This window comes from Rhizobium sp. BIGb0125 (genome assembly GCF_024810055.1).
In the GTDB taxonomy this organism is placed as follows: Bacteria; Pseudomonadota; Alphaproteobacteria; order Rhizobiales; family Rhizobiaceae; genus Agrobacterium.
The window spans coordinates 230,686-288,356 of the sequence record NZ_JANUDV010000007.1; the positions used below are offsets into that span (position 1 = coordinate 230,686).

Genomic DNA, 57,671 nt, shown 5'->3' on the forward strand with positions numbered 1-57,671 from the left:
TATCGTCTCAAAGGATGTGATTGCCGCACTTGGACCTGAGGGCATGCTGATCAACATCTCGCGGGCCTCGAACATCGATGAGGAGGCACTGCTGGAAGCACTGGAGAACAGGACGCTCGGTTCGGCAGCGCTTGATGTGTTTGAGGGTGAGCCAAAGCTCAATCCACGTTTCCTGCAACTCGACAATGTGCTGGTTCAGCCGCACCATGCGTCTGGAACCATTGAGACCCGCAAGGCCATGGGCAAGCTGGTACGAGACAATCTCGCCGCGCATTTTGCCGGGTCTGCCCTGTTAACACCTGTTCTGTGAGAGAAGCCATGAAAGCCGTCGTCATACATGCCGCCAAGGATTTGCGTATCGAGGAGAGAGACGTCGAACCTGTTGGTCCGGGTCAGGTAGAGGTTGCCATTGAAGCGGGCGGCATTTGCGGCTCTGACCTGCATTACTACAATCACGGTGGTTTTGGCACCGTGCGCATCCGCGAACCAATGATCCTCGGCCATGAGGTGGCCGGTACGATCAAGGCGCTGGGTGAGGGTGTCTCGGGGCTTTCCGTGGGCGATCGCGTTGCGGTCTCGCCAAGCCGTCCGTGCAATGACTGCGAATATTGCCTGAAGGGGCAACAGAACCACTGCCTCAACATGCGGTTCTATGGCAGTGCCATGCCGATGCCGCATATCCAGGGCGCGTTTCGCCAGAGACTGGTGGCGCAGGCCTGGCAGTGCCACAGGGTAGAAGAGGGTGTCTCGATCCATGAAGCGGCGATGGCTGAACCCTTTGCCGTCACACTGCATGCGGTAACACGGGCCGGCGCCCTGACCGACAAGCGGGTGCTGGTAACCGGCTGCGGACCCATTGGAGCGCTGGCGATCATTGCGGCACGGGCACATGGGGCGCGTGAGATCGTGGCGACCGACGTAATGGATGCGGTACTGAAGAAGGCACTCGGCGTTGGTGCTGACCGGGTGATCAATGTTGCCGACAATGCCGATCAACTCTCGGCCTATTCTGCCAACAAGGGATATTTTGACGTTCAGTTCGAAGCGTCGGGCAATCAGAGCGCTGTGCGGGCAGGTCTTGAGGTTCTTCGTCCACGCTCAACCGTTGTACAGCTTGGGCTGGGTGGTGATGTGTCGATCCCGCAGAACATGGTTGTTGCCAAGGAAATCGAGATGAAGGGCACGTTCCGGTTCCATGAGGAGTTCGGGCTTGCGGTCGACTTCATCAACAAGGGCCGTGTTGATCTCAAACCACTTCTGACCGCAACCTTTCCGCTCAGCGAAGCCGTCACCGCATTCGAAACAGCAGCAGACAGAACAAAGTCAATGAAAGTCCAATTGGCGTTTTGATCCGCCAAAGAAGAAACACGGTCAGGCAGATGGCATGACCTTGTGCAACACAAGCTTCCCCGTGCCTCAATGGTCACGGGGAAATGCTGATCAACGGTCGATAAATCGTGCCTTTTTGTTTTTCCGGCGTTGCCGACGTGACGGCTGCGATTTCTAAGAAAAAATTCCTGACAAACTGTACCGCATCATCCATTTGATCCAATTGCATGAATCCGGTCTGGACCATCACGGCATCATTATTTTGACCACAGGAGGTTCATTGCCCCCGATTGACTCATGACAGCAATAGGAACAAAAAGAGAACAAATAAACTTTGCCCCTGCAAGATCATTGAGAGGATCGCATTCGCGCCATGTCGGGAATAATCGCCAATTCCATGCTGTCCGGGCTTTGGGAGCATATTGAGCGTCTCGAAGGCACAACCATGCGCAAACGGCAGGTTCTGCCGTTCGGGGTTCCGGAGATTGATGACAGATTGCCGGGAGGCGGACTGGCACTGGGTGCGCTGCATGAAGTGGCCGGTCACGGCAATGGTGCGGTGGATGGAGCCGCGGCTGCGGTGTTTGCCGCCGGTATTGCGGCGCGCACACGCGGCAAGGTGTTGTGGTGTGTGACCCGCGCCGATCTGTTCGCGCCGGCCCTTGCTCAGGTGGGGCTTGATCCAGGCCGGGTCATCCATGTTGAAGCCGGGGATGAGAAGATGCTGCTTGCCTGTTTCGAGGAAGGGCTTCGTCACGGCGGGATTGGGGCCGCGATTGCCGAGGTCACCCGGCTTTCCATGGTCGCATCACGCCGGTTGCAACTGGCCGCAGAACAGTCGGGTGCGATTGGTATCGCCATTCGCCGCTGGCGCCGCCAGAGCGAGGCGGAGGATTTTGGCCAGCCGACGGCTGCGATCACGCGCTGGCGTGTTTCGGCAGTGCCGTCTTCGCCATTGCCGGTCGCCGGTATCGGCCGCGAGCGCTGGTTGCTCGAACTGATCCGGGCACGGGCAGGGGAGTGTTTCGATCTCGAAGTGGAGAGTTGTGATGGTCAGGGTTGTATCGCTGTACCTGCCCCGTTGGCCAACAGACCGTCTGAGACGGCTTTCGGGCACCGCTACGCCGCCAATCGATAAACCACTGGTGCTTGCTGGCCGTGATGGCCGACGTCGTTCTGTTGCGGCTCTCGACGCCAATGCCAGCAAGCTCGGACTGTCTGTCGGCATGGCTTTGGCCAAAGCGCAGGCGCTGGTACCGGGACTGGTTGTTGTGGATGCGGATAGTCGGGGAGATGGTGATGCGCTTGAGCGACTGGCCTTATGGGCGCTGCGATTTTCTCCTGTTGTTATGGTTGATCCGCCGGATGGGCTGATTATCGATACGACCGGTGCAGACCATCTGCATGGTGGCGAAGCTGTGATGCTGACGTCGATGGTCCAGCGGTTCGCAGCTGCCGGACTAGAAGCGCGTGCGGCGATTGCTGACACAAGAGGGGCGGCGCATGCTTTTGCGCGCTTCACGACCAAAACAACCCTTGTTGTGCCGCCGGGGGAAAGCTTGCCATTGCTTCGTCGTCTGCCGCTTGCAGCCCTTCGTCTGGAACCACAGACCGTAGCAGGCCTGCAGACGCTTGGTTTTGAGCGGATCGGTGATCTCATTGACCAGCCAAGGGCACCGCTCACCCAGCGCTTTGGACCGGAAATCGGCCGGCGTATCGATGAAGCCCTTGGTCGTTCGGCCGAGCCCATAGATCCAATCCGTTCGCCGGACCTGCCGCAAGCGCGGCGCGTGTTTGCAGAGCCGATCGCTGCGGCAGAAACCATTGCCCGCTATACGGAAAAGCTGGTGATAGCCTTATGCGCGGATATGGAAACCAAGGGGGTTGGCGCGCGCCGTATCGACCTTCTTTTTACCCGCGTTGACAACAGCATACAGGCGGTTCGAGTTGGTCTGGCCCAGCCGGTTCGCGATGTGAAGCGCCTTACCCGATTGCTGTGCGACAAGATCGAAACGGTTGATCCTGGTTTCGGTATCGAGCTCATGACGCTGGTCGCTTCGGCTGCCGAACCGCTTGAGCATCGCCAGGCCATATCCTCGCTGGTGGAGGAGGCCGAGCCTGACATGTCTGATCTAGTCGACATCTTGGCCAACCGTGTCGGTGCACAACGCATCTATCGTTATGCCTCGGTCGAAAGCGATGTGCCGGAGCGTTCGGTCATGCGGGTTTCGCCGTTCTCGTCGCAGCCGACTGCGGGCTGGAAGGGAAGTTGGCCCCGCCCACCACGGCTTTTACAGCATCCCGAACCGATCGATACAATGGCGCTGCTACCCGATCACCCGCCCGTGTCTTTTGTCTGGCGGGGAATGCGACGGCGTGTGCGGCGCGCCGATGGTCCCGAGCGGATTTTTGGCGAGTGGTGGAAACGCGACGCGGAAATGATTGCTGTCAGAGATTATTTTCGGGTTGAGGATGATGCTGGCGAGCGGTTCTGGATTTTCCGGGCGGGCAATGGCGAGGATGCCGATAGCGGCTCACATGATTGGTTTCTGCATGGGATCTTCGCATGAGTAACCTGCGATATGCCGAACTTCAGGTGACCAGCAATTTTTCCTTCCTGCGAGGGGCATCGTCTTGCGAGGAATTGATTGCAGAGGCGAAAGAACTGGGCATTGAGGCGTTGGCGATAACGGACCGTAATTCGCTGGCTGGCATCGTGCGTGCGCATCAGGCTGCCAAGGACACTGGTCTTCGACTTGTCGTCGGGTGCCGGCTTGATCTTGCCGATGGCATGTCGATCCTTGCCTATCCGACCAACAAAGCAGCCTATGGCCTGTTGTGCCGCCTTCTCAGCCTTGGCAAACAACGTGGCGGCAAGGGCAAGTGCCATCTGGAATGGGCTGATGTCGTTGCCTATGGCGACGGTTTGATTGCTGTTCTTGTGCCTGATGTTGCTGATGATGTCTGTGCTCTTCGTCTTCGTCGGCTGCGCGAGAGTTTTGGCGACCGCGCCTATATGGCGCTGACGCTGCGACGCAGGCCAAATGACCAACTTCGGTTGCATGAACTTGATAATCTGGCGGCAATGAGCCGTGTGCCAACCGTTCTCACCAATGACGTCCTGTTTCATCATCGCGAGCGACGGATACTTCAGGATGTTGTGACGGCCATCCGGCATAACGTTACGATTGATGAGCTTGGCCACCGGCGGGAGCATTTCGCCGATCGTTATCTGAAGCCGCCAGAAGAAATGCTGCGGCTTTTTCCAAGCTATCGGGAGGCGCATGCCCGCACGCTTGAAATCGTCAAACGCTGCCAGTTCAATCTCGATGAGCTTTCCAAACAGTATCAGTATCCGGAAGAAAAGCTTTTTCCGGATCTGACACCGCAGCAGTTGTTGGAAAAATACACATGGGAGGGGGCAACTAGGCGTTATCCCGATGGTCTTCCGGACAAAGTTCGAGCCAGTCTTGAATATGAACTTAGGCTCATTCATAAGCTCGAATATGCCGCTTATTTCCTGACTGTGAATGCAATCGTTCGGTTTGCCCGCTCCAAGGATATTTTGTGCCAGGGACGAGGGTCGGCCGCCAATTCTGCGGTCTGTTATGTCTTGGGAATCACGTCCATTAATCCTGTCGACAGTAACTTACTGTTTGAGCGGTTCGTCTCAGAAAATCGCAATGAACCACCGGATATTGATGTCGATTTTGAACATGAACGCCGGGAAGAGGTGATCCAGTGGGTATATGATACCTATGGTCGGGATCGTGCGGCTCTTTGCGCAACGGTTATACGCTACCGTGCCAAGGGTGCGTTGCGTGATGTTGGCAAGGCCATGGGCCTGACCGAAGATCTGACAAAAACCTTGTCCTCACAGGTGTCGGGCTGGTCGGAAGGAGTAGAGGAAAAACACGTCCGAGATATCAATCTCAACTGGGATGACAGGCGGTTGAAGATCACTCTGGATCTTGCTCGTCAATTGATCGGTTTTCCCCGCCACTTGTCGCAACATCCCGGTGGTTTCGTATTGAGCCGCGATCCGCTTAATGAACTGGTGCCCATCGAGCCTGCGGCAATGGCTGACCGGCAGGTGATCGAATGGGATAAGGACGATATCGACATCCTGAAATTCATGAAGGTCGATGTCCTGGCTTTGGGCATGTTGTCGTGCCTGCGCCGCTGCTTCGACTTTCTACGAGAAGATAAGGGTATTGATGAAAATCTTGCGAGTATCCCTCAGGGCGATGAAGCCACCTATGACATGATCTGCAAGGCTGACACGCTGGGCACGTTTCAGATCGAAAGCCGGGCGCAGATGTCGATGCTGCCAAGGTTACAGCCCAAAGAATATTATGACCTTGTCATTCAGGTGGCGATTGTCAGACCCGGGCCGATCCAGGGTGACATGGTGCATCCCTATCTAAGGCGCAGGCAGGGGAAAGAAGAAGTCAGCTATCCGAGACCTGAATTCGAAGAAGTTCTCAGCAAGACATTGGGCGTTCCGCTTTTTCAGGAGCAGGCCATGCAGCTCGCCATCAAATGTGCCGGTTTTACCCCTGGAGAAGCGGACCAGTTACGCCGGGCAATGGCCACATTCAAAAACACCGGCACCATATCCACCTTTGGCATCAAAATGATCAATGGCATGGTGAAGAATGGTTATGACAGAGAGTTTGCGGGAAAAATATTCCGCCAGCTTGAGGGGTTTGGTTCCTATGGTTTTCCTGAAAGCCATGCGGCAAGTTTCGCACTGCTGGCCTATGCCTCTTCCTGGCTGAAATGCTGGCACCCGGATGTCTTCTGTGCGGCACTGATCAATTCGCAACCGATGGGGTTTTATGCGCCGGCACAGATCGTTCGCGATGCCCAAAACCATGGCGTGGAAATCCGTCCTGTCTGTGTGAATGCCAGCCGCTGGGATTGCACGCTTGAATCACGTGATGGCAATGATGGGCGCTTAGCGGTTCGGCTTGGTTTGCGGATGGTCAAAGGGCTTTCCAACAATGATGTTGGACGGCTGATTGGTGCTCGAGCCAACCAGCCCTTCGTGTCTGTCGATGATCTGTGGCAGCGATGTTCCATACCTGCCTCCGCATTGGTTGAATTGGCAGAAGCGGATGCTTTCCGGCCATCATTGGGTCTTGCACGCCGCGACGCACTCTGGGCGATCAAGGCATTGCGCGATGAACCACTGCCACTGTTTGTGGCTGCCGCAAGACGGGAAGCGGTATCCGTGGCGGAACAGAATGAGCCGACTGTCGCTTTGCGATCAATGCCAGCGGGCGGTGAGGTTGTTGAAGACTACAGTCATGTCGGGCTGACCCTGCGTAACCATCCAGTCAGTTTTTTGCGGGCCGATCTTGCAAGGCGGAGAATTCTGGCCTGCGCGGATGCGGTGGCGTCTCGTGATAAACAATGGGTCGAGGTTGCCGGGATCATATTGGTGCGCCAGCGACCCGGATCGGCCAAGGGTGTGATGTTCATCACTATCGAAGACGAAACGGGTGTTGCAAACGTCGTGGTCTGGCCCAAGGTGTTTGAGAAACAGCGCAGTATCGTCCTAGGTGCCAGCATGTTGGGCATCAAAGGTTATATTCAGCGGGAGGGGGAGGTGGTTCATGTCGTTGCCCGTGAATTGATTGATCTTTCACATGATTTGGCAAGTGTTGGAGAACGCGGCGAGCCATTTCCCCTGCGGCATGGGCGCGGGGATGAGTTCCATCATGGCATGCCGCCGCCGGATCCAAGAGGCCAGCCAAAATCGGGCACCATCCTTACGCCTCACAGCCATCGGGGTGAAATCCGGGTCAAGACGCGCGACTTCCGATAGAACCTGGCGTTGCTTGCCCTGCAATGGCGACTCTGTTAGCCCCAAGGTTGCCGTATACGGATTGGAACAGCATGACTTCACAACTCGACTTCTTTGCATCGTCCGGCAAAACTGCAAGCGTGAGCATTGGCAGGTCCCCGGCGCGTGCGCGGGGACGACAGGAAGAGGTTCCAGTCGATAGCGAGGCCATGGCCCGACATCTCGAATCCACCGGTGATTATCGCATTTTGCGCAAGCTTCAGGCGCCGCCGATCGTTAAACATCCGCGCCCGGAATTCCCGCGTCGTGGCATTATTCTCGATACGGAGACAACCGGTTTGAATTACCGTTCCGATGAGATTATCGAGATCGGGCTGGTGGCTTTCACCTTTAACGATGACGGCCAGATCGGCGATGTCACGGATATTTATGGCGGTCTTCAACAGCCGAGCGTTTCGATACCGCCAGAGATTACACGGCTGACAAGGATCACCGACGATATGGTTGCCGGCCAGGTGATTGACCGGGATCGTATGAATTCTCTGATTGAACCGGCTGATCTGATCATCGCGCATAATGCCGGTTTTGATCGGCCGTTCTGTGAGGCCTTTTCACCGGTTTTTGTTCATAAGGCCTGGGGCTGTTCGGTCGCTGAAGTCGATTGGTCGGCACGGGGTTTTGAAGGTAGTAAACTGGGGTATCTGATTGGGCAATCGGGTTACTTCCACGATGGGCACCGTGCCGTCGATGACTGTTTTGCCCTCCTTGAAGTGCTTGCCTTGCAGCGCGCACCCGCCGTGACCACACCGTTTTCGGAACTGCATGCCGCCAGCCAGTTGTCCCGTGTTCGTATCTATGCCGAAAACTCGCCCTTCGACATGAAGGACCATCTCAAGGCACGCGGTTACCGGTGGTCGGATGGCTCTGACGGTCGACCGAAATCCTGGTGGGTGGAATTGCCGGAAGAGAAATTCGACGAGGAATTGCATTTCCTGCGGAACGAGATTTATCGCTGGGAGGCCGATCCTCCCATTCGGCGTCTAACCGCTTTTGATCGTTTCCGGGCAGGCTGAGACAGGTCAAAGACCTGTCTTGATAACCACCTTGCCGTGGCTGGTGCGCGGTTTGCGCAGATAATCCCAGGCTTTTATGTACTCTTCCATCGGGTAGACCCGGTCAATGGAAGGTTTGATGCGCCCGTCTTTCAGATGCTGATAGACAAAAGCCTTGCCGCGCGCGCACATGTCAGGATTTTCAACGTAGTTGAACAGTGAATAAGGCTGAAAGGTCGCGTTTTTCTGGAACATGTCCTTCATTGATAAGACTGGCGGCTTGGTGTCGAGCGTGCCGTAAAAATAGATGCGCGCGTCTCGGGCCAATGCCGGACTATATTGCGCAATCATGGTTTCGCCCACCGGATCGAAGGCGGCATCGATGCCCTTGCCACCGGTCATTTCCAAGAGTTGTTCAGCAACGGATGGGCCTTTGCCATCGGTAACGACAACATGGTCAGCACCCTTCGTTTGCAGGTAGTCGCGATTGGCCGCAAAGCGCGTCGTGCCGATCATAGTCGCACCTAGAATGCGTCCAATTTCCAACGAGGCAGTTCCGGCTGTACTGGTTGCTGCCGTCGCCAGCACGTGATTGCCAGCTCCCACCTTTGAGATTTCGGCCAGCGGAAAATAGGCCGTCATATACTGCATCCAGATGGAGGCGCTTTCCACAGCCGAAAGTCCATCTGGTGCAGGTGTTACGTAGCTGGCATCAATGATCAACGTCTCGGTGCTCGCGCCGCGCTGGTAATAGAAGTAGGGCAGGGTGCAATAACGATCGCCGATTGCGATCCCTTCGACACCATCTCCCACCGCTTCCACAATGCCCGCAGCTTCCATGCCGATCCTGGCGGGAAAGTCATGGAAGCTGAAGGAGTAATTGTCCAACATCAGATCCATGTCGCCCCAGTTCAGGGCAAAAGCCTCGACCCTTAGCCTGATCTCTCCAGGTCCCGGCTGTTCGACGGGGACATCCACGAGTGAAAGCCCCTGATAACCGGAATAGCTGTTGATGACCCAGGCACGTGCCATGGCTTTTGTCCTTCCTGTAAAACGATGTCGGGATCAGGCCTTCGTTGTGTGCAGATCACGTGGCAGCGAGGAGAAAATCTCCGGGCCATCGGCGCGCAGGATGACGATGTCTTCCAGACGAATACCGAAACGGCCGGGCAGGTAGATGCCGGGTTCGATGGAAAAAACCATACCTTCTCCGAGCACCGTTTCCGAGGTGGCAGTGATATAGGGTGGCTCATGGCCATCAATACCCATGCCGTGACCGGTACGGTGCACGAAATAAGGGCCATATCCGGCTTCGGTAATAACCGAACGTGCCGCGGCATCGACCTCTTTTGCTTTCACGCCAGGGCGGGCGGCTTTGATAGCGGCCTGAACTGCCTTTTCGACAATGGCATGAACTTCTGCATAACCTTCCGGCGCCTCACCAACCACGGCCATGCGGGTAATATCGCTTGGGAAACCATCCTTACGACCGCCAATGTCGATTACGACAGCATCACCCTTTTGGATGATCCGATCACCGGTGTGGTGATGGGGAAATGCACCATTGCCGCCAGCACCGACAATCCAGAATTTTGGATCAGCACCTTCCGAGGCAAAATGTGCACGGATTTCTGCGGCAACTTCGTTTTCGCTGAGGCCTGCACGCAGCGTGGCGAAGGCCTTTTGCATGGCGCGGTCGGCGATGCCAGCATTCATTTTCAGCTTTTCATATTCGCTGGCATCCTTGCGCATGCGCAACCCGCCGAGGGTCGCCGGTGTGAACTCGCTTTTCGTGTTGTCCGGCAAGGCATGCAGCAGCAAAAGAGCAAAATCGGCGCGCATGGTTTCATCCAAGGCGACCACGCCAGGCGCAGTGGCGCCGATGGCTTCAAGCGCTTCCTTCAGCGCCTTGTCCGGTCCCTGGTCGTCACTCCAATTGAAGAAAGATATGTCGGTATGCTCGCGAGTGCCGTCCGCATTGAGGGCCGGCATCAAAAATGCTTCCTTGGTTGGCGAAACCAGCAGCAGGCAAGGCCGCTCATCTGGCATTGGGTGAAAGCCCAGCACCCATTCCATATGTGAACCGGGGCCAACGGCCAGCAGTCCCGTACCCGTTGCCTTCATTTGTGCGCGCAAGGCGGAAAGCCGGTTTTGTGTCTGGTTGCCCATTATGTGTGTCCTCCTAGTTTGCCGCAATAATGATACGGCTGCCAAAGGCGGGTTCGTCACTGCCAAAGGCATCAAATTTTGCCATTTCCGTTTCTGATGGTGGTTCGCAGGACCATTTGCGCCCCGGTCCCCAACCGCATTGCTGTTTGAGAAGGGCGGCATATTCTGCCCGTTTCAACGCTGCAATCGACGGATCGATTACCGGTACACCGAGCTCTTTTTCAAGCTCTTTGTAGAAACCGATTTCCATGGTGCAGCCAAGGATGAGTGCCTCTGCATAACCTTCTTCAACGGCCTTGCGACCCGCCTGTTTCAGTCGGCGTGCCGTCTCGTCATGGTCTTTCTGGAAATCATCGACACCAAGCCCGACCTCGTAAAATCCGGCAAGACGTTCGTCATGGCCGTATTCCACGACATTGGCGTGCATCTGGTTTACCCATTTGCGTCGGCCGACAATAATACCGAAGCGATTAACGAGGCTGGCGGCGATCTCGCAGGAAGCCACACATGGTGCTGTGATGATCATGTCACCCGAAATTTCGCGGGCGTCATGCAGGGCCGTGTCGTAAAAACAACCGATGGCAAGCGCGTCAAAACCTTCCTGCGCGGCGGCTCTGACCGCCCGCATGATGCCTCTGGTGACCAGTGCCTCGTAGGTCCGAAACTCGATATGCGAAAAACCGTACTGGTCTTTCGGCAAGGCGGTTACATGCACCTCAGTGCCCGGCAGTTTATGGTCACGTGCCATCTCCGCAAAGATGGCATCGACCTCAGGATTTGCGGCAACCGGATTGAGGTACATGATCTTGAGAGGTTTGTTGGTCATGGCGCGTCCTCAGACCTTGTAACCATGAACATCGGCGGCCCGTTCAGGCGTAATGAAGCCATTGCGAATATCTTGCGCGACCAGTTCCGGATCACGTTCTTTCGGGTTGCCCAAGCCGCCGCCGGTACCGGTAATGATGCGGATTACATCATCCTTGTCGACACGAATGCCGGATGCATAGGCGTGACGTTCCTGTGCGCCATCCTTGCGCATCACAAGGGCATAGTTTGCCGTTCCTTCATTGCCGCCATCCAGCGACCACGGCATGATGCGTGAACGGGTATAACCGAGTGTGAGAAAGGAGTTATCGCGTCGAATGCGGTAATCGATGCGAATGCCGTGGCCGCCTGACCATTTGCCTTCGCCGCCCGGTTCGGTGTTCAACTCCATGCGGTCGATGATGAGACCGTTGCGGGCTTCGGAGATTTCCGCTGGGCAATTATAGGTCTCTCCATGCACGCCTGAGAAGATGGCGCTGTTACCGTCGCGGCCTTCTCTGGCACCCCAGCCACCAATCTGAGGTTCAATGATGGTGTATTGCCGGCCGGTATCCGGGTGAATACCGCCGATGAAGGTTCCGGCGATGGATGAGAAGTGACCAGAGGGTAACTTGCCCGGCATATGTGGAGCAAGGCAGCGCCAGACCAGATCGTAAACGCGAATGCCGACTTCGTAATAGAAGCCAACGGCGGCCGGTTCCTTGGCATGGAATACGGTGCCTTCTTTTGTCAACACTTTCAGCGGACGGAAGGAGCCTTCATTGGCCGGTGAGGCAGGGTCGGTAAGCGCCTTGAAAATGACCTGCATGCTGACCAGCGTGTCATCGCGTCCGGCGTTGAACGGGCCATTGTCCTGATCCGGATTATCGCGCAAATCTACAATGAATTCATCGGCCGAGACGGTGATGGAAACATTGAAGAAACGTCCGTCATCCTGCTCTTCCGAAAGTGAGTAGGTGCCGTGCGGCAATTTGGCCAGTTCGGCACGCGATACCTGTTCCCCGAAATTCATGAACTGCACCATGGCCGCTTCAAAGGTCGAAACGCCGTATTTGACCGCCAGTTCTTCAAGCCGTTTGGCGCCGATGCGAACCGAGGCGATTGCCGCCCAGAGATCGCCTTCCAGAAAGTCCGGCATGCGGGAGTTGGTGGTGATGATCTCGAAAACCGGACGGATGGGCTGGCCACGGGAAATCATCTTGATGGCAGGCAGGCGTAAACCTTCCTGGAAAATTTCCGTTGCCTCCGACGACAAGGATCCCGGCGCCATGCCGCCAATGTCGGAATTGTGGGCAATGTTCGCTGTCCAGGCAATGATCCGCCCTTCGGAGAACACCGGCATGACAACGATCAGGTCGTTGAGGTGGGTCACGCCGCCGTAATAGGGGTCGTTGGTGATGAAAACGTCACCGGGTTCAATATCGCCGGGCTCGGAGAACTTCTGAACAACGAATTTTACCGACTTGTCGAGAACTCCGATGAAGCCCGGAATACCTGCTCCGGAAGAAGCCAGATGGCCCTTGGCATCGGTAATGCCCGTGCCCATGTCCAAAACTTCGTAGATGATGGAACTCATCGCCGTTTTGCGCATGGCGGCAAACATTTCGTCAGCCGTGGCCTGCAATGAGTTCTGAATGATTTCAAGCGTGATGGGGTCGTGGATTTGTTCTGCCATGTCCAACTCCTTCAGGCGCCAAGATGGATGTGAATGTTGCCGAAACCATCGACCTCGACGCGATTGTCGGGATGGATGACGATGGTGGTGCCAGGATCTTCAATCACGGCCGGGCCTTTCACCTGCATGCCGGGCTGCAATTTTGTGCCGTCGTAGATCGTAGCGTCGTGAACACCTTCCAGAGCGTAATCGACTTTGCGGGTGCTTTTGGTAGCTGGCGATGCGTCGCTGTCGCCAAGCGGCTTTTCCTGCATCTTCAGTTTGCCAACCTCAGCAAAGGCCACGAGGTGAATGCCGACCAGCTCCACCGGTGCCTTGAGACGATAGGTGTATTCACGCTCATAGGTTTCGTGGAAGTCGGTTTCGATCTCTTGCAAGCGTGCCTGCGTGATCGTGCCTCCATCGATCAGAACTTCCGTCGTATGTTCCTGGTTCTGGTAGCGGAACTTGCCATAGCGCAGGAACTTGACCTTGGTGGCGTCGATGCCTTCGGCGGCAAACTGCTCCTTTGCCAGCGTTTCGCTTTCGCCGAACAGGTTTTCGATCATTGCCGCAGCACCATCTTTCAGGTCGGCCAGCTTCGTCACGAAATAATCGCGGCGCAGATCGGACATCATCATGCCCCATGCGGAGAAAACCGATGCACCTGCCGGAATCACAACCTTTTTGACGCCCAGTTCCATGCCCAGTGCCACGGCATGCATGGCACCGCCGCCGCCAAACGCCACCAGGGTGAAGTCACGCGGGTCGAAGCCACGGTTCAGCGACACCAGCTTCAGCGCGTTGACCATGTTGTTGTTGGCAATACGGATAATGCCACGTGCTACCTCGTCGGCAGATACGCCAAGCTTACCGCCAACGGCATTCAGCGCCTTTTCAGTCGCGGCCATATCGGCCTCGACCAAACCGCCGCAGAAATAATCACGGTTGATACGTCCCAGCCAAAGATTGGCATCCGTTGTTGTCGCTTCCGTGCCGCCGCGGCCATAGGCCGCAGGTCCAGGCATCGCGCCTGCCGATTTCGGACCGACATGCAGCTTGCCGAAATCATCTACCCAGGAAATCGAGCCGCCACCGTTGCCGATTTCCACGAGGTCGACGACCGGTACCATGATTGGATACCCGGCGGAGGTGCGGTCGCGCTCGATCCAGTAATCGGTCATGATGCGGACCTGACCGCCTTCGATCAGCGAGCATTTTGCCGTCGTGCCACCGATATCAAGTGCCAGCACATTTGGTTCACCAATTAGCTTGCCCAGTTCTGCGGCACCCCAGAAACCGGAGGCAGGGCCCGATTCAACCATGGTGATCGGGATTTTAGAAACCGAATCTAGCGAATCTACGCCGCAGTTGGACTGCATGATAAACAGGTTGCCATCAAAACCCTTGGTTTTCAGGCCATCGTTCAGCCGTTTGAGATACCGTTCGGCGGCTGGCTGCACATAGGCCGACATAACAGTGGTGTTGCTGCGCTCATATTCGCGCCATTCACGGGTGATCTGGTGTGAGGAGACGACCGCCACTTCTGGCCACAGCTTTGCGATCTCGGCAATAACAGCCTGTTCATGCGATGGGTTGGCATAGGAATGCAGGAAGCAGACGGCGATGGCTTCAACGCCATCATCCCGGAAAATCTTCAAAATCTCCGGCAGTGAGGAAAGATCAAGCGGCGTTACTTCCTCGCCTTTGTAGGTAAAACGTCCCGGCAGTTCACGACGCAGATAACGCGGCACAAAAACTTCGGGCTTTTCATAATGCAGGTTGAAAAAGTCCGGGCGGTTGCCGCGGGCAATTTCCAGCGTGTCACGGAAACCTTCTGTGGTGATCAGGCCAACTTTGACGCCCTTGCGCTCTGTCAGCGCGTTGATGACAACGGTGGTGCCGTGGGCAAAAAAATCCACGCTGGCAGGATCAATGCCGCCCTTGTCCAGAACATTGAGAACACCCTGTTCAAAGTTGGGAGGAGTGGTGTCCGACTTTGCGGTGGTGATGGTTGCTTCACCGGTTGCGTGGTCCGTTTCGAAGCAAACGAGATCGGTGAACGTGCCACCGACATCAGTCGCGACGCGAATGGTTTTTCCGCTCATATCAGTGTGCTCCAGCCTTGTTCTGGGTGTGAAGAAGCATGCAAATGGTGCCCGGCAATTTCAGCGCTTCAGCTGCAGCCACACGCTCTGGCGTGTAAAAACCGGTTTCATGCAGGCAGTTGAGGGTGCCGATAACATTGCCGTCGACGATGATCGGCACGTTGATGACGCTGCCCAGGCCGAGCGATTTGATGATCTCGTGGTCATCGAAAACTGTGGCAATGTCTTCGATCGTGTTGGCGACAAAGGTCTGCTTCTGCTTGAGGGTAATTTCGGACCAGCGGGTTTCATTGTAAGGTTTGGTACCTGAAACGGGATAGACATCTGGCAGGCCGGAATAAACGCGCTCGGAGTTTTTACCCACGGTGTCTGCGGTCATGATGGTGAAGAGCTTTGCGCCGACAAGCTTTTTTGTCAGAGCTTCCAGCGCCACCATGGCCTTGTGTGGCTGATCTCCAGCTTCAGCGAGTGCGGCATTGAAATCGCTATAGTCAGTCATTTGCATTTTCCTGCTCCATTAGGCGATCGCGCAGGGCCGCTTCATCGCGGCTGACGACCGGAACTGCGCCGATAAGCCGGCGTGTGTAGGCATGTTGGGGATTGGTGAAGATGGCGTCCGTGCTGCCGATTTCGACGATGCGGCCTTTTTCAAAAACGGCGACACGGTCTGCAATATTGCGCACCACGGACAGATCGTGGGTAATGAAGAGGTAGGTCAAGCCACGCTTGTCCTTCAGCTCTTTCAAGAGTTTCAGCACGCGTGCCTGTACAAGCACGTCGAGTGCGGATGTCGGTTCATCCAGAACGACCAGTTCCGACTGGCAGGCCAGCGCACGCGCAATGGCGACACGTTGGCGCTGGCCACCGGACAGGGCCGATGGAGACCGTTTGCGGAAATCTTCCGGCAATCCGACTTCTTCCAGCAGTTCACCGGTGCGTTTGTCCCGTCCGGACTTGTCGCCGATATTGTGAACGTCGAGAGCCAGTCGCAACGAGGCGCCAATGCTGCGGCGTGGATTGAGCGATGAGAGGGGATTTTGCTGCACAAGCTGAATGTTCTGCCGATGTGTCTGCGTCCGTTTTGCCGGAAGCGTCTCGCCTTTGAAGGCAACATCACCTGACGTGGCCGCATAAATGCCTAAAATGATGTTGGCGATCGTGCTCTTGCCGGAGCCAGATTCACCAACCACAGCCAGGCATTCTCCGGCATTGACGTCGAAGGAAATATTTTCCAGCGCCGTGACGTCTCGGCCGGCGACATTGAAGGTTTTGGAGATGTTGCGAACGGATAGAAGCGCGCTCATGCAAGAAGCTCCTTTTCGCTAAAGCCTTCATGCGCGATGAGCGGCGCACTGAAATGCGCGGGATCGTCATCGATGTCGGGAATACCGCCGCCGGTGATGCGTGGAACGGCAGACAGGAGAGCGCGCGTGTAAGGATGGCGCGGATTATCAAACAGGGTTTCGGTCTTGCCCTGCTCGACGATGTTACCCTTGTAGATGACGTAAACCCGGTCTGCAAATTCCCGCACAACACCAAGATTGTGGGAAATGAACAAGACCGACGTATGGTGTTTTTCCACCAGCTTACCCATCAGTTTCAGCGTCTGGGCCTGTACGGTCACATCAAGTGCTGTTCCCGGCTCGTCAGCCAGAAGCAGGGCAGGATTGTTGGCAAGCGCCATGGCAATCATCACACGCTGGTTCATGCCACCGGACAGCTGAAAGGCGTAGGAATCCAGAACCCGTTCAGGTTCGTTGATGGCCACATCTGCCAGTGCCTGAAGCGCAAGTGCACGGGCCTCGGCACGTTTGACATCAGGCCGTGCGCGTTTGAGAACTTCGTGAAACTGCACCTCGATGGTGTAGACCGGGTTTAGCGACGAGGACGGATCTTGAAAGATCATCGACATATCCGTGCCGCGTAACGCCTTGCGCTGGCGTGCAGTCATGGCGTTGAGGTTGCGACCTTCAAACTCCAGTCCGCCGGTGATCTTGGCATTTTTCTGCTCCTGCAGAAGTCCAAGTACGATGCGGGCAGTTACGGATTTTCCGGAGCCGGATTCACCGACCAGCGCCACCTTTTCGCCCTTGGCGATGTGCAGCGATATGCCGTGCAACACCGCGTTGGTACCGGAAAAGCTCCTGAAACCAAGCTTGAGGTTTTCGATTTTCAGGGTTGGGGTTTTCATTGATCCACTCCCAGAATTTCGCGCAGCGCATCGCCAATCAGGTTGAAACCGAACACCGCAATCAGAATGGCAAGGCCCGGGAATACGGTCAGCCACCAACTATCAGGCAGATATTTTGCACCTTCGGCAACCATCGAGCCCAGATCCGGTGTTGGCGGCTGTACGCCAAGCCCCAAGAAGGAGAGTGAGGAGGCGATGAGAATAACAAAGCCGAAATCCAACGTCATCTTGGTGAGGATCGAGGGTACGCAGTTCGGTAGGATTTCCCGGAACATGATGTGCAGACGCGAGGCGCCGATCACTTCGGCGGCAAGCACATAACCTTCTTCTTTTTCGGATCGGGCAAGGTTGTAGACAAGGCGTGTGTACCAAGGCCACCACATGGCAGTGACCGCGATCATGCCGTTTGTCAGTGTCGGTTCCAGGAGGCCCATCATCGACATGGCAAGAACCAGTGGTGGGATAGACAGGAACACGTCGGTGATGCGCATCAGCACATATTCCGTCCAGCCGCCGAGGTAACCGGCGGCAAGACCGATGGCGACGCCGACCGGAACTGCAATCGCCAGCACCACGATGCCGAGGATCAGCGATACCCGGTACGCATAGATGATGCGGGTAAAGAGATCACGGCCGACAAGATCAGTGCCGAATATGTAGGGCCATTCAGGTGCCTTGTTGAAGTTCAGGAAATCGACGACAGCACCCTGATGTTCGGGGAAGGGCACGATGAAGTCGGCAAAAACCGCCGAGAATACCACCAAAGCCACAAGCATCAGACCGATCAGGGAAAGCGGATTGCGCACAAGTACAAAGAGGGTTTTGCTCATGCTTTCCCCCTTGCAAGGCGAATTTTCGGATTGATGACGGAGACCAGCAAGTCAACGACGAGATTGACGATGAGGAACATGGCGGAAATGATCAGAACCGTGCCGATAATGGCGTTGAGGTCCTTTCGCAAAACCACTGCGACGCCGTAACGTGACAGGCCGGGCCAGGCGTAAACAGCTTCGATGAGGAACGCATTGCCGAGCATGGCCGCAAAATCGAGACCGATGATCGTCAAAGACGGGATCATCGATGGCCGGAAGGCATATTTGCGTGAAATCCGCTTTTCCGGAAAACCATAGGCCTGCGCCATTTCGATATAGGGCTTATCGTAGGTTTCCACCATGTTGGAACGGACCAGACGGGCGGCCTGTCCGATGCCGGAAAGGGCAAGCGCGAAGGCTGGAAGAATGAGGTGCGAAAGGGCGTCAACAAAGGCGTCCGGGCGACCTGCCAGCAACGTGTCGAGCAACAAGAAGCCGGTCACAGGTGCAATGGTGAAACTGTCTGCAATCCGTCCTGCAATCGGGAAAATAGGCAGGTAATAGGCAAAGACGAGCATCAGGATAACCGCCCAAACGAAGCCGGGAGCAGACACGCCGAGCAGCGTTATCAGGCGGATTACGTGATCCACGACGGTGCCACGAAACCGAGCGGACAAAACACCAAGCGGCACACCGAGCAGCACCATCATGATACCTGACACGATGACAAGTTCGAGCGTGGCCGGCAGGAATTGTGCGATGTCGGCTGTTACCGGACGGTTGGTATAAAGTGAAATGCCGAGATCACCGCGCAGAAGATTACCGATGAAATAGCCATATTGCTCGATGAAGGGTGCATCGAGATGCAGCCTTACTCTCAGAGCCTCAACGGCTTCAGCCGTGGCATTAGGGCCGAGCGCAATGCGCGCCGGGTCGCCGGGAATGATCCGGGCTATGGCAAAGATCAGCAGGGACACGCCAAAAAGGACGATAAGCGACGTACCCAGCTTCTTCGCGAGAAGATGCAGGACAGGAAACATCTGTTTTTCTTTCAGAAAGTTAAAGGAGTGCCGGACGGGGGACCGCCCGGCACATCATCTTTACTCGTTCATTTCCATCAGACGGAATGTGAAGCCAAACGCTGCAAGAGGAAACGCCTTGGCAGGATCGGTGAGCGCTGGAACTGACACCTTGGGCGAGGCAGCAAAAACCGAAATCTGATCCTGACCATAAATGGACGGGGCGATGGATTTCAGCTTGAGACCAAGCTCCTGATAAATCTTCGCACGTTCTGCTTCGTCGGTTGTTTCACGGCCCTTGTCGAGCAATGCGTCAACCTCCGGGTCCTTCAGATGTTCTGGCGACATCCATGTGCCGGCAGCGGTTGAGTGATACATGCTGTAAAGCAGCGTATCAGGGTCTCCGGTCATTGTGTTGACGAAGACCTGGCTGATTTCAGGTGTGTTTTCTGCTTTCGTCACCTGTTCGGAAAACAGCGCCCATGGCATTTTTTTGACGTTTGCCTTGATGCCCAGTTGGCTGAAGTTGGCCTGCATCAGCAATGCAAAACGCTCTTCCAACGGCACCTCACCAATCCAGGAGATATCCATCTTGATGTCTTCTGGCTTGTATTTGCACTTGGCCAGATGTTCTTTGGCCTTGTCCAGATCCTGCGCCAGTGTCTGGTCTGCAGGCAAGGCACCCATCATGCCGACCGGAATAGGACCGGTGGCAGCACTGCCCTGCGAGATCGTGTCATTGACGGCCACGATTTTGACGGCGGCGTTGTAATCAAAGGCGTAGGATACCGCGAGGCGGCATTCCACGTCGTCGAATGGGGCCTTGGTGGTGTTCATCTTGACGTAGAAGCCGGATGTACCGCGCTCGGTTAGCAGTTGAGCGCCGCTGGCCGCTAGAGATTTCAGGACTTCCGGTGGCAACCACTGCGAGGAAATTTCATGCTGGCCCTGCGAAATCAGGGTTCTGACGGTTGCCGCCTCCAGACCGTAGCGCAGACGTACCGTGTCTGGGGCTTTGGGCGGCACGCCAAGGAAATAACCGGCATTTTTAGCCATCACGGTTTCTTCCTGCGGATTGTGTGAAACGACTTTGTAAGCGCCGCTGCCTGCTGCATGACCGGAGAGGTAAGCCTGTCCCCAGTCCTTCATGTCGCCTTCGCCGTCACCCAGATTTTCGAGAACAAGTTTCTTGTCGACGATTGGCAGGCGGGTCAGTGCCGAGATGAAGGGGGCGTCCTGTTCGGCGAGCGTAAATTTCACAGTGGTTGCGTCAATCGCCTCAACCTTTTCAACCTTGGTGAACAGGTAGGAAAGGCCAGCACCCAGTGCCTTCATGCGCTCTAGCGAGAACACGACATCGTCTGCCGTCAACGGATAGCCGCTCTGGAATTTGATGTCGTCGCGCAGTTTGAACGTATATGCCGTTCCGTCAATTTCCCAGCCGGTCGCGAGGTAGGGATCGTATCCAGGTTGTCCCTGTTTGGGGATGACCAGCGCATCATAAACATTGAACATCAGGATGGAGTCGGCATAATCGGACGCCTTGGCCGGATCCAGCTCACCCACGGGCGATTCATCCAGCCTTAGAACGGTCTCTGCCTGTGCGTATCCGTAGAGCGATGCGGTAGCAATCAATGCTGCTGATAATAACTTGAAACTGTTTTTCATTTCCTGTTCCCTTTTTTTGTTATGGGCTTTTTGGACTTCATGGGAGGCGTCTTGGAGCCAATGACCGGCTGCTTGGGCGCGCTGCGTCGGCTGGCCGCGCGCGTCACAACAAGGCTGTCGCCGTTGGTGTTGGTATGGTCGTCACCAAAAACATCCATGGTGCAGGTGTGGAAAACCGTCGTTGTTCCCGTGGTGTGGTTCCAGGTGGCGTGGACCCGTGTCGACGGAAAGTGGGCGGAATCGCCTGCTTCCAAAATCATGCGCTCGCCATCAATCTCGATGGTGAGGGCACCTTCCAGCACGAAGAATATCTCTTCCCCCTCATGCGACATCGGCTCGCTTCGATATCCCGGCGGCTCGTGAATGAGGGTGCTGCGCAAAACATTGCCGGGGAAGGCTGCCGACAGGCGCTCATAGGTGACGGCACGACCAGCTTCGCCCCCAAGGCCGTAGGCCTCACGGCTTTCCCGCCGGGTAACCGAGGAGCTGGGTTTCTGCGAGTTGAAAAATGAACCTGCGTCGACTTTCAGCACGCGACATACAGCGACCAGTGAGGTGAGGGAGGGAACTGTAATTCCGCGTTCGATCTGGGAAATGAAACCGACCGAGAATCCTGCCTTATCAGCAACTTCCTGCAGGGTCAGGCCTTGCTCCTTACGGCAAAGGCGCAACCGTTCTCCCAAAGGCTGAATGTCGGCTGCGCTATGCGCAGGGCCGCTTACAGGATTCATTTTTAGTTCCACTCTTTTTTAGTATTACTACAATCAAAGGATTGGAGTGGGTTTTTGTCAAGCATTTTTTAGGCATGCTAAAATTTCAATCTAAAATTGATTTATCGAGTAATGAAAAGCCACTGCCTCAGATGATCCCGACGCTATGAAACAAACCGGTGGATGTGGGTACAGTATTTTTAGTCCACCTATTCATATCTAAAGCATCTGATTTGCTTGGCTTTTATGATGTGCATCTACCAGGCAGAATGCTCTGAATGTTTATGGTTGTCAGTCGATTATCGGCATCACGTGCTGCGGGTGAACTGTTCAAATCTCGATTTCCCAAAGGTCGCTCTCTCAATGGAGTACAACTTATGATGTGTTGTCTGAGTGATGCCGCGTCGGCGTTTAGATATGTGATGGCAGTGGCGGTTTGGTTTTTCTCAGGGTGAAGAGCAATACAGCAGCAAGGCTCGCGGCAACGAGATTGCAGCTCATACCCCAAACGAAGGCAGTGGCGTATAAGCCTTGCTGTTCACTTGGAGCCACGCCGCTCGAAAGCACCGAGCCAAAAAGAATGCCGGTGACTGCAACGCCGAGTGCTGCTCCTGCCTGCTGAAGCGTTGAAATCATGCCCGAGGCCATGCCAGCCTGTCGTTCACTCACAAAACCAAGCACGAGGTTAAGCAGTGGCGTCATGATCATTGCCTGAGTCCCTCCGATAAGGATTAGGACGGGAATAAGATGTGCGATGACCAATCCTGCCCCCGCCACCCACACCTGCATGATCATTGCGGCAAATGACAGGGTGTAAACCAAGGCGCCGACTGCAATTGACAGCGCGCCGAACCGTGCGAACAGGCGTGGTGCGATGATCGACATGACGACGAAGGCAATTGAACAAGGCACAAAAATGCTGCCAGCCTCAAGCGGGTTGAGGCCGAAACCGGTTTGAGCAAGCAAGGCAAAACATAAAAAGAATGACGAAGACGTGGAGTAGATCAACAAAACAAGCACGCCGCCTTTTGCAAAGCGTGCTTGGCGCATGAGTGCCATGTCCACCAAGGGGGCGTGTCCCGACAGTCTTCGTTTTTCCTCATAGTGATAGAACACCAAAAGCAGGGTGATTGCGCAAAGCAGCGAGACACTACTCCAGATTTGCCAGCCATGTGTGGGCATTTCAAGGAGCGGTATCAGCAGTGCTGTCAGACCGAGGCTCACCAAGGCCACGCCCGGCCAGTCCATTTCCGGACGCTGTTGTGAACAGGTCTCCGGGATGTGAAGAGCAGCGAATATGGCAAATATCCCAACAGGCACGTTGATCAGAAAGATTGTTCGCCAGCCGAGATCGAAGACGTTGGCTTCCACCAGCAAGCCGCCAAGGATCTGCCCGGCAATTGCTGCTAGGCCAAGCGTCATCCCAAGCAGGCCAAAGGCTTTGCGTCCAGCATCTCCTGGGAAGTTGATACGGATCGATGCGTAAACTTGCGGGAATAATAGTGCTGCTGCCAACCCCTGGAATACACGCGCGGCAATCAGTATTTCCACGCCTGGCGCGATCCCGCAAAGCAGTGATGCGGTTGTAAATCCAGCCATTCCAGTGATGAATAACCGACGCCGACCGTAGAGATCACCAAGCCGGCCGCCGGTGATGAGCAATACACCAAATGCCAACTCGTAACCTGCAATGATGTAGCCAAGTTCTGACAGGCTTGCACCCAAGCTGGACTGCATAGACGGAATTGCGACATTCACGACGAATAGGTCAAAGATCGTTACAAACCCTGCGAGAAGCAACACAAAAAGCCCGAGCCAAGGCAGAGGCGCTGTGGGATTTCTTCCGGTTTCCGGTTGGTGCGAAACGTGTCTTGTCCTTGTTTCGCTCGTGCAGATTTCAGTGCTCATCTTGCGTCCCTTTGTTGTGACGCGGTAGATGTGGCTCGAATGTGAAGCTGTTACAATTTAACTTATTATACTATTACAGCCAGCAATAGGTTGATCATGAGAATTCTCGACAGAACCAGGCCCGATCTTGCCGAATTTCTGCGCGCGCGCCGTGAGCGGCTGGCGCCTGGAGATGTCGGATTGCCGAGAGCAAAACGTCGGCGCACGCCGGGTTTGCGGCGCGAGGAAGTTGCCGCACTCGCTGGCGTCGGTCTTACTTGGTATACATGGTTGGAGCAGGGGAGAGAGATTGGCGTCTCTTCTGACTTTCTGGATAATCTTGCGCGAGTACTCAAACTCGATGCCACGGAGCGCCGGCATTTGTTTCTGCTGGCGCATGCGCGTCCACCAGCGGAGCCAGGCATTACCTTTTGTTCGGTGCCACCATTGGCTGCGAGGCTGGTTTCAGATCTTGCACCTCACGCCGCCTACATCATCAATCTACGATGGGACGTATTGACGTATAATGGCCCTGCCGATCATCTTTTTGGCTTCGGCAGACATGAACCGACGCGACGCAACCTTCTCTGGATGCTGTTCACCGATCCGGTTTTACGGAACACGTTTGCGCAATGGGAAAAGGACGCCCCTGCGGTTCTGGAAAGCTTCCGCCGTGATTATGCAGGCTCGCGTGACGAGGTCGGCATGCGTCACCTGATCGATGAGTTGGAACATGTATCGCCAGAGTTTAAGGCCATGTGGCGTCAACAGGACGTACTTGCCCCCTGTACGGGTGTTCGCACGCTTGCGGTCGATGGGACATTACTGAACTTTGAATATACGTCGCTGCTAGTCGATGGTGGGCAGCATCTGCGGCTCATTGTGTATGCCTTGACTGCGCCAGCGTCTTTCTGAACCACGGTCCGCTTTCAGGTGCCGGAAAAAACAGCCCCGGCCAAAAACGCCGGAGCCGTTCAATAGGCTAAATCTACACTTTAGATCACGCCGTGCGCCCGCATGGCTTCTGCCACGCGAATAAAGCCGGCGATGTTGGCGCCAAGCACGTAATTGTCTTTCGCGCCATATTCTTCAGCTGTTTCTGCACAGCGGTCATGAATGCCCTGCATGATTTGGCCAAGACGCTCGCGGGCAGTCTCGAAGCTCCAGCTGTCACGGCTGGCGTTCTGCTGCATTTCCAGTGCCGAGGTGGCAACGCCGCCAGCATTAGCCGCTTTTCCCGGTCCGAAAAGAATGCCTGCCTCCTGAAACGCGCGAACTGCATCCGGCGTCGACGGCATGTTGGCGCCTTCCGCGACGGCAATCACACCGTTGGCAATCAGGGTCTTTGCATCGCGACCGGATAATTCGTTTTGCGTAGCGCAAGGTAGCGCAACGTCACAAGGCACGTCCCAGATCGAGCCGCTACCGGATGCAATGAAATGGACGCCCTTGGACTTGACGCGGGCATATTCAGACATGCGTTCACGGCGTACTTCCTTGATCTCCTTGACGAGGTCAAGATCGATGCCTTCTTCGTCAATGATGTAGCCGCTGCTGTCAGAGCAAGCGACGACGGTTGCACCATAGCTGATAGCCTGCTCCATGGCATAAATCGCCACATTGCCTGAACCGGAAACGGTAACCTTCTTGCCTTCGAAGTCGGTGCCTTTTCTTTCGAGCATAGCGCGTGTGAAATAGACGGCGCCGTAGCCGGTCGCTTCCTTGCGCACCAGTGAGCCGCCATAGCTCAGGCCCTTGCCGGTGAAGACGCCTGCCTCAAAGCGGTTGGTCAGGCGCTTGTATTGGCCAAACATCCAGCCAATTTCGCGGCCGCTGACACCAATATCGCCAGCAGGCACATCGGTGTGTTCGCCGAGATGACGATAAAGTTCGGTCATGAAGGATTGGCAAAAGCGCATGATTTCGCCTTCGGAACGACCCTTTGGATCAAAGTCCGAACCGCCTTTGCCGCCGCCAATCGGCAAGCCGGTCAAGGCGTTCTTGAAGATCTGTTCGAAGCCAAGGAACTTGATGATGCCGAGATTGACGGAAGGGTGGAAACGGAGGCCGCCCTTATAAGGACCGAGTGCCGAATTAAACTGCACGCGGAAGCCACGGTTGATCTGTACCTGACCCTTGTCATCAACCCATGGCACGCGGAAAATGATCTGACGTTCCGGTTCGCAGATGCGCTCGATCAGGGCATCGGCGAGGTAACCGGGATGTTTGGAGACGACGAGGCCGAGGCTTTCCAGTACTTCGCGGGTGGCCTGATGGAACTCCGGCTCCGCAGGATTGCGCTGCAGGACCTGGGCTAGAATGGGTTCAAGTTTCTCGTCGACGGTCGCCATGGCGACACTCCTTTCATCATCAATAAGAAGGCATGAGGGCCGCCGGTTTTCAATCGGCAGACCCCTTGGGACAGTGCTCTCGCAAGGTGCCGGATGCATCGCCCGTCATCCGTGCCTGGTGGCTAGCGGCGGGAGTTAGTGCATATCGGCTCAGATGCACGACGTTGTGCATCTGACGGTGTTTTGAACTGAATACAGGCAAATTGCCGCTGCTGTGGGCAAAATGGAGGGGTGGCGCCAAAATGAGTCTGAGTCCAAAAGCGGCAAATGATCAATTGATAGGCTTATCGATTTAATTTTTGCGCCTTACAAGGACGGAAGTCCTCATTTCGGTACTCGCGTTAGATTTGAGTTATGCCTTGTCCGCAATCAGCGGGTTGTAGCTAAAGGGCTTGCGTCCAGCCGGTAGCCTTACCGGTGCTCCTATTAATCTCACGATGCAAATATTCTGGCGGCATCCGCTCAAAAGGTCTTTCAGTAATTGTTGATGTAAAAATGTACGAACAAGTACGTATGTGGTTGCAAAACAGATGCCAGCGGCACTATACCGCAGTCTCGGGAAGAAATTCCCTTCGCTGTCGTGCGTGGGAGGGCATGGTGGTAATATAAGAAAGTCCTTGCAGAGGGCGCTCCCTGAATTGCTGGTCATCTGGACCGGCCAAGATGTCGGCGCCCGTTCGAAAGCAGTGTGGTGACCGTAATTGAATGTGATCTCCGCTTCTGCTTCCGTCGCTGTGGGCTTTGACTGTCGACTCTGTCGAATCCACAATTGGAGCTAGAGATAAATGAAAGCCTCTAAAGGCATCCTGTCCCCGATAGCCAGGTTATGGCTATTCGTGCTTGGCGCCGTTCTCATTCTCGCCGGTCTGTTCTTTGCCGCTGCTGGCGGCAAGCTGGTGTCGCTGGGCGGTAGCTGGTACTTTCTGATTTCCGGCATTGCCATCGTCGTTGCCGGTTTGCTCGTCATGATGCGCAAGCCCGCTGGCGCACTTCTTTTCTGCCTGGTTACAGCGGCTACGGTTGTCTGGGCGTTGCTGGATGTCGGCCTTGAATTCTGGCCGCTGATCTCGCGTTTGCTGGCCTTTGGCGTTGGTGCGACCGTGGTCGTGCTCAGCGTGCCGTTGTTGCGCAAGGCTTCCGGAAAGACACCGGCCTATCTGCCGTCTTTTGCCATCGCGGCGCTTCTGGCGGTTGTCTCAGGAGCCGGATTTGCTGGCATGTTCGTGCCGCATCCGACCGTTGCATTTAACGGTACCGTTGCGCCTTTGACGCCAGTTGATCCGGCCAAGGAGCAGAAGAACTGGGAGGCCTACGGCAACACGACCGGTGGCTCGCGCTTTGCAGCGCTTGACCAGATTACTCGCGATAACGTCAAGGATTTGACCGTTGCCTGGACCTACCAGACCGGTGATACGCCCATCAGCCCCGGTGGCGGTGGTGCGGAAGACCAGTTGACACCGTTGCAGGTTGGTGACCGCGTATTCCTGTGCACACCGCATAACAACGTCATCGCTATCGATGCGGACACGGGCAAGGAAATCTGGAAAAACGAGATCAATGCCAAGTCGTCCGTGTGGATGCGCTGCCGTGGTCTTGCCTATTTCGATGCGACCCGTCCGCTTGAGCAGCCAACCGTTGATGGCTCGACGCCGGTCACAGCAGCCACAGTTCCGGAAGGTGCTCTTTGCCAGCGCCGCCTGCTGATGAACTCCATCAATGCCGAGCTTTTTGCAATTGATGCCGACACCGGCGCATTTTGCCCTGATTTTGGCACCAACGGCCGCGTCGATCTGAAGATTGGTATGGGCGATGCCCCTGATCCGCAATATGTGCTGACATCAGCGCCGACGCTTGCTGGTGCCACTGTTGTTGTCGGCGGTCGTATTGCCGACAACGTTCAGGTCGATATGCCGGGCGGCGTCATGCGCGGTTTCGATGTGATCACTGGCGAATTGCGTTGGGCATTTGACCCGGGCAATCCTGAAATCACCAAGCTACCTCCAGAAGGTCAGACCTATACACGTTCGACACCGAATGTTTGGGCCGCAATGTCCTATGATGCAGCATCGAACACTGTATTTTTGCCGGTTGGTAGCCCATCAGTTGACCTCTACGGTGCGACGCGTACGGACCTTGACCACAAATACGGTGCGTCGATGCTGGCGCTGGACGCCACCACAGGTCGCGAGAAGTGGGTCTATCAGACCGTTCATAACGATCTCTGGGACTTTGACGTGCCAATGCAGCCGTCATTCTTCGACTTCAAGAAGGCTGATGGATCGACTGTTCCGGCCCTGACCTTCGGGACCAAGGCTGGCCAGATCTGGGTGCTCGATCGTGCGAACGGTCAACCTCTGACGGAAGTCGCCGACGTGCCGGTCAAACCAGGTAAAATCCCGAACGAACCTTATGCTCCGACACAAAAACTATCGGTTGGCATGCCGCAGATCGGTGCGCAGACGTTGACGGAAAGCGACATGTGGGGTGCGACGCCATTTGACCAGCTGTTGTGCCGCATTGCCTTCAAGGGCATGCGTTATGATGGCGTCTACACCGTTCCGGGAACAGATCTGGCGCTGAATTTCCCAGGCTCGCTTGGTGGCATGAATTGGGGCGGTTTCTCCACCGATCCGACGACAAACACCATATTTGTCAACGACATGCGCCTTGGTCTGTGGATTCAGATGAAGGAAGCCGCACCAAGCACTGCCGTCAACAGCGGTTCGGAAGCGACCAATACCGTCATGGGCCTCGTGCCGATGCGCGGTACACCTTACGCGGTCGACAAGAACCGTTTCCTGTCGGCGCTCGGTATTCCGTGCCAGGCCCCTCCCTATGGTTCACTGACTGCCATCGACATGGACAGCCAGAAGATCAAGTGGCAGGTGCCACTCGGTACGGTTGAAGATACCGGTCCTATGGGTATCAAGATGGGTCTTCCAATTCCGATCGGCATGCCGACGATTGGTGGCTCGCTGGCCACGCAGGGCGGTCTGGTATTCTTTGCCGCCACCCAGGACTACTATCTGCGCGCCTTTGACAGTGCGACAGGCAAGGAAATCTGGAAGGCTCGTATGCCGGTTGGAAGCCAGGGTACGCCGATGACCTACAAGTCGCCAAAGACTGGCAAGCAGTACATTGTCATCTCGGCCGGTGGTGCACGTCAGTCGCCTGATCGCGGCGACTATGTGATCGCCTACGCGCTGCCAAACTAAGCCGTCAGGCACATTTTCTGGAAAAAGAAATGCCCGGCCATGCGCCGGGCATTTTTATGGAGCAGCCCACCGGCTGCCGGAACAGTCCGTGGTGACATAGGCCAATACGGAATCGACCACCATCTGTCTGTGCCGCTGGTAGATATCGGGTACGGAGAGGTCGCACTGGAAGAGTGTGCCGAATGTATGTTTGTTGGTAACGCGGAAAAAACACTGCGAACTGATCAACATGTGCAAATCAAGCGGTTCGATATCGCGGCGAAACACACCCGTTTCGCGACCACGGGTGATGATATCTTCCAATGTTTTAAGCACGGGCGGGCCCGCATCCCCGATCGCCTTCGATTGCTTCAAATGCATGGCCTGGTGGATATTTTCATTCATTACCAACCGCACAAAATCGGGGTTGGCCTCATCGTGGTCGAATGTGTGTTCAATCAATTTTTTCAGGGCTTCAACAGGAGAGAGTGCCTCAAGGTTCAATTCTCTCTCAAATGTCCGAGCCTGAATATAGGCCTTCTCCAAAACCGCAAGATAAAGGCCGGTTTTGCCACCGAAGTAATAATAGATCATCCGCTTGGATGTCTTGGTGCGTTCGGCTATTGCATCAACCCGCCCGCCAGCCAGTCCGAGAGCGGCAAATTCTTCCGTGGCCGCTGCCAGAATGTCTTCCTTGGTTTTGTCGGGATCATTCTTTCGCGTCTCGCGCTTTGGACTTCGCATCTAAGGTCAGCTTTCTTCGCATCTAAACAGGAACATCCGCTGGTAGGTCCATTTCGTATAAAATGCGAGTGGAAATAAGGCCAGTCGATCGCGGCTGGGCTGCCTGTGGTCATTTCAGCATCCTCTGTATCGCCGATAAATCCTATATGGCATTTCGTGATCCTGTCCTTTTCAGGACTGTCGGATGTGTCTGTCTAGTGGTTGAGTGCGGCTGTGAATTGTAGGGTCCTAAGGCCTTCAATTCTTTGAGTAGCAGTCAATGTTAGCAATCCCGATGGGCTTTATATTTTGGTTTGTCCCGACCGCTGACTTTGATGTGAAAAACCGCAATTCCAATCATTAATTTATTAAACTAACCATTGACGAGCGATAGGTGTTCGCCTAGTGATACCGCTGAGATCGGGAGCTCTCGTTTGTTTTAGGAGGACAACATGACCACGATTCTGAAGCCGACCCGCCGCCGTTTTGTACAGCTGACAGGTGCCGTTTTGGCATCCAGCGCGCTGTCAGCACCTGCTATAGCGCAGGAAAAACAGCTAACGATCATTTCCAACCGCGGCAACGCCGGTCAGCGCAAAGCGCTTGAAACGATTGCAGCTGAATTTGGCAAGGCTGTCGGTGCAAATGTCACCGTCAATAACATGGATCACGAGGCGCATAAGACCGCGATCCGCAACTATCTCGTGGCAAGCCCGCCGGATATCTGCTTCTGGTTCTCCGGCAGCCGTATGCGTGGTTTTGTGCAAAAGGGGTTGTTCGAGGACGTTTCCGATCTCGTAGCCAAGGAAAATTATGCGGATGTGCTGGGCGGTACGCTCGGTTCCGTTACTGTTGATGGCAAACAATATGGTTTGCCGACCGGCGGTATCCTCTGGGGTCTGTTCTACCGCCAGGATACGTTTGACCAGCACGGTCTGACCGTTCCAAAGACATTCGATGACTTCTTTACCTTGGCTGAACAGTCCAAGAAGGCTGGCATCATTCCCATGAGCATGGGCACCAAGGATCAGTGGCCTTGCGGCGGGTGGTTCGACCACATGAACCTGCGTATCAATGGTCTTGAGCATCACATGGATCTGATGAACGGCAAGGTGAAATACACCGATGCATCGCTCAAGGATGTTTTCGACAAGTGGGAAGCGTTGATCAAGGCTGATTTCTTCACGCCAAACGGTTCGTCCTACGAGTGGGATCCTGCCGCGGCCAGCCTGGTGCAGAAAAAGTCCGCGATGATGGATCTCGGCAACTTTATCAAATATGCGTTCCCGGCCGAAGATCTGCAGCATGTGCGTTTTGCGCCTTTCCCGACGATCAATCCGGGCATGGACCAGTTCGAGGACTTCTCGGTGGATTCGATCCACATGCCGTCGGGTTCGAAGAACAAGGAACTGGCACGTGAATTCCTGGCTTACTTCTACAAGCCGGAAAACCTGAGTGCTTACCTTGCGCCGGAAGGCAATGTGCCTGCCCGCAGCGACTGCACGATCGGTGACGATCCGATCCTGAAAATGGCAGTCGCTGAGCTGAAAAACGTCATGGGCACTTCGCAGTATTACGACCGCGACAGCGATCCTGATCTTGCGCAGGCCGGCCTCAAGGGCTTCCAGGAGTTCATGGCAAAGCCTGAGCGTCGCGAGCAAATCCTGACGCAGATCGAGCGTACCCGCCAGCGCATCCACGGCTGATCACCGCTTCGTTTCAAAAGGAGGTGGGCTTGTTCCACCTCCGATCATTTCCATAGGATATGCCCATGTCTCTTTGGTGGCGCAGCCATCGTAACTGGCTGACACCCGCGCTGTTGCTTGCGCCGGGCCTGATACTCTTCCTCGTTGTCATCATTGCCTCGTCGCTTGAGACGTTCCGTATCTCGTTTTACGACTGGGACGGCATGGGCCCGAAGACATGGGTTGGTCTTGGCAACTACCGTGAACTGTTCGACGATCCGCAGTTCTATGTATCGCTGAAGAACAACACGATCTGGCTGATCACGTTCCTGCTGGCGCCACCCGCCGGTCTGGCGATCGCGCTTCTGGTCAATCAGAAAATTGCTGGCATGCGATTTATCAAATCGCTGTTCTTCATGCCGCTGGTGCTGGCAACCGTCACGGTTGGTGTGATTTTCGGATGGTTCTACGATCCGACCTTCGGTCTGCTGGCCATCATCTACCACGCATTCGGTGCGGAGGCGCCAGCGCTTCTTTCCGATGAAAACCTTGTGACCTTCGCTGTTGTTGGCGCTGCCCTGTGGCCACAGATCGCCTTTTGTATGGTGCTGTTTCTGGCCGGTCTCAACAATCTCGATGAGGAATTGATCGGTGCTGGCCGTGTTGATGGCGCGAAAGGCTGGCAGATGCTGCGCCATATCGTTCTGCCGCAGCTCAGCCAAGTTGCCTTTATCGCCGTTGCCATCACCGTTGTCGGTGCCCTGCGGTCGTTCGATGCGATCTCGGTGATGACCGCCGGTGGTCCGTTCGGTTCCTCCATGGTGCTAGCCTACCAGATGTATGATCAGTCGATCTTCTCGTACCGTTTCGGTTATGGGGCTGCGATTGCCACCATCCTCTTCCTCATCATGTCCATATTCATTGCCTGGTATCTGCGCGGGCTGATCAAATCCGAAAAGAGGAGCTGATCCGATGTATCCTCGTCCCATACCCGAGAACAAAAAACTTGCCCGCTTTGGATATATGGCTGGCGTTTCGCTGGTGCTTGTCCTGTGGCTGTTGCCATTGTTTGCCGTCATCATGACGTCCTTCCGGTCGTTTGATGACGTAATGGCCGGAAACTACTGGGGCTGGCCCAGCAAGTTCAATCTCGTCGAGAACTATGTCGCGGTCTTCGAACAGACCAAGATGACCCGTTATTTCATGAACAGCCTGATCATTACGGTGCCCTCGGTCATCATGGTTCTGGTGTTCTCGACGCTGACCGGTTTTGTGCTGTCGCGCTATCGTTTTCGGGGTTCGATGGTGATCTTTGCGATCTTTGTCGGCGGTAATTTCCTGCCGCAGCAGATCATGATGATTCCGATCCGCGACCTGATGGTTTCGATCGGCCTCTACGATACCTTCTATGCGCTGATCCTGTTCCACGTTGCCTTCCAGACCGGCTTTGCCACACTGTTCATGCGCAACTTCATTGCCGCCTTACCGGACGAACTGTTCCAGGCGGCACGTGCCGAGGGTGCGTCACCCTGGCAGACACTGATCCACATTGTCGTGCCCCTTGTCCGCCCTGCGCTCGCAGCACTTGCCATTCTCGCCTTCACCTTTATCTGGAATGACTATTTCTGGGCGCTGGTGCTGACGCAGAGTGATATCGTCAAACCGGTTACTGCCGGTCTCTCCAACCTCAAGGGTGAATGGGTTTCTGCCTGGAACATTGTTTCGGCCGCCACGATCTTCGTCGCGATCCCGCCGGTCATCATGTTCTTCCTGATGCAGAAGCACTTCATTTCGGGCCTCACCATGGGAGCGGTCAAAGGATGACTGTTGCCGCCCAGAACCCGACGCCCACCAACCAGACGAACAATAAGGACAAGATCGGCATGAAAAGCGTCGAACTTACCAATGTCGAAAAGCACTATAGTGGTTTCCACGCGCTGAAGGACATCAACCTTACGATTGAGAAGGGCGAGTTTATCGTGATGGTCGGTCCATCCGGCTGCGGTAAGTCCACGCTGCTCAAGACCATTGCCGGTCTTGAAACCGTGACCTCTGGCACGCTGACGATCAATGGTCGTGATGTGACTAAGGAAGAGCCGGGCGATCGTGGCATAGCCATGGTGTTTCAGTCCTACGCGCTTTATCCGCACATGACGGTTGGCGAAAACATGGGGTTCGGCCTGAAGATGGCAAAACGGCCAAAGGCCGAGATTGATGCCGCCGTAAAGCGTGCTGCCGAAATCCTGCGTATTACCGAACAGCTCGATAAGCGGCCAAAGCAGCTGTCCGGCGGCCAGCGCCAGCGCGTAGCGATCGGACGGGCTATTACGCGTTCTCCGGAGGTATTCCTGTTTGACGAACCGCTGTCCAATCTGGATGCGGCACTGCGCACGCAGATGCGCGTGGAACTGTCGACGCTGCATGCCGAGCTTGGCTCAACGATGATTTACGTCACCCACGATCAGGTCGAGGCGATGACGATGGCCAGTCGGATCGTGGTGCTGAACAAGGGGGCAATCGAACAGGTTGGTTCGCCGCTTGAGCTCTATGCCAACCCGATCAACCATTTTGTCGCCGGTTTCCTCGGTGCGCCGCGCATGAATTTCTTTGAAGGTCGTGTCGTGACCGTTTCGGGCGACCGCATCAGCGTCACTGTCGAGGGACTACCGGAATTGCAATTTGCCGATATCGCCGACGTGAAACTTTCAGTCGGCGACAAGGTCAAGGTTGGCGTGCGTCCGGAACGGTTGAAAACCGGAGAGCAGACCGGGGACGCCAGTTTCGAGGCGAAAATCCGCCTGATCGAACATCTTGGCCGCGAGACGATCCTTCACGTTGATGGCGGTCCTGTGGTCACAACCGGCTCCGACACGGGCACCCAGAACATTACTGTTCAATTGGGTGATGTCGTTGCCTTTTCCAACGGTCAGTCGGTGAAGGTTAGCTTCGACCTCTCGGACGCTTACCTCTTCGGGCCTGACGGCAAAACGATCACTCCTGCGAAAGCCGCCACCCGCACTTAATTTAATTTGGAGTTTTGAAGATATGAAACGGTCCAATCCAGCGCCGCTTTCGGCTTGGCGCACGCTTAACCTTGACGATTTTTTGCTTGGCGTGCCGCATTATCCTGAGCATGTCGATGAAAGCTACTGGCAGCGTGATGCCGAGCGGATGAAGGAACTCGGCTTCAACACGGTGCGTATGGGCGAATTTGCCTGGCACATATGGGAACCCTTTGAGGACAAGTTCGACTTTGACCTGTTCGACCGGGCGATTGAGGTGCTCGGCAAGGCTGGCATCAACACCGTGCTCTGCACACCAACGGCGACACCACCGCGTTGGTTGACACATAACTATCCTGAAGTGCTGCGTGTTGACCGCAACGGCCGTCGGGCAAGCCATGGCTCGCGCCAGCATTGCGACACGACCAGCCCTGTGCTGCGTCACCACAGCCGCCGCATTACCAAGGCAATGGCCGAACATTATAAGGACAATCCCTATGTTATCGGCTGGCAGACAGACAATGAGCTGAACACCACGGTGTCGGAATCGTTCTCGGATTCTGCCGCACTCGCGTTCCGTAATTTTCTGCGTCACAAATATCAGACGATCGATGATTTGAACTTCGCCTGGGGCGGCCATTTCTGGGCCACTGCCTATGACAATTTCGATCAGGTCGTGTTGCCAATGCCGATGGCACCATCCTATTTGAGCCCCGGCCACGTCCAGGACTATCACCGCTTCCTGGCTGTAGCGACCGCAACCTTCCAGCATGATCAGGTCAAGATCCTGCGTGAAACCAATTCCGACTGGTTCATCTTCCACAATCTCGGCAATCTCACCGACATCGATTTCCGTGGTCAGTTTGGTCAAGACCTCGACTTCATCGGTTTCGATATCTATCCGATGCTCTATGACGAGTTCCGCCGGACGGGCGGCCATGCCGCAACCCAGGCCCTGCAGATGGATTTGTGCCGCAGCTATTCCGGCAACTTCATCGTGCCGGAGCAGGCATCCGGTCTTGGCAGCCAGCCTGCCTTCACGACGATGACACCAGAGCCCGGCGAAATGCGCCGCATGGCACTGTCATCCGTGGCGCGGGGTGCAGATGGTCTGATGTTCTTCCGCTGGCGCCCGGCGCATTTTGGTGCGGAAATCTACTGGATGGGTATTCTCGACCACGATGACGTGCCACGTCGCCGTTATGAAGAGGCACGTCATTTCGCTTCGGACATCAACAAGATCAAGAGCAAGTTGCTGGGCACCAGTGTTCAGATCGATATCGGCATTGCCGGCGCGGACTTCGACAACCAGGAAGCCCACAAGACTTATCCGATCGGCCTGCCGTCGCCGGTGGAAGATGCAGTTCATCTGCATCGCTTCGCCTATCAGAACGGTTATGCGACCGGCTTCGTCCATCCGGAAGACGACCTGTCTCGCCTGAAGGTCTACTACATTCCGCATTGGGTCATGTGGGATAATGCCTGGACACCAAAACTGCGTTCCTTTGTTGAGGCGGGCGGTACGGTGATTGTTGGTGCGATGACCGGCACCCGGGATCGCAACAACCACATTATTCGTGAGCAGGCACCGGGCGCACAGCTTTGCGAATTGACCGGAGTGAGGGTTGAAGAGTTCGGCCGTGTTGTGGCGGCTGGCGGGCAAGGTCTTTTCCAGCGCAATGCGCCTGATGCCGGCATGTATGTGCCGCCGCAGGTTCTGCCGTCTTCGTCGTCGGAACGGTCCTACAAGATGCAGATTGGCAACCGAGAGGCGACGGCCGAACATCTCTACGAGACCATCGAAATCGCTGACGATGTGAAGGTCCTGGGGTCCTGGTCCGATCGCAGCCTGGCTGGAAAACCGATGCTGACCGAGCGCAACGTCGGGCAGGGACGTGCGATCTATCTCGCAACCTATCTCACACCTGAGGTGGTTGAGCTTCTGGTATCGACTGTCATTGCACAGTCGGGTGCCGAGCCTCTGGTTGAAGATTTGCCATCCGGCGTCGAAGTATCGCTCCGCACGGCAGAAGATCGTCGCCTGCTTTTCGTCATCAACACGACAAGCGAAAGCCGCTCTTTCAAGGCACTGCCTGCTGGTCAGGATCTGTTGACGGATTCAGCCGTGTCAGGCGCAACTGAACTGGCTGGCTACGGCTGCCTGGTGATTGAGCTCAGCTAAGTCTCCACCCTCCCAGGAGAGTGATGCTTGAGCTATCAAGACGTGCGGGGAACTAGGTGCCCCGCACGTTTTTGTATCTGCGTAGCGGGCTGGTCAGACTGCTGTTTCGTCTGCGGCCACATCGACTTCGAAGTCGAACAGTCGTTGGGTCGCGAGCGCTGCAGCACCCGGACTCCAGAAATTGTCGCGCTCATCCGCTAGTATGGGTGGCGCCTGCATAAAACAGTATTTTCCCAGCGTTTCCGTCATCGGGTCGAGCAGGAAGGCCCCGAATGCGGTTGCCTCGCCACCTGCGATAACGATTTCCGGGTCAATCGTATTGATCTGGGCTGCAAGCTGGATGCCGATCTGCTCGCCTGCATCCCTCAGAATTGCACGTGTTTCGGCATCACCCTCTTTAGCAGCTTCCAGCATGTCAAAGCGGTCCTTGGCGGCAGGCAAGCCCTTGGTTTTGCGCCACCGGGCAACAATGGCGGGTTCGGAATAGGATGCCTGCAGACAGCCTCGTTGACCGCATTCGCAAAGCGGTCCTTCCAGATGTTGTTTAACGTGCCCCAGTTTGCCGGCGTGGCCATGCGCACCGCGCAGAACCACGCCATCTGCCACGGTTGCAGAGCCAATACCGGCACCAATGGCGAGTGCGATAAATGTGCCGACGTTGCGGCCAAGCCCGAAAAGGTGGTGAGCCAGCGCAAAGGCAATCGTGTCATCTTCCATCCATACGGGGATGCGCGATTTTGCAAATAGCTGCTCGGCGAAGTGTACATTGTTCCAGCCAAAACGATGGCTTTTCAGACAAATTCCGTTGCGATTGTCGATGATGCCGGGCATTGAAAAACCAATGCCTGTTACTGGGCCGATCCCTTTGGGCGCATTGGCAATCAGGTGTTTGATTGCCTGATGGGATGCCTCGACAATTGTCTCAGGACGGGTGTTGGAATAGTCAATCGCGTGAGACAGGATTGGTGTTGTCGAGAGGTTCGTCAGGATGCACTCAATCCTGTCGATGTTCATCTTGATGCCGATAGCCGCATGACCATCATAATTTATGGCCACTGGTGTCGGGCGTCGACCGCTGGCACCACGTGTCGTTTCCTGCTCGATGAGGTAGTTTTCCTTGACGAGATCGCCAACAACGAAGGTGACCGTGGCCCGGCTAAGTCCCGTCACATCAGCGATTTCGGCCCTGCTCAATGGACCTTCCCGGCGCAGCAAATTTAGGACAAGGCGCCGGTTCATCGCGCGCGAGGTTCGCTGATCAATCTTGAGCATGATATTCCAAGGTCACTGCTGCCGGGCAGCAAATAATTTACGGAGTTGATTCTGCAATCGGCCAAATAAATACCATAACCGGACAGATCACGCTGAAAAAACATAATTTTCTCAACCGTACATTGGTGTCGTGTCGTGACGATGGTGCGATCTAGTTGCGGGTAAAGTCGCCGCAGGTCTCGGGGCCGAAGGCCCAGCCAAGTATTGTAGAAAAACAGCTTTATTCGAATTTTGCACGTAATTGGTTGAGATTGTCATGCGTTGCGGTGGCGCGCGCCGTATTCCTTGCGGAGAACCGGAAAGTGAGGAGATCACCGATAACGGTTGCACCAATCAGCCAACTGGCCAATTTCGACGCCACAGCCATGGAATGCAGGGCAACTGTTACCTGATCGCGGAACAATTCATTGAGCTGAGTGCCGGACACCAGAACGGTTGAAACGCCAATCTTGCCAGCGTGCTCTATCAGCGCGGCGATATCCTTACGGCGGGTCGCGGCATGAAAAATCACCAGTGTATCGCCCTTGCGAAGGCCAATCATGCTGTTGGCAAGATCAAAGCCGCTGCTTGCAACGGTCTGCGTGACAAGGCCAGCACGCAACAGACCGGTGGCCAGATGGCGTGCTGGTTGTTCCGCCACGCCAATGCCGAGACACCAGACGGTTCCGGCATTTTCAAACAGTGTCACCGCCTGCTCGATAGCGCTAGGATCAAGCGCTTCGCTGGTTGCTTCCAGTATTTCGTGTGCGGCTGCGAAGATGGCATCGCGGGCCGCCAATGCGTCCGGCGCCACGGAATTGATCTTGTGGCCAAGGCGTGTGCTGGGCGATGTGTGGGTGGCGATAGGCCGATTGATCAGGCGTTTCAGTTCCGGCAGGCCAGAAAAGCCCAGACGGCGGGCCGTGCGAATGACGGTGGCATCGCTGGTGTCGCTCGCGGCCGCAATCTCACCTGCGCTGCGAAATGCCAGATCGGCTGGCGCCAGCGTCAGCAGATAATCGGCGACGCGACGCTCGGTCCGTGTCAGCGTGCGCGCATTGGCATCGTAATGGCGGCGCAGAAGTGCCGAGGCTTGGGCAACGCCCGAATCTGTGTGCGAGGGGTCGGTCATTGGGTTTGCCTAACACAGTATGGGAATGCCGTCATTGTCAGGACACTGCGGCAAGTGGCAGGCAAAGTGGTGTGCCGTCACTCGGGTGAGGGATGACCATGGCCGCCACGCCAAACACGCTTTTTATCAGCTCTGCGGTCAGCAGTTCCTGCGGATTACCGGCAGCATGAATGCCACCGTCGGCAACCGCAATAATGTGATGGGCAAACTGAGCGGCATGATTGAGGTCATGCACCACCATGACAACGGTGCGCCCTTGCTGCTTGTTGAGTTGACGCAGCAGTTGCAGGACTTCCATCTGGTGCGCGATGTCGAGATAAGTTGTTGGTTCATCGAGCAGCAGAATGGGTGTTTCCTGCGCAAGTGCCATTGCGATCCAGGCGCGCTGGCGTTGACCGCCCGACAGACGGTGCAGCGGTTGGTTTGCCAGATTGGCCAGGCCTGCGTCGGCAAGAGCAGTATCGACCACCGCTTCATCATGGTCGCTGGAGCGCGCCAGTAGCGGCTTGTGCGGGTAACGACCGAAGCGGCACAGCTGGCGAACTGTCAGACCATCCGGTGCGACAGGATTTTGTGGCAACAGCGCCATGATGCGGGCAACAGCCTTGCGTGGGCTTTGAGTAATGTCCTTGCCATCCAGCAGGACCGTGCCACCAACAGGGTTCAGGACCTGTGCCAAGGTACGCAGCAATGTGGATTTACCGGAGCCGTTGGCACCAATCAGTGCCGTAATCTTTCCGTCCGGGATTGCCAGCGACACCTGATTGAGTACGGAGTTATTGCCATAACCGACGCTCAAGGTTGCAGCTTGTAAACGGTCCTGTTGGATATCAGCCACGACGGCGAGCCTCCCAAAGCAAGAGGAAGAAGAGATAGGGTCCACCGATCACCGAAGCGACAATGCCGGCCGGAATTTCATTTGGCAGTGCCACCAGTCGTCCGATCAAATCCGCCAACAGAAGTGCCAGTGCCCCGGTCAGTGCGGTGGCTGGAACGAGATGGCGGGCATGTGGTCCCACCATAAGCCGAGCGATATGGGGCGCCAGCAAACCCAAAAAGCCGATGCTGCCGACGCTTGCGACGGCGCCTGCCGTCAAGACCACTGCGGTCAAGACAAGGCTGGCGCGTAAAAGATTGGGTGAGATGCCAAGGCTTTTCAGCGTATCGTCACCGAAGGCAGAAATGTCGAGAACCATGGCGAGCAGAATAACCACGGGCAGGCAGGCGAGAAGCCAGAACGACAGCGATAGAATGTCGGAAATTGTGCTGCCGTAGACGCTGCCTGCCAGCCAGACCATGCTCTGGTCGATACCCCGTGGATAACGCACCATCAAAAACTGCATCATGGCTTGTGCCAGTGCGCCAAGCGAAACGCCGACGAGGGCCAGAGTGGTGACGCCACCGCCAAGGCCGCGACCGATCGCCAGCAGCAGGGCGGCAACGGCACCAGCGCCGATGATAACACCAACCGGCACGCTCCAGATGATCCAGGCTGGTGGTGCAAAAATCAGTGCCAGCATCGCGCCGAGACCCGCGCCCTTGGTGATGCCGACGACATCGGGCGAGGCAATCGGGTTTCGCAAAGCTACCTGTAAGAAAAGACCTGCCAATGCGAGTGCAGCACCGGAGAGAATGGCGACGATGACGCGGGGCAGCCGATATTGACCGATGATGAAGGCATCTGGTCCGCCGAAAAGACCCGCCAGCACTCGGTTGAGAGAAAGCGGGACGGCGCCAAGGGCCATACTGACCAAGGCAAGCAGAACGAGCAAAACCGCAAGGCCAACGCATACCAGCGTGGTGCGCAAGGGCTGAGATGTTGATGGATCAACCAGCGCTGCGTTCATTGATTGCGGTTTCTCCACGTGATCAGCAGAAATGCTGGTGCGCCAAGAATGGCAGTGACGATGCCAACCGGCAGTTCGGCCGGGTAAGTCGCGAGTTTGCCACCAAGATCGGCGCCGACAAGCAGCAGCGGACCTGCGACGGTGCTGAGGCTCAGTACGGTGCGCAAGTCTTCACCGACGAGGCTTCTGACGATGTGCGGCACCATCAGTCCGACAAAGCCGATAGGGCCGGCAACGGCGACGGATGAACCGGCGAGGACAACGATCAATATTGACGCAAGGCCACCAGTTCGCTGGGCATTCTGGCCAAGCGATTGGCCGGTGCTTGCATCCAGCGCCAGCAGACCGAAATGATGGCCGCCTGCAATGGTGATGATGATGCCGATGACTGTGAATGGCAGAATGATCAGAACCTTTGACCACTGGGCAGAGGTGACAGAACCCGCCAGCCAGTAGACAATGTCTGTGGACGCATTGTTGGCAATGAGCACAGCCTGCACCAGAGCGGCGAGCACCAGTTGCAGGGCCACGCCTGCGAGCGCCAGTTTCAGCGGCGTGATGGCGTTGGAAAGCGAGAGCACCCACATGATGAAGCCGATGGCCGCTGCGCCAGCAAAAGCCGGTAGCACCGTTGTTCCGCCGGAAAGTCCGGGGAGTGCAATGACGCAAACGACAATCGCTAATGCTGCGCCACCATTGATGCCGAATGTCTGAGGTGAGGCGAGCGGGTTTCTGGTCAGTGCCTGGATCAGTACACCGGCGACAGCCAGATTGGCGCCGACCAGTATGGCAAGCAACACGCGCGGCAGGCGAACATCCCAGATCAGCGCAGTTTCCACCGAACTATCAGGCTGGAACAGGGCGGCAAGCGATTGCTGGATGGTGAGGCCAGCGGCTCCCACCATAAGATTGCCGATAGCCACAATTGACAGCAGTACCAGCAGAATACCAAACAGCCGGACCGGATGGCGGCGAAAAGCTCCGCTCCAACCGATCTTGGTGTTTTCATGGGCAGAATGCCCCGTGGCCCTCTCGGCCTTATTGGACATTGAAAACCTTGTTCAATACGTCATTGGCAATCAGTTCCGCGGTGCGAAGATCGCGGAAACGGGCGTATTGATTACGGTTCACTTCAAAGACTAGATTATTCTTTGCGGCGGCAATGGCTTTCCAAGCGGAATTGTCCTGCACGCGGTCGAAAATGGTGCCGCCTGGATCGGTGGCAACAAGCAGAACATCGGGATTGACGGCAACGAGACGTTCCAGACCAACGCCACTTTCAACCGGTTTGTCGGCCTTAATGGCAGCTTCAACGCCGATGGCTGCAAAGATCGAGCCACTGAAGGAATCGGACGTGTGCAAAGACCAATTGTCGGCTGTGGCAACGGCAAGCATGAATTTGCGATCATTGCCGGCCGGGATTTTTGCGGCGATGGCGGCCATCTTTGCCTCATGGTTGGCAACGACCTTTTCACCGTTGGCCTTGTCACCGATAGCATCCGCGATCGTTATGACGGCATCCTTGATGTCCTTGTAACTGCCATCCCAGCTGTTGAGAACGATGGTTGGCGCGATGGCACTCAACTGTTCGTAGATTGCGCCATGGCGGCGTTCATCAGCAATGATGAGGTCCGGCTGCAGTGCGCTGATCAGTTCGAGGTTTGGTTCCAGGCGAGTGCCGACGGAGCTGTATTCGATCTTTTTACCGAGGTTCTGCTCGATGCGATCCGGCTGATTGTCATCGGTAATGCCAACAGGCGTCACTCCAAGCGAATCCAATGCCTGCACAAAGGAAAATTCCAGCACGACGATGCGAGCAGGGGTGCCGGCGATCTCGGTTGCACCCAGTTCGTGGGTGATGGTGCGCGTCCCCTGCGCCTGGACCGGTGTCGTCGTGAACGCAAACAATGTTGCTGCAAATGCTGCGCAGAGTGCGCGCAAAGTATGGTTGGAAAAGAGGCGAGTCAGGGTCATGTGTCTCTCTCGGCGGCGGGGCCGCGATGTCTCCAAGGCGATGCCACGGCGGCGTCACGTTGGCCTGACTACACATTTGTAGTTTTTATTTCAATATACTTTCTTCAATTGGTCATGTTTTAGATCGGCGTAATCTACCGAGGGAGGTGCCGTGGCCATAGTCCATACGACCCGTGATTTGCACGGACTATGGCACACTGATACAGTCGACTAGCGTAACGAATACCCACCGTCACTGAACAAAGTGCTGCCAGTCATGTTGGTGTTGTCGAGCAGAAACAGGGCTGCATGCGCCTGTTCGTCGACCGTCGCCGGGCGTTGAACGAGGCAAAGTTTGCTCCAGTATTCATAGGCTGGCTCACGTGTTTCCTGCGGTCGGTTTCGCCAAAGGTCGCTATCGGTGGTGCCAGGGGAAAGGCAATTTACCCTGATCGGATTGAGTTCAATGGCAAGCCCGCGGGCCAGCCCTTCCAGCGCCGAATTGCAGGCGGCATAGGCTGGTGCACCAATCGGACGGACCGAGGCAGCACCCGACATTAGAAGAACAGATGCATTTGGTGCCAGACGGGGAAGGGCAGCGTGAACAGCCCAGTACTGGCCCCAGAATTTTGCCTTGAACAGGTCTTCGCTGGTGGTGATGTCACCGTCTGTAAAGGAACCGGTCTGGTAAGACGCGGCCGGTGTAAAAAGGCCTGAAAGAATGGGCGCTTCTGCGAAAAAATCACGGAGCGACGTCTTGTCGGTAATCTCCACGGTGCGACCGGAAGCCCGATCTCCCAATGTTGTAAGTGTCGTGGCAAGCCGCTCTGGCGACCGTCCGCCGAGAAAGACGTGGTCGCCACGTTCAATGAGTTTGCGGGCGAGGGCCAGTCCGATGCCGGACGTACCCCCGATGATGGTGTAGGTTCGATGTGTGCTCATGAGCGCAACCATATTCTATCTCACAAACGACTTGGAAACGCATAATTTTCCTTCGATTGCCGAACAGAATTCGCTAATAGACTGCCATGCGACATCGATCTGGCGACGATATTGGCGTGTTTCTCATGGTCTGCGAGGCGGGCAGCTTCGTTGCGACCTCGCTTCGTTTAAGGCTCTCGGCGTCAGCTGTGGCAAAGGCCATCGGCAGGTTGGAAAGCCGCCTGGGCATTCGGCTGTTTCAGCGCACGACACGCGTCCTCAATCTGACGGCGGAAGGTGTGGTGTATCGCGATGTATGTTTACGGGCACGCAGCGAAATAGAGCGCGCTGAAGTGGCCATCGCAGGCCTTATGCATGAACCGGCCGGTACGCTTCACGTCAGCCTGCCGCCGCTCTTCGGCGCAAAAATTATCGCACCGGCGCTCTATGCGCTCTGCCGAGAATGGCCAAACCTTGATTTCAGTATTTCAACATCGACGGAACCGAGCAATCTCCTGGATGGCATGACGGATCTTGCTGTCAGAATTGGCGAGATACCCGATGTCAGCGGCCTGACCGCTCGATCTTTGGGGCTGCAGCAAATCGTTCTATGTGGTTCGCCCAGCTATTTCGAGACACGACCCATGCCACAAAGTGTAGCGGATCTCGACGATCACGATGTGATCGCAGCGCCGCGTCAGGGCAAACCCGCACCGTGGCAATTTCGCAGTCTCGACGGGGAAATGGTGAACTGGCACCCCAAGGCGCGCCTTGTGCTTGATGGGAGTCTATTGACACATTCGGCGATCTGCGATGGGCAGGGGCTTGGCCTTTTGCCACGCTGGCTTGTACGAGATGAGTTGGTCAGCGGTCGGCTAGTCTCCTTGATGGACGATAGGATCGCCGGACATCTGCCGATTCATGCAATCTGGCCTGCATCTCCTGTTATGTTGCCCCGCCTGCGGGTCGCCATTGATGCCATCGTGGCGGTGACACGGCCTCTCTTGAAGGATGGCACACTGGGTTGATAGTGCTAAGCGTCAACTTCCTCGCTAATCGTTGCGCGGATCGATGGACCGTGTGTGGTCATCCAGACGGCCAGAGAATCCAGCGTTGGTTTCAGTGTGCGGCCAAGTTCCGTGATTTCATATTCGACTCTTGGCGGCATTTCCGGATAGACCGTGCGTTTCACCAAGCCCTGTTTTTCGAAAAGCCTGAGGTGACGGGTCAGTTCCTTCTGGGTGACGGGCGTCGCTGCACGTTGCAGGGTGCCAAAACGCACCGGCTGGTTTTCAACAATCAGGCGATAAAGCACGGGGATTGCCCATTTGCCGGAGATGAGATTGACGAAATCAACCATTGGGCACCGTACACCTTGTTCAATTTGCTCCATGCGTTTTTTCATTTTTTTCCTTTAGTAGCAATTTGGTGCCTACTATACAAAAGATACTAAAGCCCTGACAATCGTCTCGCATCAAAAAAGGAGACATATTATGGGACGCCTTGCAGGCAAACACGCGCTGATAACCGGTGGGACCAGCGGCATTGGGCTGGAAACGGCGCGCCAATTCCTGAAGGAGGGTGCAAAGGTTGCCATCACCGGCCGCTCAGTCGAACGGTTGGAGGACGCAAAACGTCAATTGGATGGCGATGTCATCGCAATTGCCAACGAGGCGGGTGATATCGCGGCACAACGTCAACTGGCAGCACAATTAAGTGAGGCATGGCCAGACCTCGATGTGGTGTTCATCAATGCGGGCGATGTGACACACCGTCCGCTGGAAGACTGGGACGAGGCAACCTATGACGCCTTGTTCGCGACCAATCTGAAGGGGCCGTTCTTTCTTGTTCAGGCGCTTTTACCGCTGTTGAAGGCTCCGGCTTCGGTCATTCTTTGTGGGTCTGTTTCTGCTCATATCGGCTTGCCGCAGTCCAGCGCCTATGCCGCAAGCAAGGCTGGCCTTCTGTCACTGGCGCGGACCTTGTCCGGCGAGTTCAAAGACAGGGGTGTCAGGGTCAATGGATTGAGCCCCGGTCCAACCGAAACACCTGCCCTTGGCAAGCTTGGTCTGGAAAGTGACGCGGAAGAAGCGTTGCGCCGTGAAATCCGACAGCTGGTGCCCATCGGTCGTCTGGGCACGCCACTGGAACTTGCCAAGGCCGCAGTATTCCTTGCATCCGACGAAGCATCCTTTGTTGTCGGAACGGAACTGCTGGTCGATGGCGGGGTCGGAAGTCTCTAGCGAGCAATCCATTCAGCCGCCCTTTCGTGAGGGCGGCTGGCATAGGGAACCAACACGCTGGGTACGCTGGCTTTTATTTTGAAGACTGGCGTGCCGCAGCCTCAATCACATCTGCAACTTTTTCCGGTTGCGAGGCAAAGACCGCGTGGCTTGCTGTTATTTCGGTAATCGCACTGCCTGCACGTTTGGCCATGTCACGCTCTAGCTCGGGATTGATTGAACGATCCTGCGTCGCGACGATCGCCCAGCTGCTCTTGGCCTTCCAGGCAGGGTCACCGATCTTGGCAGAGAAGGATTGTTTGGATGCAAAAACCTGCGCCTTTGCCATAAAAGCCGTTTCATCCTGAGGAAGGTCCGCCGCAAAGTCTTTCGCGAAAGCTGCCGGGTCGAGATAGAGATACTGACCGTCGAGTGTCTCGCGGATATTCATGCCCGAAGATGGCTTGGAACTTGCCAGCGACAACAGGCTTTCGCCCTTGTCCGGTTGAAAGGCTGCCACGTAAACGAGGCCAGCCACCTTGTTGTTATGTCCCGCTTCGGTAATGACCACGCCACCATAGCTGTGGCCGACCAGCAGGGTCGGACCATCTTGCATGTCAAGCACCCGGTTGGTTGCAGCAATATCGTCGGCCAGCGAGGTGATTGGTTGCTGGACAATCGTGACATTAAACCCCCGCTTTTCGAGAATTTCAGTTGCCTTCTTCCAGCCTGACCCATCGGCAAGGGCGCCATGGACGACAACAATGTTTTTAACGTCGGCTGCATGAGCGGCAAAAGCGGCAAGGCTGGCGACGAAGGCCACTGCGATTGTGGAAATAGAACGCTGCATGGTGAAGTTTCCTTTTTGAGAATGGGTTACGGGGCAGGCATCAGCCGAATGTGAAGGCGTAGGCTTCCACACCGGGATCAAGGAAGCGGATTTCGAATTTGCGGGTTGTTACGTCGCCGGATTGGCGAATAAGCTGATAAAGTCTTGTCGAACTGACCGTGCCGTAACCGTCGGCATCAATGTCTGCACCATGGTGTGCACCCGGTGCTTTGCCATCAATGGTGACCTGGAAACGGATGGGTTTGCCGGCCTCACCGGAACCGAGGACAAGATGCAGGTCACGGGCGCTGAAGCGGGAGACGATCTTGTCATCCGGCTTGGTCGATACGGCCTGTTCCGGGTCTATGGTCCATGTGCCGGCCAGACCCCATTGGTTGAGATCAGGGTCGTCGACAGAATAATCAGTGGCGACGCCCGGCTCGACGGTTTCCGGTGAGACAAAACCGGTCGCGCGTTGATAACCGAGATAGGTTTCGCCAGAGCGGATATTCTTGAGATCTGGGCTTGCCTCAGCCCCCTGTGCGGCAGGGTTGACTGGTGTGCTTGCCTGCATGTTGCTGCCGGCTTCGTGGATCAGATCTTGAATTGCCTGTTCCGTTTGGCGGTAGTTTCCTTCGCCAAAGTGGTGGTACCGGATCTGACCATTTGCATCGATCAGGTAATGGGCCGGCCAATAGTTGTTTTCGAAGGCACGCCAGATCTTGTAGTCGTTATCAATTGCAACGGGATAATCGATCTTGAAGTCGCCAACCGCTTTGCGGACGTTGTCGATTTTCTTTTCAAAGGCAAATTCCGGCGCATGAACGCCAATGACGACGAGCCCCTGATCCTTGTATTTTTCTGCCCAGGCGCGGACAAAGGGAACGGTGCGAATGCAGTTGATGCAGGAGTAGGTCCAGAAGTCGACAAGGACGACCTTGCCACGTAATTGCTCCGAGGTAAGCGGTGGCGAGTTCAGCCATTCAACCGCACCGCTAAACGATGGTGCGCGACCTTCAACCGGCAGATTGGCTTGAAATGACGTGGTCAGGTCCGCCGGTGCCACGAGTTTGCCATTGCTAGCCACGTCAAACGAACTGGAACCGTCTGTTTTGGGATGAACGCGATCAAGGATGGCCTGTTCGAAGGCAGATGTACTGGCATAGGAAAGCCGTGCGAGCAGGCCGGTATCGAGACCAAGGGCAATCACCCCGACACCTGCCAGAACAGCAACTCCCAGAGCCTGGCGAATGCGTTCGCTAACCCCAAGAGAATTCTTGAGAGTGGCGAAGACTTTACCGCCGAGCAAAAGAGCAAGACCAAGAGATGTGGCGGCACCTGCCGCATAGGCAGCCAGCAGGAAGGTCGTTTCGAGATTGGCACCCTTGAGAGCTGCTCCGGTCAGCACAAGTCCAAGGATAGGGCCAGCGCAGGGCGCCCATAACAGGCCGGTTGCAACACCAAGAATGAGTGCACTGACAGAAGAGCTTGCCGAGCCGGGTTTGCCACGGGCATTGATAAGCCGGTTTCCAAGATCGACAACAGGCCGTGTGATGACAGCCGCAATCTGTGGCGACAGCAGGCTTACGCCGAAAATCGCCAGCAAGCCTATGGCGGCAAGCCGCCCGTATTCATTCGTATGGATTGCCCAGCTGCCACCAACGGCTGCCAGCGTTGCCACTAGCGCAAAGGTTACCGCCATGCCTGCGAGCATCGGCAATGTATCGCGCAGAAATGGCTGCCCGGTTCGGGCAAAGATGAAGGGAAGAATGGGCAGGATGCATGGGCTGAGAATGGTCAGGGCTCCGCCCAGATAGGCAATGATAAGAAGCGTCATCGTCGTCTCCTTGAAACGTGGAGCTGGTGTGATGTGATGATCCTAAAACCAGCGATGACGCCAATGTGGTCGTCACGACGTATCCCGCATGTGTCCGGTCGCCCTGCAAAATGTATCGAATTGTATCTGGGAGCCTAAAAGCTACATGCTCATGCAATTTCGGTCGTCAACGACACACCGGAGATACATGGCACGGGCTTTCTCTTGATCGTGATTATGCAAATCGGAGAAAGCTCATGAGCAACGAAATCAATCTCAATCGCCGTCACTTTTTCGGTGTCGCCGCAATGGCTGCCGCTGCCGTCGAGCTCGGCGTTCCCGCCCTGGCAAAGGCTGAAGCCGCAGTCGCACCGCCGCAGACGGCGATGAGTGCCGCAACAAAGGCGGATGGCCATACAGAATTTGCGGCCTTGAAGCAGATTGATGCTGGCGTTCTCAGTGTCGGTTACGCGGAGGCAGGTCCCGCTGACGGTCCCGCGGTTTTACTGCTGCATGGATGGCCCTATGACATCTACAGCTATGTCGATGTCGCGCCAATTCTGGCATCGGCGGGCTACCGGGTGATTGTACCTTACTTGCGTGGATACGGGACAACCCGGTTCCTTTCCGGCGATACACCGCGCAACGGCCAGCAATCGGCTCTCGCTGTGGATATGATTGCACTTCTTGATGCACTTGATATCGAGACGGCAATTGTTGCCGGTTACGACTGGGGTGCGCGCACCGCTGATATCATGGCGGCCCTCTGGCCTGAACGCTGCAAGGGGCTGGTGTCTGTCAGCGGCTATCTCATTGGCAGTCAGGATATCAACAAGAAGCCGCTAGCGCCTGCGGCCGAACTATCATGGTGGTATCAGTTTTATTTTGCGACAGAACGGGGTCGCGCCGGTTATGCGGCCAACACCCGTGATTTCGTGCGGCTGATCTGGAAGACAGCGTCTCCAACATGGGCGTTTGACGATGCGACTTTTGATCGCTCAAGCCCGGCTTTCGACAATCCTGATCATGTTGATATCACCATCCATAACTATCGCTGGCGGCTGGGACTGGTGGAGGGTGAAGCACAGTACGATGCCTATGAGCAGCGGCTTGCCAAACTGCCTGTTATCACCGTCCCGACCATCACCATGGAAGGTGATGCCAACGGTGCGCCCCATCCTGACCCATCGGCATATGCCGCGAGATTTTCCGGCAGGTATGAACACCGCAATATCACTGGTGGCATAGGCCATAACCTGCCGCAGGAAGCACCACAGGCATTTGCGCAGGCGGTTCTCGACATTGGCAAGTTTTAGGAGCCAATATCTTTTCTTGTCAGAGTAGATTACGCATGCGGTATAGCACCGCGTGCCAGCCCCAAGACGTTGAAGACATTCATGGAACACATAGACCACATTCTGGTCGTCGATGACGACCGTGACATCCGCGAACTGGTTTCGAGCTATCTGATAAAGAACGGATTGCGCACAACGGTGGCCGCTGACGGGCGGCAGATGCGGACATTTCTCGATAACAACACCGTCGATCTGATCGTGCTCGATGTCATGATGCCGGGCGACGACGGGCTTGTTCTGTGTCGTGAACTGCGGGCTGGCAAACACAAGGCGACACCGGTGCTGATGCTGACTGCGCGCGATGACGAGATGGACCGGATCATCGGGTTGGAAATGGGGGCAGATGACTATCTGCCCAAACCGTTTGCTGCGCGTGAACTTCTTGCCCGCATCAAAGCGGTTTTGCGCCGGACACGAATGTTGCCGCCAAATCTGCAAATCAGCGAAGCAGGGCGTCTGTTGACCTTTGGTAACTGGCGTCTGGATACGGTCGGCCGCCATTTGCTTGACGGAGAAGGAACGGAAATTGCGCTCAGCGGTGCGGAATACCGTTTGCTGAGGGTATTTATCGATCACCCGCAGCGGGTGCTCAATCGCGATCAACTGCTGAACCTGACACAAGGTCGCGATGCCGAACTGTTTGACCGTTCGATCGATCTTCTCGTCAGCCGGTTGCGGCAGAGATTGGGTGATGATGCGCGTGAGCCAACCTACATCAAGACCGTCCGGGCGGAAGGCTATGTCTTTTCCGTCCCGGTCGAGATTTCGGAAGCCAGGACATGACCAGCGTTGGCAAAATCGATGCTGCAAAAAACGGGGCTGACCGCCAAGGCTGGTGGCCCGGTACGTTGCGATCAAGGCTTTTCATCATTCTGTTTGCCGGTCTGGCGATCGCCTACAGTCTTTCTTTCAGCATTCTGTTCATTGAACGTTACATGTCGGCCAAGGCGGTGATGCTCGGCACGCTGGAAAGCGATCTGGCAACATCTATTGCCGTTATCGACCGCCTGCCAGCGGATGAAAGGTCACAATGGATTGACCGGCTCAGCCGCGGAAATTACCGTCTCGTTCTGGGGCCGGGTCTTGCCGGCATACCAGACATGTCAGGCCGTGCTGCTGAAATCGCCGAGCGGATCGAAGAGGCGGCCGGCCACCGGTTTCCGCTTAAGGTTGAGGCAATTCCCGGTGATGACAAAAGACTGCAGGGGCATGTTGTCCTGTCTGATGGCTCGCAGCTGACGATCGATGTCACACCGCGCGGTGTCATGCCGATAGCCAGCTGGCTTCCTTATGTGTTCGCCATCCAGATGGCATTGCTGATACTCTGCACGTGGTTTGCGGTGCGTCAGGCGATCCGTCCGCTTGCGGATCTCGCGGCCGCTGCCGATGCGGTGGATCCCAGCAAACAAGGCGCGCCGATGAGTGAAACTGGCCCTGCCGAAGTCGCACGGGCAGGGCGTGCGTTTAACGCCATGCGAGACCGGATTGCCCACCATCTGGAAGAACGCGTGCAAATTCTGGCGGCGATTTCGCACGATCTGCAAACACCGATTACCCGGATGCGCCTGCGGGCCGAAATGGCGGACGATACGCCTGAAAAAGACAAGCTGGTCGGTGATCTCAGTGAAATCGAACGACTGGTGCAGGACGGTATTGCCTATGCACGCAGTTCGCATGGCAATGCTGAAAAGCTGTCGCGGATCGATCTTTCTTCGTTCATCGACAGCATCGCCTACGACTATCAGGACACCGGCAAGGCAGTCCGTGTCATCGATCTTGTCAAAGGCACGGTGGCTACCAAACCACATGCGTTGCGGCGGATACTCACAAATTTCATCGACAATGCGATCAAGTTTTCCGGGGCCGCCGAAATCAGCGTGATACAGGGCAATCAGGGGAAAACGGTTATCAGCGTTCTCGATCGTGGTCCGGGTATTCCCGAGGATATGCTGGAGGCTGCCATGCAGCCGTTTTTCCGATTGGAGCAATCCCGCAATCGCGAGACTGGCGGGACGGGGCTTGGTCTGGCGATCGCCCAGCAGCTTTCAGTGGCAATTGGTGGTTCGGTGCGTTTGTACAATCGTGATGGTGGCGGATTGGTTGCGGAACTCACGCTCGACTGAGCGCCCCGATCATTGAATAAAGCCTTGGAATTGTACGTCAAAGTATCTCGCGCTCCCGGCCCTACAATAGCTTACATTTCAATGATTTTCTGAAACACGCAGGATACGTCGATCCGTCAAAACACGCCTTGTCAGCAACAAAGGAGTGTTTCCATGACCCAGATTGAAAAGGTTCTCTATACCGGAAAGACCCACACCACAGGTGGTCGTGATGGATTTGTCCGTAGCGATGATGCACAGCTTGATGTGAAGCTGTCGCCACCGGGAACCTCAAAACCCGGCACCAATCCGGAGCAACTGTTCGCAGCTGGCTGGTCGGCCTGCTTTATCGGAGCAATGGGGCTGGCTGCGGCCAAGCGAAAGTTGCGTCTTCCCGAGGGAACGGCTGTCGATGCCGAGGTTGATCTCGGGATGACCGGTGATGCCTATTTTCTGCAGGCACGTCTCAATATCAGCCTGCCGGGCCTGGAGGCTGAACTGGCGCGGGCGCTCGTTGAAGAGGCGCATCAGAATTGTCCCTATTCCAAGGCAACACGCGGCAATATCAACGTAGAGCTCAAGCTGATTTGAAGGGAGGGCGACATGCGAAAGATGGTCATTCTGGCTGTTGTGGCGTCGGTGTTTGCCGCACCGTGCATCTATGACATTACCTCGACAGAACCTTCAGCGCTCGCAGGTCTGTTCAGCCTTGCCATGGCCTATTGAACACAAGAAAGAAAGCGTCTCTTGCCGGTGGGCCGAGAGACGCTGCATTTAACCGCGACCAAGCGATGCCGACGTCGTGAGGCTGCCTTTGCGTGAGTACTCACGTGCAAGGTCGATAAATGCCCGCAGCTTTTGCGGAACGTGCCGACGGCCCGGGTAATAAAGGCAGAGAGCGGGCGTGGGCGGTGTCCAATCGCTAAGAACGATCTGCAGATCGCCGCTGTCCAGATGGGGTGAGATCGCGCGTTCCGACAGATAGGCAATACCTGCACCGCTGAGCGCGGCGTCAAGCATCAAGCCACTTTCATCCAGTACCATGCGTCCAGGTACATCAAGCGCATGGCGTTCATTGCCCTTGGAAAATTCCCAGCGATAAATGCGACCGCTTGCCATGCGCGCGCGAATGCACTCATGCATCAGCAGGTCCTTGGGATGGTGAGGTATGCCACGCTGTTTGACGTAATCTGTCGAGGCAACGACGACCTCGCGCATGTCAGGAATGATGGGCACCGCGATCATGTCTGGTGGTACGCGATCTTCCAACCGGATGCCGGCGTCACATCCGTTGGCGATGACATCCACCAGTTCCGAATCCGTGACGATCTCGACATGCATGCGCTGAAACCGTCTGAGATATTCGAGCACCAGAGGCTGGAGAATGAATCGCGCGGCACCCAGTGCCATGTTCAGACGCAACACACCTGACGGTTCTGCCACATGCTCTCCGGCATTTTCAAGCGCACCTTCAATTGCAGCCAATGCCGGGGCAATTGTCTCGATGAACTGCTCGCCGGCTGCGGTCAGCACCACGCTGCGGGTGGTGCGATTGAACAGACGAACGCCCATACGCTCTTCAAGACCCGCAACTGCGTGACTAAGGCCTGACGAGGATACGCCAAGTTCCCGCGCCGCTGCCCGGAAACCGCCCCTCCGGGCAACAACAGCAACCGCTTCAAGTTCGGCGAGGCTTGCCTTGGTCATTGCGCAATGTTCCTCATCAGCCCGTGTCTTATTGTGTATCTAATAAGATCGATGACGTCGACGCATATTTCTGTCAACAGCCAAGGAGGCCAAGACATGCGAAACATCGACAAGATTTACATCAACGGTCAATTCGTCACGCCTGAAGGCACAGACATATTGAAGCTATTCAACCCGGCAACCGAGGAAAAAATCGGAACAGTGAGGCTTGGCAATGCAGGTGACACGCGTGCCGCTATCACTGCCGCCAAACGGGCTTTTCCAGCGATGTCACGCACGAGCAAGGCAGATCGTATTGCCATGTTGCATCGTTTGAGTGCGGCGGTTCGGAACCGGACGGACGACCTGACCGCGGCCATGACCGATGAATATGGTGCACCCGCCTACTTCACCGGCTTTTCCGTGCAGAACACCGCATCGATCTTCGATGTTATGGCCGAAACGGTCGAGAACTATGCCTTTGACAGGCAGGCCGGTTCCAGCGCCGTTAAAATGCTGCCACTGGGTGTCATGGCAGCCATAACCCCATGGAACAGCAACTTTGGTTTCATTGCCACGAAGCTGGCCCACGCCATTGGTTCAGGTTCCACCGTCGTGATCAAACCTGCCGAACAGAGCGCTATCCAGACCCAGATATTGCTGGAATGCCTGCATGCCGCAGATCTGCCGGCTGGTGTACTGAATGTTGTAAACGGCCTTGGCCCGGTTGTCGGAGCAGAACTCACCACACATCCTGATGTCGCTTCTGTCAGCTTTACCGGTTCTACTGCTGCTGCAAAAATCATCCAGCGTGCGGCCATTGAGACGATGAAACGGGTTGTTCTGGAGCTAGGCGGCAAGGGGCCGACAATCGTGCTTGACGATGCCGATCTGGATAGAGCGATACCGGTTGCCCTGATGAGCGGCTTTGCCAATAGCGGCCAGGCCTGCGTTGCCGGAACCAGAATACTGATCCCGCTTTCGCGTCGTGACGAGATACTGGCGCGATTGAAGAGCGAGGCCGAGAAGCTGAAGGTTGGAAATCCCGGTGATCCAGATGTCAGGATCGGGCCGCTTGTCAATGAACGGCAGTGGCAGCGTATCCAATCCTATATCGAACTCGGCAAGCAGGAAGGTGCGACTGTTTTGACCGGTGGCGAGGGGCGCCCGGACGGGATCAGTAGAGGGTGGTTTGTTCGCCCGACAATCTTTGCCGATGTGACGAACGACATGAGGATCGCCCGCGAAGAGATATTCGGGCCTGTTCTGAGCGTCATCACTTACCGCGATGACGACGAAGCAATCGAGATCGCCAATGATTCCGATTATGGCTTGCAGGCCTATGTGCTTTCTGCCGACACAACCCGCGCGCTGGCTGTTGCTGACCGGTTGATCGCCGGCCGGGTCATCATCAACGGTGCACCGCATGATCCTCACGCGCCGTTCGGCGGCTTCAAGCAATCGGGCATTGGTCGCGAAATTGGCGCTTATGGTCTGGATGAGTTTCTGGAACCGCGCGCCATTCTGGTTCCAACCTTGTAATCACCCCAAAAACAGACCTGCCGACGGCTGGACGATCGGCAGGCCTGTCAGTTCCGATCGGTACGCGGCTTATGAGTTGGCGAAGATCTTTTTCCAGAATTGCCCGTTCGTCAGGAACAGGCCGAGCAGGATGAACACAAATGTGACGGCAATCATCAGGCTGGAGACAGCAGCGATTGTCGGGTCCTGCTGGAATTCAAGGTAATGATAGAGCGCAACGGGAAGTGTCTTAACCGCGGGCTGCACCACAAATAGCGTTGTTTCCACCTCGTCAAAGGATGTGATGAAGCAGAAGAACGATGCGGACAGCAACGCCACACGCATTTGCGGCAGGGTCACCAAAAAGAACGCGCGAACCGGGCCGGCGCCCAGATCGCGGGCCGCTTCTTCCAGTTTGGGATCGACATCTTCGAGAGCGGCGAGGAAGATGATCACCACAAATGGGACCACAAGAATGACATGCGCAAGCGCGATGCCCGGTAGAGTGCCGAACAGTTGCGAGCGTGTCGTGACAAACAAGATGAATAGACCAAAACCCAGCACCACGCGTGGTACGACGAGCGGCGCAAGCAGTACGGAGCGAAGGACTTCGCGCCCCCGGAAACGGAACCGCGAAATGGCGTAGGCGGCGGGTATGCCGATCATTACGATGACGAGGGTTGCAAGTATAGCGACCGCCAGAGAACGCCACAGGCCTGTGATAAAGCCCTGATTGGCAAGCGCCTTTTGAAACCACGCCAAAGTCAGGCCGGGTGGCGGCCAGGCATTATAGGCGCTGACATTAAATGCATTGATGATCACAACAATAATAGGCGCGGCCATGAAGACCAGCGTTGCGCCGAGAATGATATTGAGGATGGTGCGTTTCAACGCGTCGCTCCTTCATAACGGAACAACCGTCCGAGGCGACGAAGGCTGAAAAGAACAAGAACGGTGATGCCAAGCAGCGTGAGACTTTGGACCGCGGCCAGTGCCCAGTCGAGACTGCCGATATTGTCATAGATCAGCCGCGGCAGGGTCAGCACACGTCCACCGCCCAAAATGGAAGGTGTGACGAAGGCAGAGGCGGCAAGCGCAAATACGATCTCGATTGCCGAGAGAATGCCGGGCAGCGTCAATGGAAAGATGACACGCAGCAATACCTGCACGGGGTTCGCCCCCAGATCTCTCGCCGCTTCGATGCCACTGGGTGGCAACTGATTGATGGAACTTAACAGCGGCAGAACCGCAAATGGCAACATCACATGCACCATGGCAATCAGCGCGCCAAAATCATTCAGCATCAGTCGAAACGGGCCAAGGCCAGCAATACCAAGCACGGAGTTCACCAGCCCTTGGCTGGAGAGCAGAACGATCCAGCCGTAGGCCCGCACAATCACGCTCATCAACAGAGGTGTGAAAAGAACAGTGAAGGCAATGCCGCGGGCCAGCGGTGATTTCAGTTGGTTGAGTGCAAAGGCAACCGGGTAACCGATGAGGAGGCAGAAAAATGTCACACGGGCTGCCAACCACAGGGTGGTCCAGATGACCTTCCACGAAAACGGGTCGGTGATGAACCGTGCCCAGACTTCCAGCCCGATAGCTTGCCTGCCGGAGAAGCCAAAGCCGATGACCAACGCCAGACTGGCGATAAACGGCAGTGCCACCAGCACAACGACCGGTGAGATCAGCAGCAGCCAGGGTGAGCGCTCTCGGAGGGTCATTTCGATGATGTCTCTGCCGGCGAGCGATTGAGCAAGATTGCGGCGTCATTTTCCCAGCGCAGACCAACCTGTTGACCGGCTTCGGGCAGTGCGCCTGAGGGGGCAAGTGCCGAAACGTTCAGCTCGTCGCCACCGGGCAGGCCGAATGTGTAGAGAACCGTCGTTCCCTGAAACAAAGTGCGCAACAGTGGAAGGCTGAGTTTGGCGTCTTGTTGTGTGGCGAGATGTAACCGTTCAGGGCGAATGGAAAGCAGCACCTTGTCACCGACGGCCAGTGTTTCCTGGCCGATCAGCACGAAAGTCAGCCCTTGCGCCGAAACGTGTGCTTCATTGCCGTTTTTGGCTGTCACTTCGCCGCTCAGAACATTGGTCTGCCCCATGAAGCGGGCGACAAATTCGGAGGCAGGGCGGTGAAAAAGCGCCAGTGGTGTATCAACCTGTTCAAAACGCCCGGCATTCATCACAGCGACGCGGTCAGACATCGCAAGTGCTTCCTGTTGATTGTGGGTGACGTACACAAAAGTGGTGCCGGAGGCGCGTTGAATGCGAACCAGTTCCTGCTGCATGTGCAATTGCAGCTGCAGGTCCAGAGCGCCCAAGGGTTCGTCAAGCAACAACACCGCAGGATCATTGACCAGCGCACGGGCGATAGCCACACGCTGTTGCTGGCCGCCTGACAATTGGGAAATGGCGCGCTGTCCGTATCCCTCAAGCTTTACTGTTTCCAGAATGGCAGAGACGCGGTTGCGTATCTCATGTTTTGACGTGCGTTTGAGCTTCAGCCCGAAGGCGATGTTATCAAAAACACTCAAATGAGGAAAAAGGGCAAGCTTCTGGAACACCATATTGGTCGGCCGGCGCTCCACGGGAACACCGATGACCGACTTGCCGCGGATGGTGATTTCACCTTCTGTCGGTGCTTCCAGACCCGCGATCATG

At 55.9% G+C, this 57,671-nt stretch carries 51 protein-coding genes (2 of these 51 only partly in view); 21 read left to right on the forward strand and 30 right to left on the reverse strand.

All coding sequences use genetic code 11. The features are described from left to right. On the forward strand, positions 1–310 hold the final stretch of the coding sequence (locus M2418_RS20275) for a 2-hydroxyacid dehydrogenase (RefSeq protein WP_259148799.1). Its footprint begins 638 nt before the window's first position; only the last 310 of its 948 coding nucleotides appear in the window; the start codon falls outside the window, past its left edge; it ends in the stop codon at positions 308–310. Positions 311–318: 8 nt separating this feature from the next. Beyond that, a complete protein-coding gene (locus tag M2418_RS20280; RefSeq protein WP_259148800.1) occupies positions 319–1,350 on the forward strand; it encodes an L-idonate 5-dehydrogenase in 1,032 nt (343 codons plus the stop codon). 73 nt (positions 1,351–1,423) lie between these two features. On the opposite strand, the gene M2418_RS20285 is transcribed toward M2418_RS20280, so the two are convergent. After that, positions 1,424–1,576: a hypothetical protein gene (locus M2418_RS20285; RefSeq protein WP_259148801.1), complete on the reverse strand. Its 153-nt coding sequence runs from the start codon at positions 1,574–1,576 to the stop codon at positions 1,424–1,426. Positions 1,577–1,702: 126 nt separating this feature from the next. On the opposite strand from M2418_RS20285, the gene M2418_RS20290 reads away from it, so the two are divergent. From M2418_RS20290 to M2418_RS20305, 4 genes are all read left to right on the forward strand, one after another. After that, entirely contained in the window at positions 1,703–2,467 is a 765-nt protein-coding gene (locus M2418_RS20290) for an ImuA family protein (protein ID WP_259148802.1), read from the forward strand. Next, the gene (locus M2418_RS20295; RefSeq protein ID WP_259148803.1) at positions 2,379–3,899 is read left to right on the forward strand and encodes a DNA polymerase Y family protein; all 1,521 of its coding nucleotides are present in this window, start codon (positions 2,379–2,381) and stop codon (positions 3,897–3,899) included. The genes M2418_RS20290 and M2418_RS20295 overlap by 89 nt, the downstream gene beginning before the upstream one ends. Then, positions 3,896–7,162, forward strand: coding sequence for an error-prone DNA polymerase (locus tag M2418_RS20300; RefSeq protein WP_259148804.1), 3,267 nt, complete (start codon positions 3,896–3,898; stop codon positions 7,160–7,162). Before M2418_RS20295 ends, M2418_RS20300 begins: the two co-directional genes overlap by 4 nt. Before the next feature lie 71 nt (positions 7,163–7,233). Continuing rightward, on the forward strand, positions 7,234–8,214 hold the full coding sequence (locus M2418_RS20305) for a 3'-5' exonuclease (RefSeq protein WP_259148805.1): 981 nt from the start codon (positions 7,234–7,236) through the stop codon (positions 8,212–8,214). Between the two features lie 6 nt (positions 8,215–8,220). On the opposite strand, the gene M2418_RS20310 is transcribed toward M2418_RS20305, so the two are convergent. The 13 genes from M2418_RS20310 to M2418_RS20370 all read right to left on the reverse strand — a co-directional run bounded on the left by M2418_RS20310 (position 8,221) and on the right by M2418_RS20370 (position 23,257). Further along, complete coding sequence (locus M2418_RS20310) at positions 8,221–9,225, reverse strand: zinc-binding dehydrogenase (RefSeq protein ID WP_259148806.1); 1,005 nt, start codon at positions 9,223–9,225, stop codon at positions 8,221–8,223. Between the two features lie 33 nt (positions 9,226–9,258). After that, positions 9,259–10,362 (reverse strand): Xaa-Pro peptidase family protein, encoded by a 1,104-nt coding sequence (locus tag M2418_RS20315; RefSeq protein ID WP_259148807.1) that lies wholly within the window; start codon positions 10,360–10,362, stop codon positions 9,259–9,261. A gap of 13 nt (positions 10,363–10,375) precedes the next feature. Next, positions 10,376–11,188: an aspartate/glutamate racemase family protein gene (locus tag M2418_RS20320; protein ID WP_259148808.1), complete on the reverse strand. Its 813-nt coding sequence runs from the start codon at positions 11,186–11,188 to the stop codon at positions 10,376–10,378. 9 nt (positions 11,189–11,197) lie between these two features. After that, a complete protein-coding gene (locus M2418_RS20325; RefSeq protein ID WP_259148809.1) occupies positions 11,198–12,862 on the reverse strand; it encodes a hydantoinase B/oxoprolinase family protein in 1,665 nt (554 codons plus the stop codon). An 11-nt stretch (positions 12,863–12,873) separates the two neighbouring features. Beyond that, positions 12,874–14,949 (reverse strand): hydantoinase/oxoprolinase family protein, encoded by a 2,076-nt coding sequence (locus tag M2418_RS20330; protein ID WP_259148810.1) that lies wholly within the window; start codon positions 14,947–14,949, stop codon positions 12,874–12,876. A gap of 1 nt (position 14,950) precedes the next feature. Then, on the reverse strand, positions 14,951–15,448 hold the full coding sequence (locus tag M2418_RS20335; RefSeq protein ID WP_259148811.1) for a GAF domain-containing protein: 498 nt from the start codon (positions 15,446–15,448) through the stop codon (positions 14,951–14,953). Next, positions 15,441–16,253, reverse strand: a complete 813-nt coding sequence (locus M2418_RS20340; RefSeq protein WP_259148812.1) for an ABC transporter ATP-binding protein — start codon at positions 16,251–16,253, stop codon at positions 15,441–15,443. The genes M2418_RS20335 and M2418_RS20340 overlap by 8 nt, the downstream gene beginning before the upstream one ends. After that, positions 16,250–17,140 (reverse strand): ABC transporter ATP-binding protein, encoded by an 891-nt coding sequence (locus M2418_RS20345; RefSeq protein WP_259148813.1) that lies wholly within the window; start codon positions 17,138–17,140, stop codon positions 16,250–16,252. Before M2418_RS20345 ends, M2418_RS20340 begins: the two co-directional genes overlap by 4 nt. Next, the gene (locus M2418_RS20350) at positions 17,137–17,970 is read right to left on the reverse strand and encodes an ABC transporter permease (protein WP_250984533.1); all 834 of its coding nucleotides are present in this window, start codon (positions 17,968–17,970) and stop codon (positions 17,137–17,139) included. The genes M2418_RS20345 and M2418_RS20350 overlap by 4 nt, the downstream gene beginning before the upstream one ends. Beyond that, positions 17,967–18,992 (reverse strand): ABC transporter permease, encoded by a 1,026-nt coding sequence (locus tag M2418_RS20355; RefSeq protein WP_259148814.1) that lies wholly within the window; start codon positions 18,990–18,992, stop codon positions 17,967–17,969. The genes M2418_RS20350 and M2418_RS20355 overlap by 4 nt, the downstream gene beginning before the upstream one ends. Positions 18,993–19,052: 60 nt before the next feature. Next, positions 19,053–20,639 carry an ABC transporter substrate-binding protein gene (locus M2418_RS20360; protein WP_250984535.1) on the reverse strand — a complete coding sequence of 529 codons (1,587 nt, stop codon included), beginning with the start codon at positions 20,637–20,639 and terminating at the stop codon, positions 19,053–19,055. Continuing rightward, positions 20,636–21,370, reverse strand: coding sequence for a helix-turn-helix domain-containing protein (locus tag M2418_RS20365; RefSeq protein ID WP_192489700.1), 735 nt, complete (start codon positions 21,368–21,370; stop codon positions 20,636–20,638). The genes M2418_RS20360 and M2418_RS20365 overlap by 4 nt, the downstream gene beginning before the upstream one ends. 390 nt (positions 21,371–21,760) lie before the next feature. Next, a complete protein-coding gene (locus tag M2418_RS20370; RefSeq protein ID WP_259148815.1) occupies positions 21,761–23,257 on the reverse strand; it encodes an MFS transporter in 1,497 nt (498 codons plus the stop codon). 96 nt (positions 23,258–23,353) lie between these two features. Here M2418_RS20370 and M2418_RS20375 point away from each other — a divergent pair, with 96 nt between their 5' ends. Further along, positions 23,354–24,151 carry a helix-turn-helix transcriptional regulator gene (locus tag M2418_RS20375; protein WP_259148816.1) on the forward strand — a complete coding sequence of 266 codons (798 nt, stop codon included), beginning with the start codon at positions 23,354–23,356 and terminating at the stop codon, positions 24,149–24,151. A gap of 80 nt (positions 24,152–24,231) precedes the next feature. On the opposite strand, the gene gdhA is transcribed toward M2418_RS20375, so the two are convergent. Continuing rightward, positions 24,232–25,587, reverse strand: a complete 1,356-nt coding sequence (gene gdhA, locus M2418_RS20380; RefSeq protein ID WP_250984538.1) for an NADP-specific glutamate dehydrogenase — start codon at positions 25,585–25,587, stop codon at positions 24,232–24,234. A 785-nt stretch (positions 25,588–26,372) separates the two neighbouring features. Here gdhA and M2418_RS20385 point away from each other — a divergent pair. Next, a complete protein-coding gene (locus tag M2418_RS20385; protein ID WP_259148817.1) occupies positions 26,373–28,802 on the forward strand; it encodes a glucose/quinate/shikimate family membrane-bound PQQ-dependent dehydrogenase in 2,430 nt (809 codons plus the stop codon). 54 nt (positions 28,803–28,856) lie between these two features. Here the strand turns inward: M2418_RS20385 and M2418_RS20390 are convergent, their stop codons facing one another. Continuing rightward, positions 28,857–29,525 (reverse strand): TetR/AcrR family transcriptional regulator, encoded by a 669-nt coding sequence (locus M2418_RS20390; RefSeq protein ID WP_259148818.1) that lies wholly within the window; start codon positions 29,523–29,525, stop codon positions 28,857–28,859. 431 nt (positions 29,526–29,956) lie between these two features. Between M2418_RS20390 and M2418_RS20395 the strand changes: the two genes are divergently transcribed. The 5 genes from M2418_RS20395 (at position 29,957) to M2418_RS20415 (ending at position 36,373) form a co-directional block, all read left to right on the forward strand. After that, complete coding sequence (locus tag M2418_RS20395; protein WP_259148819.1) at positions 29,957–31,210, forward strand: ABC transporter substrate-binding protein; 1,254 nt, start codon at positions 29,957–29,959, stop codon at positions 31,208–31,210. Positions 31,211–31,275: 65 nt separating this feature from the next. Beyond that, positions 31,276–32,157 (forward strand): carbohydrate ABC transporter permease, encoded by an 882-nt coding sequence (locus M2418_RS20400; RefSeq protein ID WP_192489695.1) that lies wholly within the window; start codon positions 31,276–31,278, stop codon positions 32,155–32,157. Positions 32,158–32,161: 4 nt separating this feature from the next. Further along, entirely contained in the window at positions 32,162–33,013 is an 852-nt protein-coding gene (locus M2418_RS20405; protein WP_259148820.1) for a carbohydrate ABC transporter permease, read from the forward strand. A 59-nt stretch (positions 33,014–33,072) separates the two neighbouring features. Next, positions 33,073–34,212: an ABC transporter ATP-binding protein gene (locus M2418_RS20410; RefSeq protein ID WP_259148905.1), complete on the forward strand. Its 1,140-nt coding sequence runs from the start codon at positions 33,073–33,075 to the stop codon at positions 34,210–34,212. A 22-nt stretch (positions 34,213–34,234) separates the two neighbouring features. Further along, positions 34,235–36,373 carry a beta-galactosidase gene (locus M2418_RS20415; RefSeq protein WP_259148821.1) on the forward strand — a complete coding sequence of 713 codons (2,139 nt, stop codon included), beginning with the start codon at positions 34,235–34,237 and terminating at the stop codon, positions 36,371–36,373. A 93-nt stretch (positions 36,374–36,466) separates the two neighbouring features. Here M2418_RS20415 and M2418_RS20420 read toward each other — a convergent pair whose 3' ends face one another. The 7 genes from M2418_RS20420 to M2418_RS20450 all read right to left on the reverse strand — a co-directional run bounded on the left by M2418_RS20420 (position 36,467) and on the right by M2418_RS20450 (position 43,498). Then, positions 36,467–37,567: an ROK family protein gene (locus M2418_RS20420; protein ID WP_405049455.1), complete on the reverse strand. Its 1,101-nt coding sequence runs from the start codon at positions 37,565–37,567 to the stop codon at positions 36,467–36,469. Between the two features lie 298 nt (positions 37,568–37,865). Continuing rightward, complete coding sequence (locus M2418_RS20425; RefSeq protein ID WP_259148823.1) at positions 37,866–38,756, reverse strand: MurR/RpiR family transcriptional regulator; 891 nt, start codon at positions 38,754–38,756, stop codon at positions 37,866–37,868. Positions 38,757–38,793: 37 nt separating this feature from the next. Then, positions 38,794–39,594 carry an ABC transporter ATP-binding protein gene (locus tag M2418_RS20430; protein WP_259148824.1) on the reverse strand — a complete coding sequence of 267 codons (801 nt, stop codon included), beginning with the start codon at positions 39,592–39,594 and terminating at the stop codon, positions 38,794–38,796. Then, the gene (locus M2418_RS20435; protein ID WP_259148825.1) at positions 39,587–40,603 is read right to left on the reverse strand and encodes an iron ABC transporter permease; all 1,017 of its coding nucleotides are present in this window, start codon (positions 40,601–40,603) and stop codon (positions 39,587–39,589) included. The genes M2418_RS20430 and M2418_RS20435 overlap by 8 nt, the downstream gene beginning before the upstream one ends. Next, a complete protein-coding gene (locus M2418_RS20440) occupies positions 40,600–41,652 on the reverse strand; it encodes an iron ABC transporter permease (RefSeq protein WP_259148826.1) in 1,053 nt (350 codons plus the stop codon). Before M2418_RS20440 ends, M2418_RS20435 begins: the two co-directional genes overlap by 4 nt. Then, entirely contained in the window at positions 41,642–42,577 is a 936-nt protein-coding gene (locus tag M2418_RS20445) for an ABC transporter substrate-binding protein (RefSeq protein WP_259148827.1), read from the reverse strand. Before M2418_RS20445 ends, M2418_RS20440 begins: the two co-directional genes overlap by 11 nt. 210 nt (positions 42,578–42,787) lie before the next feature. Then, complete coding sequence (locus M2418_RS20450) at positions 42,788–43,498, reverse strand: SDR family oxidoreductase (RefSeq protein ID WP_259148828.1); 711 nt, start codon at positions 43,496–43,498, stop codon at positions 42,788–42,790. A gap of 86 nt (positions 43,499–43,584) precedes the next feature. On the opposite strand from M2418_RS20450, the gene M2418_RS20455 reads away from it, so the two are divergent. Beyond that, positions 43,585–44,505, forward strand: coding sequence for a LysR family transcriptional regulator (locus M2418_RS20455; RefSeq protein WP_259148829.1), 921 nt, complete (start codon positions 43,585–43,587; stop codon positions 44,503–44,505). 5 nt (positions 44,506–44,510) lie between these two features. Here M2418_RS20455 and M2418_RS20460 read toward each other — a convergent pair whose 3' ends face one another. Next, positions 44,511–44,870, reverse strand: coding sequence for a helix-turn-helix domain-containing protein (locus M2418_RS20460; protein WP_259148830.1), 360 nt, complete (start codon positions 44,868–44,870; stop codon positions 44,511–44,513). 100 nt (positions 44,871–44,970) lie between these two features. Between M2418_RS20460 and M2418_RS20465 the strand changes: the two genes are divergently transcribed. Further along, the gene (locus M2418_RS20465; protein ID WP_259148831.1) at positions 44,971–45,720 is read left to right on the forward strand and encodes an SDR family oxidoreductase; all 750 of its coding nucleotides are present in this window, start codon (positions 44,971–44,973) and stop codon (positions 45,718–45,720) included. Between the two features lie 73 nt (positions 45,721–45,793). Here M2418_RS20465 and M2418_RS20470 read toward each other — a convergent pair whose 3' ends face one another. Both M2418_RS20470 and M2418_RS20475 read right to left on the reverse strand, forming a co-directional pair. Continuing rightward, positions 45,794–46,549: an alpha/beta fold hydrolase gene (locus tag M2418_RS20470; protein ID WP_259148832.1), complete on the reverse strand. Its 756-nt coding sequence runs from the start codon at positions 46,547–46,549 to the stop codon at positions 45,794–45,796. Positions 46,550–46,589: 40 nt separating this feature from the next. After that, positions 46,590–48,365, reverse strand: a complete 1,776-nt coding sequence (locus tag M2418_RS20475) for a cytochrome c biogenesis protein DipZ (protein WP_259148833.1) — start codon at positions 48,363–48,365, stop codon at positions 46,590–46,592. 236 nt (positions 48,366–48,601) lie between these two features. On the opposite strand from M2418_RS20475, the gene M2418_RS20480 reads away from it, so the two are divergent. From M2418_RS20480 to M2418_RS20500, 5 genes are all read left to right on the forward strand, one after another. Beyond that, complete coding sequence (locus tag M2418_RS20480) at positions 48,602–49,660, forward strand: alpha/beta fold hydrolase (protein ID WP_259148834.1); 1,059 nt, start codon at positions 48,602–48,604, stop codon at positions 49,658–49,660. A gap of 81 nt (positions 49,661–49,741) precedes the next feature. Further along, positions 49,742–50,482, forward strand: coding sequence for a response regulator (locus M2418_RS20485; protein ID WP_250984557.1), 741 nt, complete (start codon positions 49,742–49,744; stop codon positions 50,480–50,482). Further along, positions 50,479–51,822 carry a HAMP domain-containing sensor histidine kinase gene (locus M2418_RS20490; protein WP_259148835.1) on the forward strand — a complete coding sequence of 448 codons (1,344 nt, stop codon included), beginning with the start codon at positions 50,479–50,481 and terminating at the stop codon, positions 51,820–51,822. The genes M2418_RS20485 and M2418_RS20490 overlap by 4 nt, the downstream gene beginning before the upstream one ends. Before the next feature lie 153 nt (positions 51,823–51,975). Beyond that, positions 51,976–52,392, forward strand: a complete 417-nt coding sequence (locus M2418_RS20495) for an organic hydroperoxide resistance protein (RefSeq protein ID WP_259148836.1) — start codon at positions 51,976–51,978, stop codon at positions 52,390–52,392. A 12-nt stretch (positions 52,393–52,404) separates the two neighbouring features. Beyond that, positions 52,405–52,527 (forward strand): hypothetical protein, encoded by a 123-nt coding sequence (locus M2418_RS20500; protein ID WP_259148837.1) that lies wholly within the window; start codon positions 52,405–52,407, stop codon positions 52,525–52,527. Positions 52,528–52,575: 48 nt separating this feature from the next. On the opposite strand, the gene M2418_RS20505 is transcribed toward M2418_RS20500, so the two are convergent. Beyond that, the gene (locus M2418_RS20505) at positions 52,576–53,508 is read right to left on the reverse strand and encodes a LysR family transcriptional regulator (RefSeq protein ID WP_259148838.1); all 933 of its coding nucleotides are present in this window, start codon (positions 53,506–53,508) and stop codon (positions 52,576–52,578) included. A gap of 96 nt (positions 53,509–53,604) precedes the next feature. Here M2418_RS20505 and M2418_RS20510 point away from each other — a divergent pair, with 96 nt between their 5' ends. Beyond that, positions 53,605–55,029 (forward strand): aldehyde dehydrogenase family protein, encoded by a 1,425-nt coding sequence (locus tag M2418_RS20510; RefSeq protein WP_259148839.1) that lies wholly within the window; start codon positions 53,605–53,607, stop codon positions 55,027–55,029. Positions 55,030–55,098: 69 nt separating this feature from the next. Here the strand turns inward: M2418_RS20510 and M2418_RS20515 are convergent, their stop codons facing one another. The 3 genes in view from M2418_RS20515 to M2418_RS20525 are tightly spaced (each overlapping or abutting the next) and all read right to left on the reverse strand, a layout consistent with a single transcriptional unit that may run on beyond the window. Then, positions 55,099–55,899: an ABC transporter permease gene (locus M2418_RS20515; protein WP_250984562.1), complete on the reverse strand. Its 801-nt coding sequence runs from the start codon at positions 55,897–55,899 to the stop codon at positions 55,099–55,101. Further along, the gene (locus M2418_RS20520) at positions 55,896–56,732 is read right to left on the reverse strand and encodes an ABC transporter permease (protein ID WP_250984563.1); all 837 of its coding nucleotides are present in this window, start codon (positions 56,730–56,732) and stop codon (positions 55,896–55,898) included. The genes M2418_RS20515 and M2418_RS20520 overlap by 4 nt, the downstream gene beginning before the upstream one ends. After that, on the reverse strand, positions 56,729–57,671 hold the 3' portion of the coding sequence (locus tag M2418_RS20525; RefSeq protein ID WP_250984564.1) for an ABC transporter ATP-binding protein. The gene runs 182 nt beyond the window's last position; the window shows 943 of its 1,125 coding nt (coding positions 183–1,125); its start codon lies off the right edge, out of view; the stop codon is at positions 56,729–56,731. Before M2418_RS20525 ends, M2418_RS20520 begins: the two co-directional genes overlap by 4 nt.

Coding starts and splice junctions, on each gene's coding strand:
- M2418_RS20435 (WP_259148825.1), bottom strand. CDS start 40,603: ATGAACGCAGCGCTGGTTGATCCATCAACATCTCAGCCCTTGCGCACC.
- M2418_RS20350 (WP_250984533.1), bottom strand. CDS start 17,970: ATGAGCAAAACCCTCTTTGTACTTGTGCGCAATCCGCTTTCCCTGATC.
- M2418_RS20400 (WP_192489695.1), top strand. CDS start 31,276: ATGTCTCTTTGGTGGCGCAGCCATCGTAACTGGCTGACACCCGCGCTG.
- M2418_RS20440 (WP_259148826.1), bottom strand. CDS start 41,652: ATGTCCAATAAGGCCGAGAGGGCCACGGGGCATTCTGCCCATGAAAAC.
- M2418_RS20330 (WP_259148810.1), bottom strand. CDS start 14,949: ATGAGCGGAAAAACCATTCGCGTCGCGACTGATGTCGGTGGCACGTTC.
- M2418_RS20390 (WP_259148818.1), bottom strand. CDS start 29,525: ATGCGAAGTCCAAAGCGCGAGACGCGAAAGAATGATCCCGACAAAACC.
- M2418_RS20300 (WP_259148804.1), top strand. CDS start 3,896: ATGAGTAACCTGCGATATGCCGAACTTCAGGTGACCAGCAATTTTTCC.
- M2418_RS20500 (WP_259148837.1), top strand. CDS start 52,405: ATGCGAAAGATGGTCATTCTGGCTGTTGTGGCGTCGGTGTTTGCCGCA.
- M2418_RS20290 (WP_259148802.1), top strand. CDS start 1,703: ATGTCGGGAATAATCGCCAATTCCATGCTGTCCGGGCTTTGGGAGCAT.
- M2418_RS20280 (WP_259148800.1), top strand. CDS start 319: ATGAAAGCCGTCGTCATACATGCCGCCAAGGATTTGCGTATCGAGGAG.
- M2418_RS20355 (WP_259148814.1), bottom strand. CDS start 18,992: ATGTTTCCTGTCCTGCATCTTCTCGCGAAGAAGCTGGGTACGTCGCTT.
- M2418_RS20495 (WP_259148836.1), top strand. CDS start 51,976: ATGACCCAGATTGAAAAGGTTCTCTATACCGGAAAGACCCACACCACA.
- M2418_RS20455 (WP_259148829.1), top strand. CDS start 43,585: ATGCGACATCGATCTGGCGACGATATTGGCGTGTTTCTCATGGTCTGC.
- M2418_RS20475 (WP_259148833.1), bottom strand. CDS start 48,365: ATGACGCTTCTTATCATTGCCTATCTGGGCGGAGCCCTGACCATTCTC.
- M2418_RS20445 (WP_259148827.1), bottom strand. CDS start 42,577: ATGACCCTGACTCGCCTCTTTTCCAACCATACTTTGCGCGCACTCTGC.
- gdhA (WP_250984538.1), bottom strand. CDS start 25,587: ATGGCGACCGTCGACGAGAAACTTGAACCCATTCTAGCCCAGGTCCTG.
- M2418_RS20480 (WP_259148834.1), top strand. CDS start 48,602: ATGAGCAACGAAATCAATCTCAATCGCCGTCACTTTTTCGGTGTCGCC.
- M2418_RS20320 (WP_259148808.1), bottom strand. CDS start 11,188: ATGACCAACAAACCTCTCAAGATCATGTACCTCAATCCGGTTGCCGCA.
- M2418_RS20470 (WP_259148832.1), bottom strand. CDS start 46,549: ATGCAGCGTTCTATTTCCACAATCGCAGTGGCCTTCGTCGCCAGCCTT.
- M2418_RS20465 (WP_259148831.1), top strand. CDS start 44,971: ATGGGACGCCTTGCAGGCAAACACGCGCTGATAACCGGTGGGACCAGC.
- M2418_RS20375 (WP_259148816.1), top strand. CDS start 23,354: ATGAGAATTCTCGACAGAACCAGGCCCGATCTTGCCGAATTTCTGCGC.
- M2418_RS20335 (WP_259148811.1), bottom strand. CDS start 15,448: ATGACTGACTATAGCGATTTCAATGCCGCACTCGCTGAAGCTGGAGAT.
- M2418_RS20345 (WP_259148813.1), bottom strand. CDS start 17,140: ATGAAAACCCCAACCCTGAAAATCGAAAACCTCAAGCTTGGTTTCAGG.
- M2418_RS20340 (WP_259148812.1), bottom strand. CDS start 16,253: ATGAGCGCGCTTCTATCCGTTCGCAACATCTCCAAAACCTTCAATGTC.
- M2418_RS20295 (WP_259148803.1), top strand. CDS start 2,379: ATGGTCAGGGTTGTATCGCTGTACCTGCCCCGTTGGCCAACAGACCGT.
- M2418_RS20510 (WP_259148839.1), top strand. CDS start 53,605: ATGCGAAACATCGACAAGATTTACATCAACGGTCAATTCGTCACGCCT.
- M2418_RS20425 (WP_259148823.1), bottom strand. CDS start 38,756: ATGACCGACCCCTCGCACACAGATTCGGGCGTTGCCCAAGCCTCGGCA.
- M2418_RS20460 (WP_259148830.1), bottom strand. CDS start 44,870: ATGGAGCAAATTGAACAAGGTGTACGGTGCCCAATGGTTGATTTCGTC.
- M2418_RS20370 (WP_259148815.1), bottom strand. CDS start 23,257: ATGAGCACTGAAATCTGCACGAGCGAAACAAGGACAAGACACGTTTCG.
- M2418_RS20305 (WP_259148805.1), top strand. CDS start 7,234: ATGACTTCACAACTCGACTTCTTTGCATCGTCCGGCAAAACTGCAAGC.
- M2418_RS20360 (WP_250984535.1), bottom strand. CDS start 20,639: ATGAAAAACAGTTTCAAGTTATTATCAGCAGCATTGATTGCTACCGCA.
- M2418_RS20415 (WP_259148821.1), top strand. CDS start 34,235: ATGAAACGGTCCAATCCAGCGCCGCTTTCGGCTTGGCGCACGCTTAAC.
- M2418_RS20485 (WP_250984557.1), top strand. CDS start 49,742: ATGGAACACATAGACCACATTCTGGTCGTCGATGACGACCGTGACATC.
- M2418_RS20285 (WP_259148801.1), bottom strand. CDS start 1,576: ATGGTCCAGACCGGATTCATGCAATTGGATCAAATGGATGATGCGGTA.
- M2418_RS20520 (WP_250984563.1), bottom strand. CDS start 56,732: ATGACCCTCCGAGAGCGCTCACCCTGGCTGCTGCTGATCTCACCGGTC.
- M2418_RS20385 (WP_259148817.1), top strand. CDS start 26,373: ATGAAAGCCTCTAAAGGCATCCTGTCCCCGATAGCCAGGTTATGGCTA.
- M2418_RS20490 (WP_259148835.1), top strand. CDS start 50,479: ATGACCAGCGTTGGCAAAATCGATGCTGCAAAAAACGGGGCTGACCGC.
- M2418_RS20395 (WP_259148819.1), top strand. CDS start 29,957: ATGACCACGATTCTGAAGCCGACCCGCCGCCGTTTTGTACAGCTGACA.
- M2418_RS20450 (WP_259148828.1), bottom strand. CDS start 43,498: ATGAGCACACATCGAACCTACACCATCATCGGGGGTACGTCCGGCATC.
- M2418_RS20365 (WP_192489700.1), bottom strand. CDS start 21,370: ATGAATCCTGTAAGCGGCCCTGCGCATAGCGCAGCCGACATTCAGCCT.
- M2418_RS20410 (WP_259148905.1), top strand. CDS start 33,073: ATGAAAAGCGTCGAACTTACCAATGTCGAAAAGCACTATAGTGGTTTC.
- M2418_RS20325 (WP_259148809.1), bottom strand. CDS start 12,862: ATGGCAGAACAAATCCACGACCCCATCACGCTTGAAATCATTCAGAAC.
- M2418_RS20310 (WP_259148806.1), bottom strand. CDS start 9,225: ATGGCACGTGCCTGGGTCATCAACAGCTATTCCGGTTATCAGGGGCTT.
- M2418_RS20505 (WP_259148838.1), bottom strand. CDS start 53,508: ATGACCAAGGCAAGCCTCGCCGAACTTGAAGCGGTTGCTGTTGTTGCC.
- M2418_RS20405 (WP_259148820.1), top strand. CDS start 32,162: ATGTATCCTCGTCCCATACCCGAGAACAAAAAACTTGCCCGCTTTGGA.
- M2418_RS20315 (WP_259148807.1), bottom strand. CDS start 10,362: ATGGGCAACCAGACACAAAACCGGCTTTCCGCCTTGCGCGCACAAATG.